This is a genomic window from Enterobacter cloacae complex sp. 6730903 (assembly GCF_048283985.1).
In the GTDB taxonomy this organism is placed as follows: Bacteria; Pseudomonadota; Gammaproteobacteria; order Enterobacterales; family Enterobacteriaceae; genus Enterobacter; species Enterobacter hormaechei_C.
The window spans coordinates 1-57,671 of record NZ_JBLVXX010000003.1 but is presented as its reverse complement, the minus strand read 5'-3'; the positions used below and the strand labels follow the sequence as shown (position 1 = coordinate 57,671).

48 protein-coding genes, 1 tRNA gene and 1 pseudogene (1 of these 50 running past the window's edge) are annotated in these 57,671 nt (G+C 58.5%); 27 read left to right on the top strand and 23 right to left on the bottom strand.

Annotated elements, in window-relative coordinates; all coding sequences use genetic code 11:
• The 3 genes in view from ACNQ0W_RS02200 to sfmF are tightly spaced (at most 9 nt apart) and all read left to right on the top strand, a layout consistent with a single transcriptional unit that may run on beyond the window.
• Nucleotides 1-1,188 carry the 3' end of a fimbrial biogenesis usher protein gene (locus tag ACNQ0W_RS02200; RefSeq protein ID WP_062932264.1) on the top strand. The gene continues 1,371 nt to the left of window position 1, outside the view, so 1,188 of the gene's 2,559 nt are visible here — the last part of the coding sequence; the start codon falls outside the window, past its left edge; the stop codon is at nt 1,186-1,188.
• Nucleotides 1,181-2,188, top strand: coding sequence for a type 1 fimbria D-mannose specific adhesin FimH (gene fimH, locus ACNQ0W_RS02195; RefSeq protein WP_047052839.1), 1,008 nt, complete (start codon nt 1,181-1,183; stop codon nt 2,186-2,188). Before ACNQ0W_RS02200 ends, fimH begins: the two co-directional genes overlap by 8 nt.
• A 9-nt stretch (nt 2,189-2,197) precedes the next feature.
• Nucleotides 2,198-2,719 carry a fimbria assembly protein gene (sfmF, locus tag ACNQ0W_RS02190; RefSeq protein ID WP_023296055.1) on the top strand — a complete coding sequence of 174 codons (522 nt, stop codon included), beginning with the start codon at nt 2,198-2,200 and terminating at the stop codon, nt 2,717-2,719.
• 50 nt (nt 2,720-2,769) lie between these two features.
• Here sfmF and fimZ read toward each other — a convergent pair whose 3' ends face one another.
• The 3 genes from fimZ to ACNQ0W_RS02175 form a co-directional block, all read right to left on the bottom strand.
• Nucleotides 2,770-3,402, bottom strand: coding sequence for a fimbria biosynthesis transcriptional regulator FimZ (gene fimZ, locus ACNQ0W_RS02185; RefSeq protein WP_003858901.1), 633 nt, complete (start codon nt 3,400-3,402; stop codon nt 2,770-2,772).
• A gap of 809 nt (nt 3,403-4,211) precedes the next feature.
• On the bottom strand, nt 4,212-4,928 hold the full coding sequence (locus tag ACNQ0W_RS02180) for a helix-turn-helix transcriptional regulator (RefSeq protein ID WP_062932263.1): 717 nt from the start codon (nt 4,926-4,928) through the stop codon (nt 4,212-4,214).
• A 24-nt stretch (nt 4,929-4,952) separates the two neighbouring features.
• Nucleotides 4,953-5,615, bottom strand: coding sequence for an EAL domain-containing protein (locus ACNQ0W_RS02175; protein WP_047052846.1), 663 nt, complete (start codon nt 5,613-5,615; stop codon nt 4,953-4,955).
• A gap of 303 nt (nt 5,616-5,918) precedes the next feature.
• Between ACNQ0W_RS02175 and ACNQ0W_RS02170 the strand changes: the two genes are divergently transcribed.
• From ACNQ0W_RS02170 to ACNQ0W_RS02130, 9 genes are all read left to right on the top strand, one after another.
• Nucleotides 5,919-5,995, top strand: a tRNA-Arg gene (locus ACNQ0W_RS02170).
• Between the two features lie 225 nt (nt 5,996-6,220).
• Entirely contained in the window at nt 6,221-6,496 is a 276-nt protein-coding gene (gene yahO, locus ACNQ0W_RS02165) for a DUF1471 family periplasmic protein YahO (RefSeq protein ID WP_045334432.1), read from the top strand.
• A gap of 201 nt (nt 6,497-6,697) precedes the next feature.
• Nucleotides 6,698-8,881, top strand: coding sequence for a TonB-dependent receptor (locus ACNQ0W_RS02160; protein ID WP_062932262.1), 2,184 nt, complete (start codon nt 6,698-6,700; stop codon nt 8,879-8,881).
• Between the two features lie 127 nt (nt 8,882-9,008).
• Entirely contained in the window at nt 9,009-10,982 is a 1,974-nt protein-coding gene (locus ACNQ0W_RS02155; protein WP_062932261.1) for a PhoX family protein, read from the top strand.
• Between the two features lie 102 nt (nt 10,983-11,084).
• Nucleotides 11,085-12,470, top strand: a complete 1,386-nt coding sequence (gene pheP / locus ACNQ0W_RS02150) for a phenylalanine transporter (RefSeq protein ID WP_062932260.1) — start codon at nt 11,085-11,087, stop codon at nt 12,468-12,470.
• A 260-nt stretch (nt 12,471-12,730) separates the two neighbouring features.
• Entirely contained in the window at nt 12,731-13,966 is a 1,236-nt protein-coding gene (locus ACNQ0W_RS02145; protein ID WP_062932259.1) for an MFS transporter, read from the top strand.
• A gap of 15 nt (nt 13,967-13,981) precedes the next feature.
• Nucleotides 13,982-15,007 (top strand): sugar phosphate isomerase/epimerase family protein, encoded by a 1,026-nt coding sequence (locus ACNQ0W_RS02140; RefSeq protein WP_062932258.1) that lies wholly within the window; start codon nt 13,982-13,984, stop codon nt 15,005-15,007.
• Complete coding sequence (locus ACNQ0W_RS02135; RefSeq protein ID WP_062932257.1) at nt 15,000-16,142, top strand: Gfo/Idh/MocA family protein; 1,143 nt, start codon at nt 15,000-15,002, stop codon at nt 16,140-16,142. The genes ACNQ0W_RS02140 and ACNQ0W_RS02135 overlap by 8 nt, the downstream gene beginning before the upstream one ends.
• A 75-nt stretch (nt 16,143-16,217) precedes the next feature.
• Nucleotides 16,218-17,189: a LacI family DNA-binding transcriptional regulator gene (locus ACNQ0W_RS02130; RefSeq protein WP_116329813.1), complete on the top strand. Its 972-nt coding sequence runs from the start codon at nt 16,218-16,220 to the stop codon at nt 17,187-17,189.
• Here the strand turns inward: ACNQ0W_RS02130 and ACNQ0W_RS02125 are convergent, their stop codons facing one another.
• Entirely contained in the window at nt 17,190-18,434 is a 1,245-nt protein-coding gene (locus tag ACNQ0W_RS02125) for a mechanosensitive ion channel family protein (RefSeq protein ID WP_022650531.1), read from the bottom strand. It abuts the gene before it with no gap.
• 67 nt (nt 18,435-18,501) lie between these two features.
• Nucleotides 18,502-19,938 carry an MFS transporter gene (locus ACNQ0W_RS02120; RefSeq protein WP_062932255.1) on the bottom strand — a complete coding sequence of 479 codons (1,437 nt, stop codon included), beginning with the start codon at nt 19,936-19,938 and terminating at the stop codon, nt 18,502-18,504.
• A 107-nt stretch (nt 19,939-20,045) separates the two neighbouring features.
• Between ACNQ0W_RS02120 and ACNQ0W_RS02115 the strand changes: the two genes are divergently transcribed.
• Together ACNQ0W_RS02115 and ACNQ0W_RS02110 are read left to right on the top strand one after the other, a co-directional pair.
• Nucleotides 20,046-20,915, top strand: a complete 870-nt coding sequence (locus ACNQ0W_RS02115) for a helix-turn-helix transcriptional regulator (protein ID WP_062932254.1) — start codon at nt 20,046-20,048, stop codon at nt 20,913-20,915.
• Nucleotides 20,916-21,068: 153 nt separating this feature from the next.
• The gene (locus ACNQ0W_RS02110) at nt 21,069-21,671 is read left to right on the top strand and encodes a hypothetical protein (RefSeq protein WP_023299508.1); all 603 of its coding nucleotides are present in this window, start codon (nt 21,069-21,071) and stop codon (nt 21,669-21,671) included.
• A gap of 27 nt (nt 21,672-21,698) precedes the next feature.
• Here ACNQ0W_RS02110 and nfsB read toward each other — a convergent pair whose 3' ends face one another.
• The 3 genes from nfsB to ACNQ0W_RS02095 all read right to left on the bottom strand — a co-directional run bounded on the left by nfsB (nt 21,699) and on the right by ACNQ0W_RS02095 (nt 23,421).
• Nucleotides 21,699-22,352: an oxygen-insensitive NAD(P)H nitroreductase gene (gene nfsB / locus ACNQ0W_RS02105; protein ID WP_003858884.1), complete on the bottom strand. Its 654-nt coding sequence runs from the start codon at nt 22,350-22,352 to the stop codon at nt 21,699-21,701.
• A gap of 120 nt (nt 22,353-22,472) precedes the next feature.
• Nucleotides 22,473-22,841 carry an MmcQ/YjbR family DNA-binding protein gene (locus ACNQ0W_RS02100; protein WP_003858883.1) on the bottom strand — a complete coding sequence of 123 codons (369 nt, stop codon included), beginning with the start codon at nt 22,839-22,841 and terminating at the stop codon, nt 22,473-22,475.
• Complete coding sequence (locus ACNQ0W_RS02095; RefSeq protein WP_003858882.1) at nt 22,831-23,421, bottom strand: TetR/AcrR family transcriptional regulator; 591 nt, start codon at nt 23,419-23,421, stop codon at nt 22,831-22,833. The genes ACNQ0W_RS02100 and ACNQ0W_RS02095 overlap by 11 nt, the downstream gene beginning before the upstream one ends.
• A 191-nt stretch (nt 23,422-23,612) precedes the next feature.
• Between ACNQ0W_RS02095 and ACNQ0W_RS02090 the strand changes: the two genes are divergently transcribed.
• Together ACNQ0W_RS02090 and ACNQ0W_RS02085 are read left to right on the top strand one after the other, a co-directional pair.
• Nucleotides 23,613-24,716: a RomA family MBL fold metallo-hydrolase gene (locus ACNQ0W_RS02090; RefSeq protein WP_062932253.1), complete on the top strand. Its 1,104-nt coding sequence runs from the start codon at nt 23,613-23,615 to the stop codon at nt 24,714-24,716.
• A gap of 32 nt (nt 24,717-24,748) precedes the next feature.
• Nucleotides 24,749-25,090 carry a RamA family antibiotic efflux transcriptional regulator gene (locus ACNQ0W_RS02085; protein WP_003858880.1) on the top strand — a complete coding sequence of 114 codons (342 nt, stop codon included), beginning with the start codon at nt 24,749-24,751 and terminating at the stop codon, nt 25,088-25,090.
• A gap of 105 nt (nt 25,091-25,195) precedes the next feature.
• Here the strand turns inward: ACNQ0W_RS02085 and ACNQ0W_RS02080 are convergent, their stop codons facing one another.
• Nucleotides 25,196-27,340 carry a TonB-dependent siderophore receptor gene (locus tag ACNQ0W_RS02080; RefSeq protein ID WP_062932252.1) on the bottom strand — a complete coding sequence of 715 codons (2,145 nt, stop codon included), beginning with the start codon at nt 27,338-27,340 and terminating at the stop codon, nt 25,196-25,198.
• A 123-nt stretch (nt 27,341-27,463) separates the two neighbouring features.
• Here ACNQ0W_RS02080 and ACNQ0W_RS02075 point away from each other — a divergent pair, with 123 nt between their 5' ends.
• Complete coding sequence (locus ACNQ0W_RS02075) at nt 27,464-29,032, top strand: alpha/beta hydrolase-fold protein (RefSeq protein WP_062932251.1); 1,569 nt, start codon at nt 27,464-27,466, stop codon at nt 29,030-29,032.
• Here the strand turns inward: ACNQ0W_RS02075 and ACNQ0W_RS02070 are convergent.
• Entirely contained in the window at nt 29,018-29,266 is a 249-nt protein-coding gene (locus tag ACNQ0W_RS02070; protein ID WP_003858875.1) for a DUF1158 domain-containing protein, read from the bottom strand. The two genes, ACNQ0W_RS02075 and ACNQ0W_RS02070, sit on opposite strands and share 15 nt — an antisense overlap.
• A 488-nt stretch (nt 29,267-29,754) precedes the next feature.
• On the opposite strand from ACNQ0W_RS02070, the gene ACNQ0W_RS02065 reads away from it, so the two are divergent.
• The 3 genes from ACNQ0W_RS02065 (at nt 29,755) to ACNQ0W_RS02055 (ending at nt 36,799) form a co-directional block, all read left to right on the top strand.
• Nucleotides 29,755-32,463 carry a cation-transporting P-type ATPase gene (locus ACNQ0W_RS02065; protein ID WP_062932250.1) on the top strand — a complete coding sequence of 903 codons (2,709 nt, stop codon included), beginning with the start codon at nt 29,755-29,757 and terminating at the stop codon, nt 32,461-32,463.
• Between the two features lie 106 nt (nt 32,464-32,569).
• Complete coding sequence (locus ACNQ0W_RS02060; RefSeq protein ID WP_062932249.1) at nt 32,570-33,634, top strand: efflux RND transporter periplasmic adaptor subunit; 1,065 nt, start codon at nt 32,570-32,572, stop codon at nt 33,632-33,634.
• A gap of 9 nt (nt 33,635-33,643) precedes the next feature.
• Nucleotides 33,644-36,799 (top strand): efflux RND transporter permease subunit, encoded by a 3,156-nt coding sequence (locus ACNQ0W_RS02055; RefSeq protein WP_062932248.1) that lies wholly within the window; start codon nt 33,644-33,646, stop codon nt 36,797-36,799.
• Here the strand turns inward: ACNQ0W_RS02055 and ACNQ0W_RS02050 are convergent.
• On the bottom strand, nt 36,729-37,850 hold the full coding sequence (locus ACNQ0W_RS02050; protein ID WP_062932247.1) for a YbdK family carboxylate-amine ligase: 1,122 nt from the start codon (nt 37,848-37,850) through the stop codon (nt 36,729-36,731). The two genes, ACNQ0W_RS02055 and ACNQ0W_RS02050, sit on opposite strands and share 71 nt — an antisense overlap.
• Before the next feature lie 105 nt (nt 37,851-37,955).
• Here ACNQ0W_RS02050 and ACNQ0W_RS02045 point away from each other — a divergent pair, with 105 nt between their 5' ends.
• Nucleotides 37,956-38,846 carry an oxidoreductase gene (locus ACNQ0W_RS02045; RefSeq protein WP_062932246.1) on the top strand — a complete coding sequence of 297 codons (891 nt, stop codon included), beginning with the start codon at nt 37,956-37,958 and terminating at the stop codon, nt 38,844-38,846.
• On the opposite strand, the pseudogene ACNQ0W_RS02040 reads toward ACNQ0W_RS02045, so the two are convergent.
• From ACNQ0W_RS02040 to ACNQ0W_RS02025, 4 genes and pseudogenes are all read right to left on the bottom strand, one after another.
• Nucleotides 38,843-38,929: pseudogene (locus ACNQ0W_RS02040) on the bottom strand (AraC family transcriptional regulator); the annotation flags it as partial. The gene ACNQ0W_RS02045 and the pseudogene ACNQ0W_RS02040 overlap by 4 nt on opposite strands.
• A 137-nt stretch (nt 38,930-39,066) precedes the next feature.
• Nucleotides 39,067-39,603 (bottom strand): GNAT family N-acetyltransferase, encoded by a 537-nt coding sequence (locus tag ACNQ0W_RS02035; RefSeq protein ID WP_062932245.1) that lies wholly within the window; start codon nt 39,601-39,603, stop codon nt 39,067-39,069.
• Nucleotides 39,604-39,859: 256 nt separating this feature from the next.
• Nucleotides 39,860-40,315 (bottom strand): hypothetical protein, encoded by a 456-nt coding sequence (locus ACNQ0W_RS02030; protein ID WP_062932244.1) that lies wholly within the window; start codon nt 40,313-40,315, stop codon nt 39,860-39,862.
• Nucleotides 40,316-40,604: 289 nt separating this feature from the next.
• Complete coding sequence (locus ACNQ0W_RS02025) at nt 40,605-41,486, bottom strand: LysR family transcriptional regulator (protein WP_003858850.1); 882 nt, start codon at nt 41,484-41,486, stop codon at nt 40,605-40,607.
• A 105-nt stretch (nt 41,487-41,591) separates the two neighbouring features.
• Here ACNQ0W_RS02025 and budA point away from each other — a divergent pair, with 105 nt between their 5' ends.
• The 4 genes from budA to ACNQ0W_RS02005 all read left to right on the top strand — a co-directional run bounded on the left by budA (nt 41,592) and on the right by ACNQ0W_RS02005 (nt 45,459).
• Nucleotides 41,592-42,371: an acetolactate decarboxylase gene (gene budA, locus ACNQ0W_RS02020; protein ID WP_003858848.1), complete on the top strand. Its 780-nt coding sequence runs from the start codon at nt 41,592-41,594 to the stop codon at nt 42,369-42,371.
• A 13-nt stretch (nt 42,372-42,384) separates the two neighbouring features.
• Nucleotides 42,385-44,064 (top strand): acetolactate synthase AlsS, encoded by a 1,680-nt coding sequence (gene alsS / locus ACNQ0W_RS02015; protein WP_017694359.1) that lies wholly within the window; start codon nt 42,385-42,387, stop codon nt 44,062-44,064.
• A gap of 20 nt (nt 44,065-44,084) precedes the next feature.
• Nucleotides 44,085-44,855, top strand: a complete 771-nt coding sequence (locus tag ACNQ0W_RS02010) for a (S)-acetoin forming diacetyl reductase (RefSeq protein WP_003858846.1) — start codon at nt 44,085-44,087, stop codon at nt 44,853-44,855.
• A gap of 130 nt (nt 44,856-44,985) precedes the next feature.
• On the top strand, nt 44,986-45,459 hold the full coding sequence (locus tag ACNQ0W_RS02005; RefSeq protein WP_015571193.1) for a cold-shock protein: 474 nt from the start codon (nt 44,986-44,988) through the stop codon (nt 45,457-45,459).
• A 69-nt stretch (nt 45,460-45,528) separates the two neighbouring features.
• On the opposite strand, the gene ACNQ0W_RS02000 is transcribed toward ACNQ0W_RS02005, so the two are convergent.
• The 5 genes from ACNQ0W_RS02000 to ACNQ0W_RS01980 form a co-directional block, all read right to left on the bottom strand.
• The gene (locus tag ACNQ0W_RS02000; protein WP_032103075.1) at nt 45,529-46,233 is read right to left on the bottom strand and encodes an ABC transporter ATP-binding protein; all 705 of its coding nucleotides are present in this window, start codon (nt 46,231-46,233) and stop codon (nt 45,529-45,531) included.
• The gene (locus ACNQ0W_RS01995; protein WP_062932243.1) at nt 46,220-47,056 is read right to left on the bottom strand and encodes an ABC transporter ATP-binding protein; all 837 of its coding nucleotides are present in this window, start codon (nt 47,054-47,056) and stop codon (nt 46,220-46,222) included. Before ACNQ0W_RS01995 ends, ACNQ0W_RS02000 begins: the two co-directional genes overlap by 14 nt.
• Nucleotides 47,049-47,882 (bottom strand): ABC transporter permease, encoded by an 834-nt coding sequence (locus ACNQ0W_RS01990; RefSeq protein ID WP_015571190.1) that lies wholly within the window; start codon nt 47,880-47,882, stop codon nt 47,049-47,051. Before ACNQ0W_RS01990 ends, ACNQ0W_RS01995 begins: the two co-directional genes overlap by 8 nt.
• Complete coding sequence (locus ACNQ0W_RS01985; protein WP_062932242.1) at nt 47,882-48,895, bottom strand: ABC transporter permease; 1,014 nt, start codon at nt 48,893-48,895, stop codon at nt 47,882-47,884. Before ACNQ0W_RS01985 ends, ACNQ0W_RS01990 begins: the two co-directional genes overlap by 1 nt.
• Before the next feature lie 98 nt (nt 48,896-48,993).
• A complete protein-coding gene (locus tag ACNQ0W_RS01980) occupies nt 48,994-50,562 on the bottom strand; it encodes an ABC transporter substrate-binding protein (RefSeq protein ID WP_062932241.1) in 1,569 nt (522 codons plus the stop codon).
• A 200-nt stretch (nt 50,563-50,762) separates the two neighbouring features.
• Between ACNQ0W_RS01980 and ACNQ0W_RS01975 the strand changes: the two genes are divergently transcribed.
• Nucleotides 50,763-51,461 carry a GNAT family N-acetyltransferase gene (locus tag ACNQ0W_RS01975; protein WP_062932240.1) on the top strand — a complete coding sequence of 233 codons (699 nt, stop codon included), beginning with the start codon at nt 50,763-50,765 and terminating at the stop codon, nt 51,459-51,461.
• A 93-nt stretch (nt 51,462-51,554) separates the two neighbouring features.
• Here the strand turns inward: ACNQ0W_RS01975 and betA are convergent, their stop codons facing one another.
• Genes betA through betI form a run of 3 tightly spaced genes read right to left on the bottom strand, consistent with a single transcriptional unit; the run spans nt 51,555 to nt 55,306 of the window.
• Nucleotides 51,555-53,219 (bottom strand): choline dehydrogenase, encoded by a 1,665-nt coding sequence (gene betA, locus ACNQ0W_RS01970; RefSeq protein ID WP_062932239.1) that lies wholly within the window; start codon nt 53,217-53,219, stop codon nt 51,555-51,557.
• 13 nt (nt 53,220-53,232) lie between these two features.
• Entirely contained in the window at nt 53,233-54,705 is a 1,473-nt protein-coding gene (betB, locus tag ACNQ0W_RS01965) for a betaine-aldehyde dehydrogenase (RefSeq protein ID WP_062932238.1), read from the bottom strand.
• 13 nt (nt 54,706-54,718) lie between these two features.
• On the bottom strand, nt 54,719-55,306 hold the full coding sequence (gene betI, locus ACNQ0W_RS01960) for a transcriptional regulator BetI (protein ID WP_003858827.1): 588 nt from the start codon (nt 55,304-55,306) through the stop codon (nt 54,719-54,721).
• 128 nt (nt 55,307-55,434) lie between these two features.
• Here betI and betT point away from each other — a divergent pair, with 128 nt between their 5' ends.
• Nucleotides 55,435-57,468: a choline BCCT transporter BetT gene (betT, locus tag ACNQ0W_RS01955; protein ID WP_062932237.1), complete on the top strand. Its 2,034-nt coding sequence runs from the start codon at nt 55,435-55,437 to the stop codon at nt 57,466-57,468.
• The last annotated feature ends 203 nt before the right edge of the window (nt 57,469-57,671 follow it).

Genomic DNA, 57,671 nt, shown 5'->3' with positions numbered 1-57,671 from the left:
TACTCGACCAAAGGCTTCTACACCCTCGACGATGTGGCCTGGCGCACAATGGAAGGCTACCAGTATGGCGACGATCAGGACGATGACGGCGTGCCGGACGTGCAGAGCTATCACAACCTGACGCTGAATAAAAAAGGGCGTTTCCAGCTCAATATCTCCCAGTCTCTCGGCGATTACGGCTCGGTGTACGTGTCGGGCAGCCAGCAAAGTTACTGGGGCACCAGTGAATCCAACGTCTGGTATCAGCTCGGCTACGCGGGCGGGGTGAAAGGGATCAGCTACGCCTTATCCTGGTCGTGGAACAAGGCCGTCGGCATTGACGGAACCGACCGGATCGCCTCGTTCAACGTCTCCGTCCCGTTCAGCCTGTTTACCCGTCACGGCTACCGTCGCGATAACGCCATCGACCGGGCCTATGCCACGGCCTCAGCCAGCCGCAACAGCGACGGTGATACCAGCTGGCAGACCGGGATTAGCGGAACGCTGCTCCAGGATCGTAACCTGAACTACAGCGTCACGCAGGGTCACACCAGCAATAACGGTGCCAGCGGCAGCGCCAGCGCTAACTGGCAGGCGACGTACGGCACGCTGGGCGTGGGCTACAACTACGCCCGGGATCAGCACGACCTCAACTGGCAGCTCTCCGGCGGCGTGGTCGGGCATTCAGACGGCATCACATTCAGCCAGCCGCTGGGCGATACCAACGTCTTGATCAAAGCGCCGGGCGCGTCAGGCGTGAGCGTCGAAAACCAGACCGGCGTCAAAACAGACTGGCGTGGCTATGCGGTGATGCCGTACGCCACGGTGTACCGTTACAACCGCGTGGCGCTCGACACCAACACCATGAGCAACAACACCGACATTGAAAATAACGTTTCCAGCGTCGTACCGACGAACGGTGCGCTGGTTCGCGCCAGTTTTGACACCCGCATCGGCGTGCGTGCGCTGCTCACCGTGAAGCGTGATAACCAGCCTGTACCGTTTGGGGCGGTGGTGCGTGAGACGCAGAGCGGCGTAACCAGCATGGTGGGAGATGACGGTCAGATTTACCTGAGCGGGCTGCCGCTGAGCGGAGAACTGCTGATTCAGTGGGGAGACGGGAAGCAGTCCCAGTGTCGTGCGCCCTACAGCCTGCCAGAACAGAGCCTGCAACAGGCGATCACACTTAAGGGGATCCGCTGTGAATAAAATCCATTATCTGGGGCTATCCCTGCTGGCGTTTTTGCCGCTATCTGAGGCCTTCGCCACCGTCTGCGTCAATGAAAATGGCGTGCCGACGGAGGTGTATTACGACCTGACGGATAAATTCAACAGTTCCAATAACCAGGTGGGGCAGATTGTCACGCTCAGCGAGAAGTCCCAGTGGGTGGGCGTCAACGCCGTCTGCCCTAAGGGAACCACCGGGAACACCACCAAGCGCAGCTATGTTACCGATTTCCCGGTCACGGGCACCAGCGATGGCTACCAGTATCTGAAGCTTAACGACTATCTGGACGGGGCGATGAAAATCACCGACAGCTACGCTGGCACGTTTTATCCGCCCAAAAGCTACATTCAGATGGGGAGCCACCCGAATGTGTCTAAAAACAAACCGTTTGGCGTACAGGATTCCAGCCTCGTCTTCCGGCTTAAAGTGACCCGACGCTTTATCAATATGGTGGTGATCCCCCGGGCGACCATGTTCCGGGTTTACGTCACCACGACCTCCTCGGATCCGCTCACTACGCCGGTTTATACCATCAGCTACAGCGGGACCATACAGGTGCCTCAGAGCTGCGAAATTAATGCCGGGAATGTGGTGGAGTTCGATTTCGGAGACATCGGCGCCTCCCTGTTCAGTAAAGCAGGCATCGGGAATAAGCCGGAGGGGATCTCAGCGCAAAGCAAAACCATCGGCATCAAATGCACCAACGTCGAGGCGAACGCCATGCTCACGATGCGTGTTGAAGCGGAGAAGGTTTCAGGCAGTACGCTGGTTTCCGATAACGCGGATGTGGGTTTTGTGATTGCCAACAGTAATGGCGTGCCGCTGACGCCCAACAACCTGACCAGCAAAATCCCGTTCCGTCTGGACGACAGCGCTCAGGCGCAGGTGGGGATCCGCGCGTGGCCCGTCAGCGTAACCGGTAAAAAACCTGCCGAGGGGCGTTTTACCTCTCGCGGCTATTTACGCGTCGACTACGACTAAGGAGCAGGTATGCGAAACGGAATGCGGTATTTAGCCGTCGCGCTCTTTGCGCTTTGCTCCCCTGCACACGCAGAGACGGCGCTTGGGGAAATTAACATTCAGCTTTACGGCAATATCGTGGATTTTACCTGCGTGGCGGAGGGGGACGACAGCAATAAAACCGTCACGCTCGGCACCTGGCCCACGAAACAGCTTCGCACAACGGGGAGCCGGACGCAGCCTGTACCGTTCACCCTGAAGCTGACCGGATGCCCGCCGGGGGCGGCTTCGGTCACATTTACGGGGAAGATGGACGGGCATGACAACAGCCTGCTGGCGTTGAATGATGCCAGCGCGGCCAGCAACGTGGCCGTGGAGATCCTCGACCGGGATAAAACGCGCCTCGCGTTGCAGCAGGCCAGCCAGACGGTGGCGGTGGATGCGCAGGGAAATGCCGAACTGTCGTTTTATGCCAATTATATCGCCACGGCGGATAACCCGCAGCCGGGCCGGGCTGACGCCGATGCAACGTTCATGATTAATTATAATTAATCGTATCCACTCTCCCTGTAACGGTTATATGTTGCAGGGAGAGGGTAGGATTACAGTAATTCGTGCGCTTTCGCGTAATCAATTAATTCAACGATACTTTGCACGCCCAGCTTGGAAAAGATATTAGACTTATGGGCGCTAATTGTTTTGTTGCTAAGTAATAATTGATCCGCAATCTCCTTATTAGATAATCCGTTCGCCAGATATCGCAGAACCGTCACTTCACGATTCGATAAAGGCATATCCACAGCGGCGCCCGTCCGCGAGCCCAGATGGTTTATAAAACTCAATGTTTCTGAGGGGAAGAAAGAATAGCCCGTCAGGATCATTTCCACCGCGTTATAAATTTCTCCCAGATCTTTTCGCTTACTGACAAAACCATTTGCCCCGGCGCGGATGGCGCGTCCTGCGTAGAAGGCTTCAGATTTCGACGAGAGGAAAAGAACCTTAATGTCTTTATTTAAGTTCCTGATTCTTTTCAGCAATACAAACCCATCCGTGCCCGTCATTTCAATATCGAGAATGACCAGATCAATGGGGTGGTTGCGTATACAGTCAAGCACTTCGTGGCTGTCGCCTGACTTCAGTTTGACCTGGATGTTTTTATTTTTCTGTAGCAGGACTTCTATCGACATTCTGACGATAGGGTGTTCGTCCATAATGATAACGGATGCCGGTTTCATTTTTTATGCCTCAGATTGTTAAAAGCGTTATGCTGAGTTTTGTTAAAACTCTCGAAAAGCCGGAAGGATAATTGCGCAGATCCTTGTACGGTAAATGTCCCTGGGAAGAGCGAAAGCATCCTTGTTTACGTAGTGGTGATATCAATGCCTCAGCGCAGTTATCTCATAAGGCTGGTTATGGCAAAATGATTTTTCTTATTAGTGTGTCAAACACGTCTTATTATACCGTTTAAGTATTGTCCGAAAAGCCTGTAAATTAATATCCATATATTGCTGATTATTATGTTCTGGATCTGAATCACTAACTTTTTAAAATTAGCAAAAATGTCCTGATATTGCATTTACCACACACTTTCATCTTTATGTAATAACAAAAAATAAACGATCTTACTGTATGTTGATCAAATGTTAACAATACGCAGACTATGACAGCCTGCATTTCGCCTGTCCGCCCTCCCTGAAATCCGCCATTTCGTGCGTCATCTCCCCGTTTCAAACGTCTCATGGCAAATTGCCGATCCCAACAACAGAACAGCACTATCTGCTGTTTTCTTCACCTCTCATCGCATTCTTTTACAGGTGAATCGCTTGTTTTTACACCATTATCATCCTGTTAACGGAAGCGCCAGAACCTTAACGCATGGATAAAATCACTCTCGTTGAGCGTACCGGCAGCATTTCGCATGGTTTAAGGCCAGGAATTAGGAATAGTTATAAAATCGAAAGTTTTGTTAAAAAACACAAAAATTTAACATATATCCTAAGTAATTTCCTAAAGGTCTTTAGGAATTAAGTAGTTACTGAATACGTTAATACGTGAAATCTGAGAGGTTGTTGAGAAGATGTAGCAACTCATGACGATGGTTCAGCCCAAGTTTCGCCAGGATGCAGCTGAGACGGTAAATAATGCGGCTGTAGGGGCGGTTCTGTAACTGCGCGATCTGACGCAAGGAGCGACCCTGGGACAGCGCCTGTAAGATCGGCCATTCATCCCGTGAAAACCACTCTTTGCGGTTGCCGACGGGGGCCGGTGCTGCCAGCAAGGTTTGTTGCATAGCCAGCGCCGTTAGCTGGCGTTCAAGAACATGAAAAGGGCCAGCCGCTTTACAAAACAGGCGTGCATCATAATCATCGGCGCGGACGAGCAGGTAGGGTGTCAGGTAGGGGGCGAACAGGCTGTGGCGGCGTAATCGGTCCAGCAGGTCAATGAGCGGCGAGGCGCGGCTCTCAATGTCGACGACCAGACGCGATGAAGGCCAGTGATTTAAATCACTGAGGGCGGCATCCAGCGTGGAATAGTCGCAGCAATTGCTCAGGGGCGACTGCCCGCTCAGAAAACCGGAACGGAAATAATTATCCTGTGTGACCAGAATGATAAAGGGAGCATCGGTTTTGCGGGTCTGGTTGATTGACTGGCTCAAATATTCGAGACGATCAAAAAATGGGAGAGCAAAAGGCGAGTGCGTAGAACCCAGTGAATCACTTCCTGTCCGACGACGCCGGTAACGGCGTACTGTCATTCGCATAGCTTCCCTCTTGGCGATGACCGTTCAGTCCTCCTGCCATCTCCAGGATGGCCAATAATATCCCTGACCGAAGCGCGCGCCAGCATGAAGCGCGCATATACGGTCCCTTTCTGTTTCAATGCCTTCAATAAGCACATTCGCAGCAATTTTTGAACAAAGGGTGACCAGCTGTGTCAGCGCCGGTGTTGCACGTAAACGCCAGAAAGCGATCTTATCGATTTTTATTCCGCTTAACGGCAGGCGGCAGGATAAAAATGCGTGCCCTGACGCTTCATCAATATCATCCAGCCAGATCCGGTGTCCTCGCGCGGTCAACTGCTGAAGCGCACAACTCACCCTCAGACGCGCCGGGTCTGAGAGTGTAAAGAACGAGGCAGGCTCCACGAGTTCAATGTTCAGCGGTGGGCTGTTAAGTTGCAGTAAACGCTGGAACATTTCCGGTATGGTCAGAACGGTTATCGGCAAATTTATGAAAAGGTTGTCACAGGGGAAGGGGTTTTTTAACGCGGCGATCTGTGCTTCCAGCAGCATAAGCGCCCGGGCGGCTGACCAGTCCTGGAAAAAGCTTTCGCTTTGCTGATGCGGCGACAGCACGCTGAGCACTTCGGCCCCCACCGTGCGTGAAGAGGAGAGGGCGACAATGGGTTCAAGCTTAATGCCCGTAATGTCGTGTGAGATGTGCTGCACGCACGAGGGGAAACCTGTCTGCTCTGGCGCTGTCACTCCGTCGTCCTGTTCACTTCCAGCCTCCAGGCGGCCGGGATACCGCAGGACAGTGTGAAGGTGAAGTGAACAGGAAAACAGCAGGCGTTACTTAAAAGCGGCTAAGCCTTTTCGCAGCCCGTAAAAGAGGGATAAATGTTGAAAAAACAGCCGTATTTACAATCATCTAGTCATTATCGCCAGAGAAGGCGGAAAAGGCATTGACTCACTACGCATTGACCGTATAATTCCAGGCGTTTCACCACCGCGAAGTACACTCTTCTCCGTGCGCCCTTAGCTCAGTTGGATAGAGCAACGGCCTTCTAAGCCGTAGGTCGTAGGTTCGAATCCTACAGGGCGTGCCATTAATTTTCACAGATTGCCGCCCGCGCGACGCCCTGCTGATTTTCTCCATGAAACACCCCTCGCGAAAGTAGCGTTAACGCACATTTTTCACAGCACAATTGACTGTTATAACAGTATTTTTCTTACGCTGTGGCAATTTTGTTATTCCTCTACCATGCTCATATCACCTCACTCTCACTCGTGGGGCTTTTTGTAGTTGCTGATTAATCTCAAGGAAAAAGGTTATGAAAAAAACGACTGCTATTTTGATGGGCGCTGCATTTCTGTTTACCACCAATACCTTTGCGGCTGAACTGCTGACGAAGAACGAGTTTGAGAAAGTTGAATCACAGTATGAAAAAATCGGTACGGTTAGCACTTCCAATGAAGTCTCGGTAGACGACGCGAAAAAAGAGCTGATCGAGAAAGCCGATAAAGAAGGTGCTGATGTGCTGGTGCTGACTTCCGGCAACACCAACAACAAAATTCACGGCACCGCCGATATTTACAAGAAAAAATAATGCCTTAGCAACCACCCCTGTTTCGGGGTGGTTGCACGCCATACCTCCCCCTCAACATTGTTTCTTGCCGCTTCTCGCTCAGAGAGGCCCGTTGACACTTGATTACGCATGCATAATGCGTATAGTTCTCATTTGCATTTCTTTTAATAACATTTAAGGCCCGACAACGGGTCATTTTTGCGCGCACGTTAAGAGCTCATTATGAACAACACCACAATGCACAAAACGCTGCTGGCGATTGCCATCGGCGCGGTAACCCACTCCGCTTTTGCGGCGGATGAGAAAAAAGAGGACACCATTGTCGTTCAGTCCACCGCGGGGAGTGATTTCAAACCCGGCGGCGACCAGCTGGTGCCCGCCTTCCTTGACGGGCAGGTGGCGAACGGCGGACGAATGGGGATGCTCGGTCAGCAGAACGCCATGGACGTGCCGTTCAACATCATCAGCTACACCTCGAAGCTGGTGGAAGATCAGCAGGCGAAAACCATTGCTGACGTGGTCGCTAACGACGCGGGCGTGCAGTTCGTTCAGGGGTACGGCAACAGCGCGGAAACCTTCCGCATTCGCGGCCTGAAGTTTGACGGCGACGATATGACCTTTGGCGGATTGTCCGGCGTGCTGCCGCGTCAGGTGGTGGATGCCCAGATGGTTGACCGCATCGAGATCTTCAAAGGCGCCAACTCGCTGATGAACGGCGCCGCAAGCTCCGGCGTGGGCGGGATGATCAACCTTGAGCCGAAACACGCGGGCGACACCCCGCAGGCGAAAGTGGGCGTCGACTACACCTCGGATTCCCAGATTGGCACCACGCTGGATGCGGGTCGTCGCTTTGGTGATAACGACCAGTTTGGCGCGCGCGTGAACCTCGTGCATCGCGAAGGCGAAACCGGCGTGCCGAACGACCGCCGCCGCACCACGCTGCTCTCCACCGGTCTGGATTACAAAGGCGACCGCTTCCGCACCTCGCTGGACCTGGGCTACCAGAAAAAAACCTTCCACGGCAGCCCAACCAGCGTCAACATCTCGGCGGTGGACTTTGTGCCTGAACCGCCGAAGAACGATCGCAACTTCTCGCAGAAGTGGGCCTACAGCGATATCGAAAACGAGTTCGGGATGTGGCGCAGCGAGTACGACATCACCGATAGCTGGACGGCGTATACCGGTCTCGGCGCGCAGCACGCGCACGAAGAAGGGATCTACAGCGCGCCGAAGCTCCTCGATAAGAGCGGTAATGCGACGGTCAGCCGCCTTGATACCAACCGCATCAGCGATTCCGTCAGCGGCATGGCGGGCATTCGCGGTAACTTCACTACCGGCTTCGTCTCGCACAAGGTCAACGTCGGATATTCGGCGATGACCAAAAACGAAAAAATCGCGTGGAAGATGTCGGCCGCGGCGGATAACCCGACCACCAATATCTACCACAACACCGGCGTGGCTATGCCGGACAGCAGCAACTTCAGCGGCTCAGGCGGCAAATACAGCGATCCGCTGACCAGCGGGCGCACCCGCACGCAGGGCTGGCTGCTGAGTGATACCCTGGGCGTGCTGGATGACAAGCTGCTGTTCACCGCAGGCGCACGTCATCAGAAAGTTGTCATCCGCGGGTACAACAAAATCACCGGCGCGGAAAACGACGCGGACGGTTTCGACGGCAGCCGCTGGATGCCCACCTACGGCGTGGTTTATAAGCCGTGGGAGGAAATTTCCCTCTACGCCAACCACACCGAGGCGTTACAGCCCGGTGAAACTGCGCCGAACACTGCTACTAACTACGGCCAGAGCACCGGTATCGTGCACTCTAAGCAGAACGAAATGGGCGTAAAGGCGGACTTTGGCCGCGTGGGCGGCTCCCTGGCGCTGTTTGAGATCAAAATGCCGTCGGCGATCCTTGACGACAGCGGTCACTACGGCCTGGATGCAGAACAGCGTAACCGCGGCGTGGAGCTGAACGTCTTCGGCGAGCCAATGCTTGGGATGCGCCTGAATGCCAGCGCCACCTGGTTGCAGGCTGAGCTGACCAAAACCAAAAACGGCGTCAATCAGGGCAACGATGCGATCGGTATTCCGAGCTTCTACGCCGTGCTGGGCGCAGAGTACGACATCAAGCCGATTGAAGGCCTGACGGCGACCGCGCGCGTTAACCACTCCGGCACGCAGTATGCCGATCTTGCGAACACCAAAAAGCTGGACAGCTACACCACGCTGGATCTGGGCATGCGCTATCGCTTCGCGGTGAACCACAATGAAAACCAGATGACCGTGCGGGCAGGCATCGACAACGTGACCAACGAGAACTACTGGTCAAGCGTGGACGATTCCGGTACTTACATCACACAGGGCGAGCCGCGAACCTTTAAGGTCTCGGTTGGCTACGAGTTCTAAGCGTTCCACCTCGTTATCCGGGGCAGGGACGCCCCAATCCCTTCGTTGTCGTGTTATAAAATTGTAATAAAAGCTTCTTACACTGGTCGCCACAACCTTACCTCTTGGCCAATGACAGGAAGCCGCTATGGGCAGACCCCTCAAATCCGTATTTAAAAAAGAGCATCGCGACGATATCAGTAACCGCAGCGCTAACCCGGTATTCTCCGAGGTTGCAGAGGTGTTCCTCTCGCGCCGCCGTTTTCTCCAGATGGGGGCCGTAGCGGGGGCCGCCGTATCATTCCCGTATCTGATCACACCCGAAAATGCCGTTGCCGCGGTATCGAAGCCTTCCGCGCTGGCAAAAGCAGTTTCCCTGGGCTTTACCAGCATCGACGTCTCCACGGAAGACACGGTCAGAGTGCCGGAAGGCTATATTGCCCGCCCGTTCTATCGCTGGGGTGATCCGACGGGGATCAAAGACAACATGCCGTCCTTTAAGCCGGACGCCAGCAATACCACAGACGAACAGGCTGTGCAGGCGGGTATGCACCACGACGGCATGGCGTGGTTTAGCCTGCCGCAGGGGGCGCAAAACCCGGAGCATGGTCTGCTGGCGCTGAACCATGAATACATCGATAACGGGATGCTGTTTACCGACGGTACGGCGAACTGGAGCCTCGACAAAGCCCGCAAGGGGCAGAACGCGATGGGCGTGTCGGTGGTGGAAGTGAAAAAAACGGGCAGCGGCTGGGAGGTGGTGCGTCCGTCTTCCTTCGCCCGGCGTATTACCGTCAATACGCCGATGCAGCTTACCGGCCCGGCGCGGCATCAGGACTTAATGAAAACCGCCGCCGACCCGCAGGGGGAACGCGTGCTGGGCACCATGCAGAACTGCGCCAACGGCCACACGCCGTGGGGCACCTATCTCACCTGCGAGGAGAACTGGTCGGACATTTTTGTGAAAAAAGCCGATCTCAATCCGCTGGAAAAACGCTACGGCATCAGCGACAGCGATGAGTCCTATCGCTGGAACGAGGTGGATGAGCGGTTCAGCGTCGATAAAACCCCTAACGAACCCAACCGTTTCGGCTGGGTGGTGGAGATCGATCCCTACAACCCGACCTCCACCCCGCGCAAGCACACCGCGCTGGGCCGCTTCAAGCATGAGGGGGCCGCCGTCACGCTCGCCGCCGATAATCGCGTTGTGGTCTACATGGGCGACGACCAGAAGTTTGAGTACATCTATAAGTTTGTCTCCGACAAAAAATACGATCCCGCGAACCGGGAAGCCAATATGCAGCTGCTGACGTCCGGCACGCTGTACGTCGCCAGGTTCAACCAGGACGGGAGCGGCGACTGGCTGCCGCTGATCTTCGGGCAAAATGGCCTGGATAAAAGCAACGGTTTTGCAAGCCAGGGCGATCTGCTGATCAAAACCCGCCTGGCGGCCGACGCGGTGGGGGCAACGAAAATGGATCGTCCCGAGTGGATTGCCGTCGATCCGCACGCCAGCGGCAGCGTCTACTGTACGCTCACCAACAACAGCGATCGCGGGAAGGAGGGGAAGGCGCCGGTCGATGCCGCTAACCCGCGCGCCAACAACGTATTTGGGCATATTATGCACTGGCACGAAGATGGCGCCGATCCTGCCGCCGCACGCTTTAAGTGGGATATTCTGGTTATGGCCGGGCGTACCGACGGCGACGATCCGAAGGCCAAAGGCTCGATGCAGGGCGCGGCATTCGGCAGCCCGGATGGGTTGTCGTTCGATCACCAGGGCGTCCTGTGGATCCAGACCGACGTCTCCTCCAGCACCATCAATAAGAAAGCGTACGAGGGGATGGGCAATAACCAGATGGTCGCCACCATTCCGGGCACCAACGAGTATCGCCGTTTTCTGACCGGGCCGCGCGGATGTGAAATCACCGGCATTGCGTTTACGCCGGACAACCGCACGCTGTTTATCAACATTCAGCATCCGGGGGAGGGCGGGGATGATATTACCGACCCGGCCAATCCGCGCGCTGTTTCCAACTGGCCAGACGCCAGCCCGAACGGGCGTCCGCGATCGTCAACGGTGGTGATTACCAAAGCGGACGGCGGGATCATCGGGTCGTGACGTTTATCCGCCGGGCGCATGCGCTGGCCCGGCGTTAAGCTTGCTACCACCAGCATGAAGTGTTAAAACGTGCCCCTTCTAAAAAAGAGACAGGGGTAGGGCGTGAAAGACGCGTCATCCGCTTCAGGCCATGGTAGCGCTGAAGCTTCGTCGGATCAGAGTCCGACGCTGCAACGTGGTTTGCAAAATCGACATATTCAGTTAATTGCCCTTGGCGGCGCGATCGGTACCGGGCTGTTTCTCGGCATCGGCCCCGCCATCCAAATGGCTGGCCCGGCGGTTCTGCTGGGTTACGCTCTCGCCGGGATTATCGCCTTCCTGATCATGCGCCAGCTCGGCGAGATGGTCGTTGAAGAGCCGGTGTCCGGCTCCTTCGCACATTTTGCCTATAAATACTGGGGGCCGTTCGCAGGTTTCCTCTCCGGCTGGAACTACTGGGTGATGTTCGTGCTGGTGGGCATGGCAGAGCTGACCGCCGCTGGCATCTATATGCAGTACTGGCTCCCGGACGTGCCAACGTGGATTTGGGCCGCGGCCTTCTTCATCATCATTAACGCCGTTAACCTTGTGAATGTGCGCCTGTATGGCGAGACCGAGTTCTGGTTTGCGCTGATCAAGGTGCTGGCGATTATTGGCATGATCGGCTTTGGCCTGTGGCTGCTGTTCTCCGGTCACGGCGGCGACCGCGCGAGCATCGACAACCTGTGGCAGCACGGCGGCTTTCTGGCGACCGGCTGGAAAGGGCTGATCCTCTCGCTGGCGGTCATTATGTTCTCCTTCGGCGGGCTGGAGCTGATTGGTATCACCGCGGCTGAAGCGCGCGATCCGCACAAAAGCATTCCGAAAGCGGTCAACCAGGTGGTGTACCGTATCCTGCTGTTCTATATCGGCTCGCTGGTGGTGCTGCTGGCGCTCTATCCGTGGGTAGAAGTGAAATCTGACAGTAGCCCGTTCGTGATGATCTTCCACGATTTGAACAGCAACGTGGTCGCTTCGGCGCTGAACTTCGTCATTCTTGTGGCGTCGTTGTCGGTCTACAACAGCGGGGTCTACTCCAACAGCCGCATGCTGTTTGGCCTCTCCGTACAGGGCAACGCGCCGAAGTTCCTCACTCGCGTCAGCCGTCGCGGCGTGCCGGTCAACTCGCTGTTCCTTTCTGGCGCTATCACCTCGCTGGTGGTGCTGATCAACTATCTGTTGCCGAAAGAGGCGTTTGGCCTGCTGATGGCGCTGGTTGTCGCCACGCTGCTGCTTAACTGGATCATGATCTGCCTGGCGCACCTGCGCTTCCGCGCGGCGATGCGCCGCAAGGGGCGCGAGACGCAGTTTAAAGCGCTGCTCTATCCGGCGGGGAACTACCTCTGTATCGCCTTCCTCGGGCTGATTCTGGTGCTGATGTGCACCATGGATGAGATGCGCCTGTCAGCAATGCTGCTGCCGGTGTGGGTGGTGTTCCTGTTTATCGCGTTTAAGCTTTCACGAAGGTAAAAGCAAAACGGCAACCTGGTTGCCGTTTTTAGTGTTTGCACCCTCTCCCTGTGGGAGAGGGCCGGGGTGAGGGCACCAGACCGCACCACACTGTCCGCCTTCGCGCCCGGTGGCGCAGCCGTCACCCGACACCTCCCCTTCACCTTTATCGTGACTCCCCTCCCAATTCTGTTCCGATCCACAGGATCTTTATTTTGTAATCGATTACTTTTCATTTGAACGCATTTGTAATCGATTACTTTTTCCGGGTGAGGCTTATCATGGTGTCAACTGAGAGTAGTGAAAAGGCGATAGCGCAGCATCGGCTGCTGGTGCCGCGTCTGTCGCTGATGATGTTTCTGCAATTTTTTATCTGGGGTAGCTGGTCGGTCACGCTTGGCCTGGTGATGAGCCAGCACAACATGTCTTTGCTGATTGGCGACGCGTTCTCTGCCGGGCCTATCGCTTCCATTCTTTCGCCGTTCGTGCTCGGGATGCTGGTGGACCGCTTCTTTGCCTCGCAGAAGGTGATGGCGGTGATGCACCTCGCGGGCGCAGCGATCCTCTGGTTCGTGCCGGGGGCGCTGATTGCTGAGAACGGCGCGCTGCTGATTGGCCTGCTGTTTGGCTACACACTCTGCTATATGCCGACGCTGGCGCTGACCAACAACATTGCGTTTCACAGCCTGGCGAACGTGGATAAAACCTTCCCGGTAGTGCGCGTGTTCGGCACCATCGGCTGGATCGCGGCGGGCATTTTCATCGGCGTCACCGGCGTGGCGTCCAGCGTCACCATCTTCCAGGTGGCGGCGATAAGCTCCGTGCTGCTGGCGCTCTACAGCCTGACGCTGCCGCACACGCCCGCGCCAGCGAAAGGCCTGCCGGTGAAGGTGCGCGATCTCTTCTGCGCGGATGCCTTTGCGCTGCTCAAAACCCGCCACTTCTTCGTCTTCTCCGTCTGCGCGATGCTGATTTCCGTCCCGCTCGGCACCTACTACGCCTACACCGCCTCGTATCTGGCGGATGCCGGGATTGCCGACGTCAGCACCGCCATGTCCTTCGGGCAGATGTCTGAGATCGTCTTCATGCTGATTATCCCTCTGCTGTTCCGCCGCCTGGGCGTGAAATATATGCTGCTGATCGGCATGCTGGCATGGTTCGTGCGTTATGCCATGTTCGCGCTGGGCGTCAGCGAGGAGGGGCGCATTCTGCTGTATCTCGGCATTCTGCTCCACGGCGTCTGCTACGATTTCTTCTTTGTCGTCGGCTTTATCTACACCGACCGCGTGGCGGGCGAAAAGGTGAAAGGCCAGGCGCAGAGCATGATCGTGATGTTCACCTACGGCATCGGCATGCTGCTCGGCTCGCAGATTTCCGGCGCGCTCTACAACCGTCTGGTGGCAGGGCAGACCGTGCCGCAGGCGTGGGTCACATTCTGGTGGATCCCGGCGGTGGCTGCCGCGGCGATCGCGCTGATTTTCCTTCTCACGTTTAAGTATGACGATGACAAGGCGTAACGTTCAGGAGGTGGTATGAGGACAATGAAAGGACCGGGCATTTTTCTGTCGCAGTTTATTGGCGGGGAAGCGCCCTTCAACACGCTCGACGGGCTGGCAGGATGGGCGGCGGGGAAGGGTTACAAAGCGGTGCAGATCCCCTGCAACCATCCGCATATCTTTGATGTGGAGAAAGCCGCAGAGAGTCAGGCCTACTGCGATGAAATCGCGGGCAAGCTGGCCGCGCATGGGCTGGTCATCAGCGAGCTGTCGACCCATCTGGAAGGGCAACTGGTGGCGGTAAACCCGGTTTACAGCGAGGCGTTTGACCACTTCGCCCCTGCTTCCGTGCGCGGTAACGAGGCGGCGCGTCAGGCGTGGGCGACGGAAAAGCTGAAGCAGGCGGCGGTCGCCTCGGCCCGATTAGGCCTGAAAGCACACGCCACCTTCTCCGGATCGCTGGCCTGGCCGTTTTCCTATCCGTGGCCGCCGCACAACGAGCAGCGCTTTCAGGAGGCGTTCCAGGCGCTGGCGACCCGCTGGCGGTCGATTCTGGATACCTTCGACGAGCAGGGCGTGGACGTCTGCTTTGAGCTGCATCCGGGGGAAGATCTGCACGACGGCGTCACCTTCGAGCGTTTTCTGGCGCTGGTCGACAACCATCCGCGCTGTAATATTCTCTACGATCCAAGCCATATGCTGCTCCAGCAGATGGACTATCTGGCCTTTATCGATATCTTCCATGCGCGCATTAAAGCGTTCCACGTGAAGGATGCCGAGTTCCGCCCCAGCGGGCGCAGCGGCGTCTACGGCGGCTACCAGCCGTGGATCAACCGCGCCGGACGCTTCCGCTCGCCCGGCGACGGACAGATCGACTTTAAGGGCATTTTCAGCAAGCTGACCCAGTACGACTACGACGGCTGGGCGGTGCTGGAGTGGGAGTGCTGCCTGAAGGATGGCGATACCGGCGCGAGTGAGGGCAGCGAATTTATCCGCCGTCATATCATCCCGGTTTCCGGACGGGCGTTTGATGATTTCGCCGCAGGGGGCTGCCATGATTAACGTCGGGATTATCGGCAGCGGGTTTATTGGCCCGGCGCATATTGAGGCGCTCAGGCGTCTCGGGTTTGTGCAGGTGGTCGCGCTCTGTGACGGCTCGCTCGTTAAGGCGCAGGAAAAGGCGCTCCAGCTCAATGTGCCGCACGCCTGTGCCAGCGTGGAGGAACTGCTCGCGCTCCCTGATTTGCACGCGGTGCACAACTGTACGCCGAACCAGCTGCACGCGGAGATTAACCGCCAGATCCTGCGTGCGGGCAAGCACGTGTTTTCCGAAAAGCCGCTGTGCATGACGCCGGACGAGGCGCGCGAGCTGGTGGCGCTGGCGGAGCAGGCAGGCGTGGTGCATGGCGTGAGTTTTGTCTATCGCCAGTTTGCGATGGTGCGCCAGGCGGCGAGCATGATGCGCGCGGGCACCCTCGGGCGGCTGTTTGCCTCGCACGGCAGCTATTTACAGGACTGGATGCTGCTGGAAACCGACTACAACTGGCGGGTGGATGCCGCGCTCGGTGGCGCGTCGCGGGCGGTGGCGGATATCGGCTCCCACTGGTGCGATACGGTACAGTATGTGACCGGCAGGCGTATTACCGGGGTGATGGCTGATTTATCCACCGTCTGGCCAACGCGCAAGGCCAACTGGGGCGGTCATCAGACCTTCTCCCATGACGAGCAGGCGGAGTATGAAGACAAACCGGTCACCACCGAAGACTTTGGCTCGGTGCTGTTCCGCTTTGACGACGGCAGCAAGGGCAGCTTTAGCGTCTCGCAGGTGAGCGCGGGGCGAAAAAATCGCCTGACCTTTGAAATTAACGGCAGCGAGCAGTCGGTGGCGTGGGATCAGGAAATCCCGCAGCAGCTGTGGATCGGCCATCGCGCCAGGGCAAACCAGATACTCAGCGACGATCCGGGCCTGATGAACCGTGACGTGGCCGACAGCGCCCACTTCCCCGGCGGGCACATTGAAGGCTGGCCGGATGCCTTTAAAAATATGATGGCGCAGTTTTACCGTGCCGTGCAGGCGGGCGCGATGCCGGATAATCCGCAGTTTGCCACCTTCCACGATGGCGCCTGTGTGATGTATATCATTGATGCGATTATGAAAAGTCATCAGCAGCAGCGCTGGGTGCGCGTGGAATACTGACGCATTGCCCGGTTCGCCGGGCAATCAATTTATGGTAGCCTGCACAAAACGCTAACCGCAGGATGTATCGTCGCTATGTCAATTCAGAAAATCGCTCAACTGGCCGGGGTATCCGTAGCAACGGTCTCCCGCGTACTGAATAACAGCGATACCGTGAAGGCGAAAAACCGCGAGCGCGTTTTGCAGGCGATCCAGGAGAGTAACTATCAGCCCAATCTGCTGGCGCGTCAGCTGCGCACTGCCCGCAGCTATATGATCCTGGTGATGGTCTCGAACATCGCCAACCCGTTCTGCGCCGAAGTGGTGAAGGGCATTGAAGCCGAGGCAGAAAAGAACGGCTATCGCATTCTGCTGTGCAATTCCGGCTCGGATATTGAGCGCTCCCGCTCGGGCTTAAGCCTGCTCTCCGGCAAAATCGTCGACGGCATTATCACCATGGATGCGTTCTCGAAACTGCCGGAGCTGGCCGCGCTGATTGGCAACGCGCCGTGGGTGCAGTGCGCTGAATACGCCGATGCGGGCGCGGTCTCCTGCGTGGGGATTAATGATGTTGATGCCTCCCAGCACGTTGTCAGCCAGCTTGCCGACGGGGGCCGCAAACGCATTGCGCTCATCAACCACGACCTCAGCTACAAATATGCCCGTCTGCGCGAGCGCGGCTATAAGAGCGTCATACACCTGCGGGATCTGGACTATCAGGCGGTGGAGTATGCCAGTGAACTCAGCTCCGGTGCGGGCATGGCGGCGATGCAAAACCTGTTAAAAGCAAACCCGCCGGATGCGGTATTTGCCGTTTCCGATACGCTGGCGGCGGGGGCGCTGCGCGCCATTCAGCAGGCAGGGCTGCGGGTGCCAGAAGATATCGCGGTGGTCGGCTTTGACGGCACTGAGCTGGCGGAGATGATTTCACTCACCACCATTGAACAGCCGTCGCGGGATATCGGGCGCAAGGCGGTCGATCTGTTACTGAACGAAATCGACAACCCGGATGCGCCCACGGAGAGGGTCATGATGGACTGGCGCTTTATTTCCCGCGCCAGCACCTGATTATCTGGCGATAACGCCAGCCAGCGAGCGAATATCGTTTCCGGTTGGCGACTGGTGAATACGCAGGCCAAATTCATCCACCACCGCGAAAATATGATCGAAGATGTCGGCCTGAATATCTTCGTATTCCGCCCAGATCACCGTGTTGGTAAAGGCATATATTTCAATCGGCAGCCCGTTGGCATCCGGCGCGAGCTGGCGCACCATCAGCGTCATATCTTTACGAATACGCGGGTGGTTACGCAGATATTCATTCAGATAGGCACGGAAGGTGCCGATATTGGTCATCTTGCGCAGGTTTAATACCGATTCCCCTTCGCCGTTCTGCTGATTCCACAGGTTAATTTCCTCATGACGCGCGGCCAGATACGGCTTCAGCAGTTTCGCCTGAATCAGTTTCTGCTGCTCCTGCTCGTCGAGGAAATGAATGCTGGTGGTATCGATATTCAGGCTACGCTTGATGCGGCGACCACCGGAGGCGGACATGCCGCTCCAGTTGATGAACGCATCGGACACCAGCGCCCAGGTCGGGATGGTGGTGATGGTGTTATCGAAATTGCGCACTTTAACGGTGGTCAGGCCGATGTCGGTCACCGTGCCGTTGGCGCCGTACTTCGGCATCTCCAGCCAGTCGCCGAGCTTGAGCATGTCGTTGGCGGAGAGCTGAATGCCCGCCACCAGGCCGAGTATCGGGTCTTTAAAGACCAGCATCAGAACGGCAGCCATCGCACCCAGGCCGCTTATCAGAATGGCGGGTGACTGACCGATCAGCAGGGAGATAATCAGTATCCCCACCAGAATGGCACTCACCAGCTTGATGCCCTGGAATATCCCCTTCAGCGGCAGCTGCGAGGCGGTGGCCATTTTCTGCGACAGATTGAAAATCACGTCCAGCAGCGAGAAGAAGGAGAGCAGGGCATAAACCATCACCCACAATTTCGCGCAGGTGGTGAGTAATTCCGCCGCTTCGCTGCCTTTTTGCAGCCACAGAACCGCCTGAACGTTGACGATTATCCCCTGGAGGGTAAACGCCAGACGGTGAAATAATTTGTTCTGCGTAATGATCTGCAACCATAAATGACTGCTGGCCTGGGCGCGTTTCTCGAATGCGCGCAGCACCACTTTGTGCAGAATAAAATGAACGATAATGGCCGTAAGAAAAATAATACCAAAGATAATCACTAAAGAGGTGGTGTGATTAATTTCAATCCCTAACTCTTCAACCTGAGCAATTAATTCCTGCATAACGTCTCCTGTATTGATGCAGCCCCATAATGGCGGCTGCGGATCTATTATGCAAATTCAGGCAGTTTTATTTTGTCGCCGGACAGGCCTTGACGACCGGTAAACACAGACGATGGCGCATACGCAGCGTGACCAGCGCCAGCACCACCATCATGGCCGTTTCCACCATCAGGAAGACGTTTACCGCCTGGGTGTAATCTCCGTGATGATTTTGCAGCCCGTGCAGCAAAATCGCGCCGAAAATGGCCGGGCCAAGCCCCAGCGCAGCCTGTTGCAGCGTGCTTAAAATCGCGCTCGCGGCCCCCGCGTCGTCAGGCTGAATATCGCGCATCCCGATGCGGTAGAAGCTGTTTACAATCAGCGCCTGCCCGTAACCCACCAGCCCGGTGGCCGGGGCCAGCGTCAGCGCGGTATTCTGCATTCCCCAGTGACGGAACGTGGCGATCAACGCCACCAGACCGACAAGCTGAATCGCAAGCCCGGTCAGCAGGATGGCGCTGGTGCTGTAGCGGGCAATCAGGCGTGGGGCGAACCAGGCAGAAATAAAATAGGTGACGCCAAGCGCGATAAAGCTGTTCCCTGACTGCCACGGCGCCATCCCCAGACCGCTTTGCATGGTCAGCGCCATACAGAACATGAACCCGGACCAGACGCTGAAAAAGAGTATCCCGATCAGCACGCCAAAGCGGATGCTGCGCAGCTGCAACAGGCGCGGGGCGATGAGCGGATGGGCATTCTCACGCTCTTTTTTGCGCGCGTTCAGCACCATCAAACAGGCCAGCGGCACAATCGCCAGCAGTGCGGTCTTCAGCGGCCACGACCAGTGCCACTGCGGGCCGAGCGCCATCGGGAACAGCAGGCAGCACAGTATCGCCGTCAGCAGGACAGTCCCGGTCCAGTCAATGCGCGACGGCGTGTCGCGGCGGGTTTCCGGCACGTAGCGACGGCTCAGCGCCAGCACCACCAGACAAATCGGCACGTTGATAAAGAAGGCGTTGCGCCAGCCCAGCCCGGCGATGTCCGCCGACACCAGCCAGCCGCCACCCATCTGGCCGACGATAAATGCAATTCCGCCGATCCCCCCGAACAGGCTGATCGCTCTGGCGTGTGCCGTTCCTTTTAACGTCACATGCAACGTCGCGAGAATTTGCGGCATGATCAGCGCGGCGCCCGCGCCCTGAAGAATGCGCGCGCCAAGCAACTGTTCGATATTGCCCGCCATGCCGCACAGCAGCGAGGCCAGGCCAAAACACGCCACCCCCCACATAAACAGGCGACGGCGGCCAAGGTTATCGCCCAGCTTGCTGCCGGGTGCCAGGCAGACGGCAAAGGCCACGCCGTAGAGGGCGACGATCAGCTCCAGTTCGGTGGCGGTGGCGTGTAATGAATGGGTGATGGAATCCAGCGCCACGTTGGTGATTGAGGTATCAATCAGCGGCAGCATCTGGCCGGTTAACAGCAGTATCAGGCCCGCACGACCCGGTGAAACAACTGACGTATTCATGATGACTCCATTGCGTCAAACAGCGTAGAGTCGTAGCATCAACCATCTGATAAACGGGTACCAGTTCTTGCTTATACTGGTACTGGCACTACCATGCAGGAGATGTTATGGCGCTGATGTCTGAACCTGTCACCTCTCTCCAGGATGACACCCGCAAGCAACTGGGGGCGTTTTTGCGTGCCCGGCGCGAAAGCCTCGATCCGCAGCGTCTCGGCTTACCGCGCAGCGGCCGCCGCCGCACGCCGGGCCTGCGCCGGGAGGAGGTGGCGATGCTCGCGGATGTCGGCGTGACCTGGTACACCTGGCTGGAGCAGGGCCGGGACGTCAATCCGTCCAGCGCGGTGATGGCCGCCATTGCAAAAGCGCTGCAATGCACCCCGACCGAAGCCCGACATCTTTTTGTGCTCGCCGGTTTGCCGCCGGGCGAAGCCCCGCAGGCGGTGTGCTGCGAGGGGATCAGCGAAGGCACGCGTCTCCTGCTGGATACCCTGATGCCGAAACCTGCCAGTATTCAGAAACCGAATTTCGATATCGTGGCGTGGAACGACAGCTTCGGCCACCTGATGGGCGTCGATTTCAACGCCATCCCGCCGGAAGATCGCAACTGTATTTACCTGTTCCTCACCCATCCGGCGTGGCGCGCGCGGCTCGGCAAACGTGACGACGTGCTGCCGATTTTCGTCTCCTACTTCCGCGCGGCCATGGCTGAGCACCGTGGCGACCCGCTCTGGGAAGCGAAGCTGGCGCGTTTTTTTGCGGTGTCCGAAGAGTTCAAAACCCTGTGGCACCAGCGTAACGACGTGCGCGGTGTGGAGAACCAGCTCAAGCTGTTCACCCATCCCGAGCTGGGGGATTTTCATCTCCAGCAGATGTACTGGTACTCTGCGCCGCGAAACGGATCGCGGCTGCTGGTCTATTTACCCGTGGATGAGGCAGGGGAGAGGGCGATGGCGTGGCTGGCGGAGCAGGGGAAATAAGTTTTTTGCGCGGGGCTTTCAGAGAATAAGAGCGGGCTCTGATAAGCGGATGAGACAGGTATAAGGTGGCGTTTAACTTAAACCAACCGACTGAATCGACATCATTTCGATGAGGGATTAAGTCGACTATACTCACGCCATGAGAAACAACAAATGTCGCCACTGATGATTGATTCCGCAGATTTCAGCCAAAAACTCGGCCTTATCTCCCGAAACGTCGAACACACCGAAGCGTTCCTGGCACGAGGTACGGCGGATTTTCATCTGCCGGGGTTTTTGCTGCCTGTGGGATACCGGCTCCTGAAATCGCGTTATGGTGATGAATATCGTCTCGTGACCACTGATGACGGCAAACCTTATACGGCGTATGCCGTAAAGCTTAAATTTCATAAAGAAATTACCTTTCCCCACGGTGCCGCCACGCAGGTGATGGTGTGGCGTACACCGCGTGCCGTTCATCAACGCGTGATAAGCGGGTTGCCACAACTCTTTTTTCAGTGGGTGCTAAGCGAATACGACATCGTTGTCTCTGACAGTGAACAAACGGGAGACGGGCAACGGTTCTGGCTGCGCATGATCGACTGGGCGTTTACCATGAACTATCGCATTAGCGTGGCGGACGGTACGGTGGGAGAAGAGTGGACGTTAACGCCCGTAAATTCCTACGCTGAGCTGGAAGAGCGCTGGATTGCTTTTGCCTGGGGAAACGATCGTGAGGTCCATCCGCATCGCAGGCTTGTCATCAGTAAAGCGTAACGGGCCGCATGCAGCGGCCCATTTTCATTAGCATTCAGTCACAATCGTGCTCAGCGGCAGACGAGATTTCGGCAGCGTGGCGTTGAAATCTTCCACGCTGTGATGCCCGACCGGGACCACCACCAGGCTGGTGAAGCCTTTCTCTTTCAGGCCAAACTCTTCATCGAGGATCGCGGCGTCAAACCCTTCGATGGGTACCGCATCCAAGCCCATCGCGGCCACGCCCAGCAGGAAGTTGCCGACGTTCAGGTAAACCTGCTTCGCCATCCACTGGTCGTCATCTTTCAGATCCACGCGGTGCATGTCGGCAAAATAGCAGCGGCCTTTGTGGTTCGCGGCTTTTGCTTCTGGCGTGGCGAAACGGCCGTCAGCCTCTTCCTGATCGACAACGCGCTCAAGCCAGGCATCGTCCATCGCGGTTTTCGCGCAGAACACCACCACATGAGAGGCATCCAGCATTTTGCGTTCGTTAAACACATAGGTGCCCGCCGCGGATTTTGCCACGCGCGCTTTACCCTCTTCAGTGCTGGCAACAATAAAGTGCCACGGCTGGGAGTTGGTGCTGGACGGGCTGTATTGCAGCAGCGTTTTGATTTTTTCCGCTTCTTCTGCGGTCAGTTTTTTGGCTGGGTCGAACGCCTTGGTAGAGTGGCGTTTCAGGGCGACAGAAATAATATCCATAACAACTCCTGGTGATGAAATTCGCCCGCGGGCGGGCGTGAAAGGAAAGCAGATTACCGCGCGAAGCGGGAAAAGATAAGTGCGATTCGAGCGCTTATTCTGTTCGTCTGAGACGAACAATCAGGCTGGCCGTATCCACTTCTGATCTTTTTTCGGCAGTTTATCAACGACCAGATTCCACGAATCCGTAATCAGGTCGGTGACCAGTTCAGGCGTGATGTCGTCCGTGCCATAAAGGGAGATCCAGTGTTTTTTATTCAGATGGTAACCGGGCTCCACGCCACGGTAGATCTGCTGATTGAGCAGCGATTTTTCCGGATCGGATTTCAGGCTGACGTGGGCCCGACCGTGTGCCGTCGCCATCAGCATAAAAATTTTCCCGCCCACCTTAAACACGTCATACTCCGGGCCAAACGGCCAGCAATGTTCGGTAAAAGGCATCTCCAGCGCGACGCGTCTGGCATGTTCCTGCAAGGATTTACTGTCCATGGTTATCTTCCTCAGCAAGCCCGCGCCACATGGCTTCAAAGCCCAGCGCTTTAAAATCGACGGCACGGGACGGATCGCGCGCGGCAAACTCCATGGTGGTTTCAGCCAGCGATAAGAACATTGCATCACCGAAGGTCTTAAACTCGTCAGACATAAACACCGGGCGGATCGAACGACGACACAGTTCATGCAGTTCCGGGAACATGTCTTTCACCGCCTGCTCGGTTTCGGCGTTTAGCTTTTCACTGACGCCAATCTGACGGATAGCCGCATGCGCCAGGGGGTTACGAATGCCCCAGTCCACATAGCTGTTCCAGATATTGCGGGTATGCTCTTTTGGCTCGGTGATGGTCCGATCGAGATTCGCCAGCATGGTCTGGCAGAGATCCTGCTTCAGATGCAGGTAGAGGGCATTCAGCAGATCGTCTTTGGTAGCAAAGTAGCGAAACAGTGTCCCTTCAGCGACGCCCGCATTACGGGCAATTAACGCCGTTGAGGCGGCAATACCTGACTGCGCAAACGCAGCCGTTGCTGCTTCCAGTAAGGCCTGTTTTTTATCTTCACTCTTCGGACGTGCCACTAAATTTTTCCTCCCGTCAATTGTAAAAGCCCTGATTGAAACACGAGCCTTGATACGCTGCAACGCGGAATGTCAAAGATCGAAAACCTTCTTGACGGCGTAATCATCCTATCTATAATGAGTGCTTACTCACTCATAATCAAGTATCACCCGCGCAAACCATCGGATGGGGCGCGTAGGCGGGTCAGGAAATGAAAAAGCCTCTATTCATCTGCGTGGTGTTAGTCATGATTATTGCTTCAGCTGCCAGTTTACCGTTTGTACTGAATGCCGGATTTGGTCAGCCACCGCAGGGTGCGCAGCTCTCTGAAGTGGAAGCCTCTCCGCACTATCGCGACGGGCAATTCCATAACACGCTCCCTACGCCGGGCTTTACCGGGCAACAAAATATGCTGGTGGCATGGTGGCAGTTCCTTACCCGTAAAACCGAAAACGCCCGTCCTGCGCAGCCGCTGCCGCTGGTGAAAACCGATCTGGCGAGCCTGTCGCCTGAACAGGACACGCTGGTGTGGCTCGGTCACTCTTCCTGGTATATGCAGCTGGCGGGGAAACGCATCCTGATCGATCCGGTACTGAGTAGCTACGCCGCACCGTTCTCCTTCCTCAATAAAGCGTTTGCGGGGGAGTACCCGTGGCGTGCGGAGAGCATGCCGGAGATCGACCTGCTGATTATCTCCCACGATCACTATGACCATCTGGATTACGCCACCATCAAGGCGCTGCTGCCGAAGGTTAAGCGCGTGGTCACCCCGCTGGGCGTGGGGTCGCATCTGCGCTACTGGGGGATGAACCCGGAGATTATCGACGAGCGGGACTGGAACCAGTCGGTGCATATCAGCGATGCGCTGACGGTGCACGTTCTGCCGGCGCGCCATTTTTCCGGGCGCGGCATTAAGCGTAATCAGACCCTGTGGGGCAGCTTTATGTTTGTCACCCCAGAGCGAAAGGTCTACTACAGCGGAGACTCCGGTTACGGCCCCCACTTCAAAGCGATTGGCGAGCAGTTTGGCGGAGTGGACTTAGCCATCATGGAAAACGGCCAGTACGACCAGGACTGGAAGTACATCCATATGCACCCGGCGGAAACGGCGCAGGCCTCGGCAGATCTCAATGCCAAAGCGGTCGTACCGGGACATAACGGGCGTTTTGTGCTGGCGAAACATACCTGGAACGATCCACTGATCCAGCTGGCGAAAGCCAGTAAGGATAAAAACTACCGGCTGCTGACGCCGGAGCTGGGCGAGCCCGTGCGGGTGAGTGATACCACGCAACAATTTCGCGAGTGGTGGGAATAATGTTTAAGCGAGAAGCAGAGGGGGAGAGCAGCATGACGATTTCCGCTCAGGTCATTGATACGATTGTCGAATGGATCGATGACAACCTACACCAGCCGTTACGCATCGAAGAAATTGCCCGCCACGCGGGTTACTCAAAATGGCATTTACAGCGGCTGTTTATGCAGTACAAAGGCGAAAGTCTGGGGCGCTACATCCGCGAACGCAAGCTGCTGATGGCGGCGCGCGATCTGCGTGAGTCAGACGAGCGGGTGTACGACATCTGCCTGCGCTACGGGTTTGACTCGCAGCAGACGTTTACCCGCATCTTTACCCGCACCTTCAACCAGCCGCCCGGGGCGTATCGCAAAGAAAACCACGGTCGGGCGCACTGAAAAACATCCCCTCACCCTAACCCTCTCCCAAAGGGGAGAGGGGACGATTACACCCTCGCCCCTTTGGGGAGAGGGCCGGGGTGAGGGGATCAGACCGCACCATGCTTACCAGCTGTAATTCACCGTCGCCGTCACCGTCCGGCCAATCCCGTAGAAGCACGCCGTATCGCTTGCGCACGACGCCACATACTTCGTGTCTGCCACGTTATTGACGTTGAACTGCACGCTTGCCCCTTTCAGGCTGCGGTTCATCTCGCCCAGATCGTAGCGCAGCATCGCGTCATACAGATCCACCGATGGCACCTTAAAGGTGTTCTTCGCATCGCCGTAGCTGGTGCCGATGTAGCGCATCCCCACGCCAGCGGTCAGGCTCTTCAGCGCGCCGCCCGGAACGGTATAGCTGGCGAACGCCGATGCCATATGCGCCGGAATGCGCGCAGGCGTTTTGCCTTCAGTTCCCGCCACCGTGGTGCTTTCGGTTTTTGCATCGGTGTAAGTGTAGGAGCCAATCAGGTTGATGTTATCCATCAGCGTGGCGTGGATTTCCGCTTCAGCGCCTTTCGAACGCACCTTGCCCGCATTTTCGAACCAGCCTTCAGCGCTGTTATAGGTCGCGACGTTGTCCTGAGTTAAATCGTACAGCGCGAGGGTCATCAGCGTGGTGTCGACCGGCTGATATTTCAGGCCAATCTCGGTCTGCTCCCCGGTAGTAGGCTTAAATGGCGTAACGCCCGGCGCACGGTTGGTTTGCAGGTTCGGTTCAAACGAGGTGCTGTAGCTGACGTACGGCGACAGGCCAGAATCAAACGCGTACAGCAGGCCAGTGCGCCAGGTAAATTTGCTGTCGTTCTGCTGGGTAACGCTGCTGTCGGTGAAGTCGTTGGTACGCACTTCGCTCCAGTCGTAGCGCCCGGAAACCAGCCACTCCCAGTTGTTCCAGCTCATCTGATCCTGAAGATACAGGCCCATCTGGTCGAGATTTTGCTGCTCGTCGGACGCTGTTTTGAAGGTGCTTTCATTCACGTTCACGCCGTAAACCGGGTTTGTCCAGTCGAGGTCATACTGTGAGCCGCTCCCGCGCGCCAGCAGCTGTTTATCCTTACTGGTCTTGTAATCAAACCCGCCGAGCAGGGTGTGGCTGACGCTTCCGGTCTCCAGCAGATATTCCAGCTGGTTATCAAGGCCAAATTCGTTGGTCGTGCGCTCTTCACGCTGGGCGCGACGGGTCAACACCGTGCTGTTGGCCGCGCTGTTGGCGTAAACCAGATAACGATATTTCTGCTTGATGGTGGCGTAACGGGCGTTCTGGCGGAAGGTGAGGTTGTCGGCGAACTGGTGTTCCAGCTCGTAGCCAATCATCGTCTGCTCGCGCCAGGACTGATTGTAATTCGGATCGCTGACGTTAAAGTCGCGCGGGATGTATTTCCCGTCGACGCTTTTCACCGTACCGTAGGCGGGCAGGAAATTGCGGTATCCGGCATCCGGATCTTTCTGGTAGCTGGTCAGCAGCGTAAAGCGGGTCTGATCGTTCGGGTACCAGGTGATCGCCGGGGCGATCGCCATCCGCGTCTCTTTATAATCGTCCACCTGATTATGCTGCGTACGGGCGATACCGTTCACGCGATACAGCACGCGGCCGTCGTCGCTCAGCCTGCCGCCGAAATCAAACGCACCTTCGGCGAGATCGTGATTGCCGGTGCGGAACTGCACGTTGTGAATGGCCTCCGCCGTCGGGCGCTTGCTGGTCATGCTGATTAACCCGCCAGGATTCACCTGTCCAAACAGCACCGACGCCGGGCCGCGCACCAGCTCCACGCGCTCCAGCAGCCACGGGTCAACTGTGCCCGTCTGTGAGGAAGCCGTTGCGCCAAAGCTTAAGCCGTCGAGGAATTTCGGCACATAGCTAAATCCGCGCACAAACACCTCGTCGTTACGGTTAGACGAGCCCCGGTACTCGGTAAACACGCCCGCCGAGTAGCGCAGCGCCTGCGAAACGGAGGTGACGTCCTGCATGTTCATCTGATCGCGGGTGATCACCGATACCGACTGCGGCGTCTTCACGATCTCCGCGCTGGTCTTGGTGGCGGAGAGCGTTTTCGTCGCCACAATGCCTTTTACGGGCGCAGTGGGCTCTTCACTCACGCCCTGCGTCACCGTAATCGTTTCTTCTTTCGTTTCTGCCTGAGCCGCGACGCTGGTCGCCGCCAGACTCAGCAGCCAGAGCTGCATTATCTTATTATTTTTAAACATTTTTATTGAACGTCCTTGGTTGCTATCGCCATAAAAACACCGGTAAATCGCCGTTGATGATATTGCAAATTATTACCATTTGCATTAGCGTTGTTAACAAATTTCGTTGGGGAATAAGCGGTAATGAAGAGGGTATGGAGTGGGTTGCTGTTGGGGATCGGCGCGCTGCCCGCCGTGGCGGCAACGTGCGAGCAGTCGTCCCGGCAGGGCGATATTCAGGGAAAGTTTGATGCCAGCGGCGAAGTCTGCTTCTCCCTGCCTGAATTAGGTGAAAATTACGTTTCCGCCACGCTGCATGGCGTGACGGATGCGCGCCTGCTGGACGGACAAAACCGCCGCATTCGCACGCTGGTCGAAAACGGTCCTGCCGACGGGGAACACACGCTGCTGTTTGCTCTGCCGGTGAAACAGAACACCTCGCTGGTGCTACACGGCGAAGCCGGAAAGCCGTGGCGTTTTCAGTGGCGAATGAAAGAGACCTCTCCGTTACCACGCGTGCAGATGCTGGCGCCAGAAAGCCCGACGCTGAAGGCGCTGGCAAACGACATTTCTGCCGGTGGAAGTACCGAGGCGTTCTGGCAGGCGCAGCGTCGACAGGGAACGCCGATGGTGGAGCCGGTAGATGCGAGCCATAAGCGCGTGACCTTTCTGTGGCGCGGCGCGCGGGATAACGTCTTCATTCTCGGCTCGCCGGCGGGGGACCACGATCCGCTGTTCCGCCTGGGCAACAGCGACGTCTGGTTCCGCAGCTACGTGGTCCCCGCTGATACGGTGATGCAGTACAAGCTCGCCCCCGATGTGCCGATCGTTGAAGGCTCTGCCCGCGATCAACGCCGCGCCATCCTGGTAAGCGCGCAGGCCGATCCGCTTAACCCGAATAGCTTTGGGGAGCAGAAGACCGATCGCTGGAATCGCTTTTCTCTGCTCGATCTCAGCCCGGCGCGCTACTGCTCCGTTCGGGCTACGGCACAGCCGCTGGTACACGGGACATTGAGTCGCCAGAGGCTGAGCAGCAACATCCTCGGCAATGCCCGCGACGTGATGATCTACCAACCGCGCGGCACACAGCCCGCACGCTGGACGCTCATCCTCTTCGACGGACAGGTTTATCAGGACGAATACCATTTTGCCAACGTGCTGGACGGTCTGATTGCCCGGCATCACCTACCACCGATTAACGTGGTGTTTATCGACAGCCTCGATCACGCCCGTCGCGGCAACGAGCTGCCGCCGAACCCGGATTTTGCTGACTTTATGGCGCACGAGCTGCTGCCGTGGCTGCGGGGGAAGGGCATCGGCATGCAGCGGCAGAAAACCGTACTGGCAGGATCAAGCTACGGGGGAATTGCCTCTTCATGGGTAGCGCTGCGCTATCCGCGCCTGTTTGGCAACGTGCTGAGCCTTTCCGGTTCTTACTGGTGGGCGCCAGAAGGTGACGCCCCAGGCTGGCTGACGCGTCAGTACCAACAGTCTCCACCGTATCCGGTGCGCTTCTGGTTACAGGCCGGGAAGTTTGAAACCACGGGGCCGGGCGGCGGTATCTATCGCACCACGCAGGATTTTGAACAGGTGCTGAGGGAAAAAGGCTATCGCGTCAGCTTCCACCCCTCATCCAGCGGCCACGACTACGCGGCCTGGTGTGAAGCGCTGATCCACGGGATGCGCGATCTCACTGGCTTACGACGCCAGTGAAAACCAGCGGCGCCAGATGAAACGCAGGATAAAGAATTCGATGGCGCCGAGCACCAAAAACCACAGACAGAACAGAATGGTGTACAGCTGATTCAGATCGACCATATGAAAGGTCTGAACCAGCTTCTGCGCCAGCACCAGACCCAGCGACGGCGCAGGTAACAGCAGGCAGGAGAGCAGGGCCATCAGCAAAATGCCCCCTGCGGTGAGCAGCGATTCTAACGGGTGTTTCATCGTAATGTTAATCGTCAGTTAAAAATGTCATTGTCCGGCATCCTGAAACGTAAAGCAATATCATCCCCGCTGGCAAAATTGGGTGAAAGGCCACCGTAATTCTGCGAATTAATAACAGAAAATAGATAATATTTTCGGGGCGATTAAATTAATATCGCGTTATGTAAATAAACGTCTTTCTCACGAAAATAATTTTACAAAGCTATAGGTGCTATATCCAATTAACGTCGCAATAACAATGGCTGCGACAATGTATAACGCCAGGCGCCGTCCGCGATAAATACCAAACATGCTTCCTCCTCGTTTAGTGTTGGTTTAGAAATATTTTGTAAAAATCAACGCATCGAAATAATTTTAATCAGTTTTGAATAACCGGGTAGTCAATATATTGCGGTAGATCAATTTAACCCGCAAGATTTAAAAATGAATTATTTAAAGCCAGAAAGGAATTCCGGCTTCCGTCCACCGGATATTGAAGGAAAAATACCATGACCAAAAAAAATTTCTCGCAGAATATGCCACCCGCAGGCGGGCAGGCGTACCAGAAGACCGTAGAGCAGGTGCTTGCTCAGGCGCAGAGCCAGGCTAATGGCCTGGACCGCGCCGAGGCGCAGGCACGTTTGCAGAAACATGGCCCGAACGCGCTGCCGGAGAAAAAAGGCAAGCCGGGCTGGCTGCGTTTTCTCGCGCATTTTAACGATGTCCTGATTTACGTCCTGCTGGCAGCCGCCGTATTAACGGCAGTAATGGGACACTGGGTTGATACGCTGGTTATTCTGGGCGTGGCGGTAATCAATGCCTTAATTGGCCACATTCAGGAAAGTAACGCGGAAAAATCCCTGAAGAGTATTCGCAATATGCTCTCCAGCGAGGCGCGCGTTATTCGTAACGGCAACCATGAAACTATCCCGACGACGGAAATCGTCCCGGGCGATATTATTGTGTTGCGCGCAGGCGATCGTATACCGGCGGATATGCGTTTAATCGAAGCGCATAATTTACGCGTGGAAGAGGCAATTCTAACCGGCGAATCTACCGTGGTGGATAAACACACGAACCCGCTGAACGGCGAATTACCGCTGGGCGACCGCACGAACCTGGTCTTTTCCGGTACGACGGTCAGCGCGGGCGGCGGCGTGGGCGTGGTTATTGCCACGGGCCAGGAGACCGAACTCGGCCACATCAACCAGATGATGGCGGGCATTGAAAAACACCGCACCCCGCTGCTGGTGCAGATGGACAAGCTGGGTAAAGCGATCTTCGCCATCATTCTGGCGATGATGGCCGCGCTGTTTGTCTTCAGCCTGGTGTTCCGCGAGATCCCGATGGGCGAGCTGCTGCTCTCCCTGATTAGCCTGGCGGTAGCCTCCGTGCCGGAAGGACTGCCGGCGATTATCTCCATTATCCTCTCCCTGGGCGTGCAGGCGATGGCGCGCAAGCGGGCGATTATCCGCAAGCTGCCGACGGTTGAAACCCTGGGCGCGATGACCGTGGTCTGCTCGGATAAAACCGGCACCCTAACCATGAACGAGATGACGGTGAAAGCCATCATCACCGCCGATACCTGCTATCGCGTGGACGGCAACAGCTACGAGCCGGTGGGTAACATCTACCTCGAAGGCAGCGACGAGCCGGTGCAGATCCAGCCGGGCACCGTGCTGGAGCAGTACCTGCGCACCATCGACCTGTGTAACGACAGCCAGCTGATTCAGGACGAGCGCGGGCTGTGGGGCATCACCGGCGGCCCGACCGAGGGCGCGCTGAAGGTGCTGGCGGCGAAAGCGCACCTCGCGCCGGTCGAGACCACGCTGGTTAACAAGATCCCGTTCGACTCGCAGTACAAGTACATGAGCACCCACTACCAGATTGGCGGTGAGGAGCAGATTTTGATCACCGGCGCGCCGGACGTGATTTTCGCCCTGTGTGAGCAGCAGCAGACCCGCAACGGTGCGCAAGCCTTTGACCGCGCGTACTGGGAAACGGAGATGGAGCGCTATGCGCGTCAGGGGCTGCGCATGGTCGCCGCGGCGTTCAAGCCAGCGAACGGCGAGCAGGCATTAACTCACGACGACCTGAGCCACGGTCTGATCTTCCTCGGCATTGCCGGGATGATGGATCCGCCGCGTCCGGAAGCGATTGAGGCGATTAACGCCTGCCAGCAGGCGGGGATCCGCGTGAAGATGATCACCGGGGATCACCCGCAGACGGCGATGAGCATCGGCCAGATGCTGGGGATCACCAACAGCGAGCAGGCGGTCACCGGCTACCAGCTGGAGAAGATGGACGACGCCGAGCTGGCGGAAGCGGCGGTGAAGTATGACATCTTCGCCCGTACCAGCCCGGAGCATAAGCTGCGCCTGGTGAAAGCGTTGCAGGACAAAGGCGAAATCGTTGGCATGACCGGCGACGGCGTGAACGATGCCCCGGCGCTGCGCCAGGCGGACGTGGGTATCGCGATGGGCATCAAAGGCACGGAAGTGACCAAAGAGGCGGCGGACATGGTCCTGACGGACGATAACTTCGCCACCATCGCCAGCGCAGTGAAAGAGGGGCGTCGCGTTTACGACAACCTGAAGAAGACCATCCTGTTCATCATGCCGACCAACCTGGCGCAGGGGCTATTGATTGTGATTGCGCTGCTGGCGGGGAACATCATTCCGCTGACGCCGGTGCTGATCCTGTGGATGAACATGGCGACCTCCGCCACGCTCTCCTTCGGTCTGGCCTTCGAGGCCGCCGAGCGCAACATTATGCGCCGCCCGCCGCGTCAGACCGGGCAGCACGTGATGGACGCCTACGCCGTCTGGCGCGTAGCCTTCGTCGGCACCATGATTGCCATCGCCGCCTTTGCGCTGGAAGCCTGGCTGGCCCCGCGCGGCCACAGCGCGGAGTTCATCCGCACCGTGCTGTTGCAGATGCTGGTCTGTGCCCAGTGGGTATACATGATTAACTGCCGCAACACCGACGGATTCTCCCTCAACCGCGGCCTGCTGGCGAACAAAGGGATCTGGCTGGTAACGGGCGTACTGTTCCTGCTCCAGGCGGCGATTATCTACCTGCCATTTATGCAGATGCTGTTCGGCACCGAAGCGCTGCCGCTGCGCTACTGGTTCGTGACGCTGGCGGTGGCGGGGGTGATGTTCTTCGTCGTCGAAATCGAGAAGCGACTGACCCGCAGGTTCCGTAAGGCTGCATAACCTTTTGCCCTTACCCTAACCCTCTCCCTGTGGGAGAGGGAACTCTGACCTCCCTCTCCCACAGGGAGAGGGCCGGGGTGAGGGAAAACAACGCCGAGGTACTCCCATGAAATTCCCACTTCTGTTCGCGCTCCTCGCCTGCACCCTGCCACCCGCATTCGCCGCGGCCATTCCCGTGCGTGTCGCCACCGTGGAGCAGACCGCCCACGCCGCCGAGCGGCAAATTCCGGGCCGCATTGAAGCTATCCACACCGTTGAACTGCGCGCCCGCACGGAAGGCGTCATCACCAGAATCCACTTCCGCGACGGGCAGTACGTGAAAAAAGGCGACGTGTTGTTCGAACTGGACGACGCCGAGCCGCGCGCCGCCCTGCGTCTGGCGCAGGCCGAAGTGAGAAGCGCCGAAGCCACGCTGCGTCAGGCGCAGCAGCAGCTGTCACGCTTCGAAAGCCTGGGCAGCAGCAACGCCATCAGCCGCCACGACGTGGACAACGCCCGCATGCAGCGCGACGTAGCGAGCGCCGCGCTGGAGCAGGCGAAAGCCCGGCTCGAGACCCGCAGCGTCACCCTCAACTACACGCGCATTACCTCACCGATTGACGGACGCGTGGGGCACAGCAACTTTCACGTCGGCAGTCTGGTGAATCCTGCCAGCGGTGTGCTGGTGGAGGTGGTGCAGCTTGATCCGATCCGCATCGCCTTTGCGCTGGAAGAGGGCGCGTTTGCCACCAAAGCCGGACAGCATGCGGATATCAGCGCCATGAAGCAGGCCTGGCAGGCGCTGATTGACAGCAACGGCCAGCGCATCAGCGGTGAACTCACCTCCGTGGACAACCGCATCGACCCGCGCACCGCCAGCGTGATGCTGCGCGCCGAGTTCGCCAACCCGCGCCATCAGCTGCTGCCCGGCGGCAACGTGAACGTCTACCTGCGTCCGGTAAGCGAGCAACCGGTGCTGACTCTGCCCGCCGCTGCCGTACAGCAGAATGGCGACGGGTTCTTCGCATGGGTGGTTAACGCCGATGGCAAAGCCGAAATGCGTCCGCTGAAGGTCGCCGGGCAGATCGGCCAGCAGTTCCGGATTGCCTCCGGCGTGAAGCCCGGTGAGCGAGCGATTACTGACGGTGCGCAGCGCGTGCAGCCAGGCGCAGCCGTCCAGATACTGAATTAAGGAGCCATCATGCTGACGTTTTTCATCAAACGCCCGCGCTTTGCGATGGTGATTGCGCTGGTCATCACCCTGCTGGGGGCCATCGCGCTGAGGATTATTCCGGTGGAGCAGTACCCGCAGATCACCCCGCCGGTCGTGAATGTGTCAGCGTCTTGGCCGGGCGCCAGCTCGGCTGACGTGGCGGAGGCCATCGCCACGCCGCTGGAAACGCAGCTGAACGGGGTGGATCATATGCTCTATATGGAGTCCACCAGTTCGGACGAAGGCACGTACAGCCTGAACATCACCTTTGCGGCGGGCACCGACCCGGATCTCGCCGCCATCGACGTGCAGAACCGCGTGGCGCAGGCCGTGGCGCAGCTGCCGACCGAGGCGCAGCAAAATGGCGTGCAGGTGCGCAAGCGCGCCACCAACCTGATGATGGGGGTAAGCCTTTACTCACCGAACAACACCCACACGCCGCTGTTCGTCAGCAACTACGCCAGCACCCAGGTGCGCGAGGCGCTGTCGCGTCTGCCGGGCGTCGGGCAGGTACAGATGTTTGGCGCACGGGACTACAGCATGCGCATCTGGCTGCGTCCGGACCGCATGAACGCCCTGAACGTGACCAGCGATGACGTGGCGCAGGCGCTGCGCGAGCAGAACGTGCAGGGGGCGGCAGGCCAGGTCGGCACGCCGCCGGTGTTTAACGGCCAGCAGCAGACGCTGACCATTAACGGGCTGGGGCGCTTAAACCAGGCCGACGACTTTGCCAACATCATTATCCGCGCCGGGGAGATGGGTCAGCTGGTGCGCCTGAAGGATGTCGCCACCATCGAGCTTGGCTCGCGCAGCTACAGCTCTGGCGCGCAGCTGAACGGGCACGACTCCGCCTACCTCGGTATCTACCCGACGCCGTCTGCTAACGCCCTGCGCGTGGCCGATGCGGTGCACGCGGAGCTGGAACGGTTATCCACGCGCTTCCCGGACGATCTGGTCTATGAAGTTAAATTCGACACCACCTCGTTTGTGGCCGCCACCATCAAAGAGATTGGCGTCTCGCTGGCGCTGACGATGCTGGCGGTGGTGGTCGTGGTGTCCCTGTTCCTGCAAAGCTGGCGCGCGACGCTGATTGTCGCCCTTGCCATTCCGGTGTCGCTGGTGGGCACCTTTGCGGTGCTCTATACGCTCGGCTACTCCGCCAATACGCTGAGCCTGTTTGCCATCATTCTGGCGCTGACCATGGTGGTGGATGACGCTATCGTGGTGGTGGAGAGCGTCGAAACGCTGATGGCGGAAGGGCAGAGCCGTACGGCGGCGACCGCGCTGGCGCTGCGCCAGATTGCCGGGCCGGTGATTGCCACCACGCTGGTGCTGCTGGCGGTGTTTGTGCCGGTGGCGCTCCTGCCGGGGATCGTGGGCGAGCTGTACCGCCAGTTCGCGGTGACGCTTTCGACTGCCGTCACGCTCTCAAGCCTGGTGGCGCTCACCCTGACACCCGCACTCTGCGCGCTGCTGCTGCGCCCGCGCCCGGCAAAGCCCGCCGCGATTTTCCGTGGATTCAACCGCGGGCTGGACGCCACGCGCACGCTTTACACCCGGATCGTGAGCGTGTTCAACCTCCGTCCGTGGCTGGCGCTGCTGGCCACCGCAGGCGCGACGGCGGTGGTGGTATTCAGCTTCATGTCGATGCCAAAGGGCTTCCTGCCCCAGGAGGATCAGGGCTACTTCTTCGCCAGCGTCCAGCTGCCGGAGGCAGCCTCGCTGGAGCGCACCGAAGCGGTGATGACCACCGCGCGCGAGCTGATCGCTAAAAACCCGGCGGTAGAAGACGTGATTCAGGTCTCCGGGTTTAACATTCTCAATGGCACCAGCGCCTCCAACGGCGGGTTTATCTCCATCATGCTCAAAGACTGGAGCGAGCGTCCGCCGCTGGATGAGGTGATGGGCACCCTTCAGCGCCAGCTGCTGGCCCTGCCGGAAGCCACCATCATGACCTTTGCGCCGCCGACGCTGCCGGGGCTGGGCAACGCCTCCGGCTTCGACCTGCGCATTCAGGCGCAGGCGGGGCAAAGCCCGGCGGAGCTGGAGCGCGTGACGCGTGAGGTGCTGGCGAAAGCCAACCAGCACCCGCAGCTGAGCCGCGTGTTCACCACCTGGAGCAGCAACGTGCCGCAGATGACGCTTACCGTTGACCGCGAGCGCGCGGCCCGCCTCGACGTGCCGGTGTCGCGCATCTTCAGCAGCCTGCAAACCGCCTTTGGCGGCACGCGCGCCGGGGATTTCAGCGTCAACAACCGCGTCTACCACGTAGTGATGCAGAACGAGATGCAGTGGCGCGAGCGCGCGGAGCAAATCAGCGACCTGTTCGTGCGCAGCAACAGCGGCGAGCGGGTGCGTCTGAGCAACCTCGTCACCATCACGCCGACCGTCGGCGCGCCATTTATTCAGCAGTACAATCAGTTCCCGTCGGTATCGGTGAGCGGCTCGGCAGCGGAAGGGGTGAGCAGTAGCACCGCAATGGCGGCGATGGGCGAGATTCTGGCGGAAAACCTGCCAGCCGGGTACGACTACGCCTGGAGCGGCATGTCGTATCAGGAGCAGCAGACCGGCAATCAGGCGATATGGATTGTGCTGGCGGCGGTGGTGATGGCGTGGCTGTTCCTCGTCGCCCAGTATGAGAGCTGGACGCTCCCGGCGAGCGTGATGCTCTCGGTGCTGTTCGCCATCGGCGGGGCGCTGGTCTGGCTGTGGCTGGCGGGCTACGCCAACGATGTGTATGTGCAGATTGGTCTGGTGCTACTGATAGCCCTCGCCGCCAAGAACGCAATTCTTATCGTGGAGTTTGCCCGCGCCCGGCGCATGGACGGAATGGCGATTGTCGATGCCGCACGGGAGGGGGCCTCGCGCCGCTTCCGCGCGGTAATGATGACCGCCGTGTCGTTCATTATCGGCGTCCTGCCGATGATGCTGGCGACCGGGGCGGGCGCCCAGAGCCGCCGCATCATCGGCACTACGGTGTTCAGCGGCATGCTGGTGGCGACGGTAGTGGGGATTCTGTTCATCCCGGCGCTGTTCGTGCTGTTCCAGCGCCTGCGCGAGTGGGGCCACGGCCTTACGGACTCGTCGCCCACAGCTCACAGTGCTTCTGCACCAGAGAAATCAGCGAGCCGCCATCGGCAATAAAGTCCCGCATGCGCTGCGCCTCGCTCTTGCCCTGCTTTAACAGCAGGGCAATCTCATTGATTGCGCTTGTCGCGCCGAGCTTCTCGGCCGACGGCGCAACCTGCTCCAGCAGCCAGGCGATATCTTCCGCCACGGTTTTGTGCTCGCCGGTATGCACGTCCGTCAGAATGCCTTCCAGCCCGTAGCGACAGGCCTGAAAACGGTTAAAGCGGTACAGCAGAAAATCCCGTTCCTGATGCTTATACGGCCGCGCGGTCAGCAGCCAGTGCGACGTCGCCTGAATAAGCCCGGCGATGTTAATGGCGTGGCCGAGCGTCAGCGGCGTATCCATCACCCGCACCTCGACGGTGCCGAAGTGCGGGCTGGGGCGGATGTCCCAGTGCAGATCCTTAATGCTGTCGATCATGCTGGTGGAACTCAGGCGGCGGAACAGCCCCTCGAACTCCTGCCAGCTGTTGACCCACGGCATCTGGCCGTTATCCGGGAACCCGGAGAAGATGTTGAGCCGCGACGAGGAGAACTTCGTGTCGGTGCCCTGCATGTACGGCGAGGCGGCCGCCAGGGCGATAAAGTGCGGCACAAAGCGCGACAGGCCGTGCAGGAGATAAATGGCGTCATCCCCGGTCCGGCAGCCGACGTGCACGTGCTGTCCGAACACCGTCGCCTGCAAAATCAGATAGCCAAAGCGCTCCAGCGTGACGTTATAGCGCTCGTCGTCGCACACCTCCTGACGCTGCCACTTCTGGAACGGGTGCGTCCCGCCGCCGCAGATCTGGATGTGCTGCTCCGCCGCCGCGCGCAGGATGCTCTGCTGCATCACCGAGAACTGCGCCGCCGCCTGGTCAATGGTCTGGCACACGCCGGTGGCGATTTCGAGCATGCTTTCGGTGATGTCGTGTTTGACTTCGCCCCCTTTGATGTCGTCTTTGACGGCGGCGATGAGGGCAGAGGAGTCCTGGCTCAGATCGTAACCCGGCGGATTAACCACCTGGAGTTCGAGCTCAATGCCGAGGGTATAAGGTTCAGAGGACTTGAAATCGGGTAAGGGCATGGCGCACTCCGTTGTCTGTTATGAGTTGAGTATAGACAATGGGCGTGGCGCGCTCTTTTCAGGGTGGTATAACTGATAGCAGGCTTAGCAAAAGGGGAGTGATCCATGTCTGACTATCCAACCATTGCGCTGACAGGACCCGGTGCAATTGGGACCACCATTGCCGCGGTGCTGCATGAAGCGGGCCGCACGCCGCTGCTGTGTGGTCGCACCGCGCATCCGGAACTGCGCCTGCGTCACGATGAGGATGAAATTGTGGTGCCTGGTCCGGTACTCACCGATCCCAGCGTCATTACGCGCCCCGTTGACCTCGTTTTTTTGGCGGTAAAAACGACGCAAAATGCCGACAGCGCCGGTTGGCTGCGCGCCCTGTGCGATGAAAACACCGTAGTCTGCGCGCTGCAAAACGGCGTGGAGCAGAAAGCCCAGCTTGCGCCTTTGGTCAATGGCGCAACGGTGCTGCCGTCGGTGGTGTGGTTCCCTGCGCAGCGCGAGCCGGACGCCTCTGTCTGGCTGCGGGCTAAACCGCGCCTGACGTTACCGGACGTGCCGCAGGCGCAGCGGGTGGTGGAGGCGCTTCGCGGCACGCGCTGTGACGTTGAGCTCTCGACAGATTTCACTACTGTCGCGTGGCGCAAGCTGCTGCAAAACGCGGTCGCCGGGCTGATGGTGCTGGCCAATCGCCGCGCCGGAATGTTCAGGCGCGAAGATATCAGCGAGCTGGCGCTGGCCTACCTGCGCGAGGGGCTGACCGTCGCCCGCGCCGAAGGGGCGAAGCTGGACGATGCGGTGGCGGAGGAGATCCTGGCGAACTTCCAGCGCGCGCCAGTGGATTTGGGCACGTCGATCCTCGCCGATCGTCAGGCGGATCGCCCGATGGAGTGGGATATTCGCAACGGCGTGATCCAGCGCTACGGCCGCAGGCACGGGATTGCGGTGCCCATCAGCGATGTGGTGGTGCCGCTGCTGGCGGCGGGGAGCGAGGGGCCGGGTTAACGGCCGCTGTTTTTCCGTTCGGCAAAGTAATGGGCGGCCGTGCTGCCCATCGCTTTTATAAACAAGGTGATAAACGCATTCATACCTGAGAGTGGCGGCGGGCCGATAGAGAGGGAGGGAGATGAATATGAATGTCCGCTCTGTGCCAATGACGGACGTTGGTTCTTTCCAAAGCGCCGTAGAACGATTCTTTTGAATTAATGATTTAGAGTAAATACGCTCACATTGATTGTCTTAACCATTCACCGTGCGTAAGAGAAAAAAGCAGGCTCGGCGGCGCGCCTTTCACATCATGAATTTCTTTGATGTATTGCAACCCAGCTTTTTGAAGGACTTTCTGCGATGCCACGTGGTTACCTCTCACTACGGCAGATATCTCGGTTAGCTTTAATTCACAAAATCCATATCTGACAGAGTTTTTCGAAAACTCTGTCGCCAGACCTTTTCCCCATGCCTCGGTGGCGAAACGATATCCTAAATTATTAATTAATAAATTCGCATAACTGCTGATACTCAGACCGCCAAAACCGATGATTCTTTCCGGGCTATCCTTCAAAGAGATTGCCCAGTTTCCAAAATTGTGAGTTTCCCAGTGGTTAATCCAGCGAGCTAAAACAGTTTGTGCATGCTGTATGTCAGGATACGGCCCTGCTGGGTTAAAGGTGTTCGTAGCCGGGTCACCATAAATTCTGAAAAGGTCATCCAGGTCAGATTCAGTTACGCGACGAAGATACAGTCGGGTGGGGTGAAGTTGCAAAACTACTTCCTTAATAAAGAGTCATTAGCAAAGTTGGATAACTGTTTTTATAGTAAGGAAAAAGTAGGTTCGCAACTTCTCACGCATCATTTACTTTACAGAGCTGTTGGCAAAAATTTCGATGCTGGATACAGATTTGAATATCGCTATGTCCGCTTCTCGATCTTAACGGACATTCAACAAACAACTCTATTCTTTTAGTAAGGCCAAAGTCCTGCTTTTTACCCAACAGAGCCCCGGCCTCCCATCACCCGCCTCAGTGCGCCTGGATATAAGGCTCCTTCACAAACTCCGCCAGCAGCCAGACCATATCATGCAGCAGCCCGGTGAGTTCTTTCGCCACGCTCACAGGCAACGTCCCGCCCATCACCGCCAGCGTTAACGCCACGGCATAGTCCACCTGCAACGCCGTATCCTGCCAGCAGTCCGGCACGCAGGAGGCGATCTTTTCCCCTGTGATCAGCTGTTCAACCAGATACGAAGGCAGTTCGGCATCGCAGCATTCCCGCAGCCGCTTCAGCGCTGCCAGCAGTTGCTTACAGAGCGTGGCAAATGTCACCGCATCGTCCGTTTCCACCAGTACGCTTACGTACGCCGCACAGGTGTCAGCCAGTTCAAAGAGATCCGCAGAATCGGGAAGTTGCAGGTGAAGAAGGTGATGAACAGCGCTTTCTTCAGCGTGTACGTATGAAAATCCAGGGGTAGTCGCCATTTAGCATCCTCGTTGTCCAAAAAATGTCATGTTATGCTAACGGGTTCCTACGCCCGGTTACGGATGTGCCGCAACGCAGGCACTTTACGACCGCGGAGAAGGGATGAAAAGGGATAACCCTGAATTACATAAGGTTGCTTAAAAGTTTGCGAGGCGGCTTCCAGAAGGGCATTGCCGGGTGGCGGCTGCGCCTTACCCGGCCTACAAAACCGCCAACCAGCCAACCAACCCGCGACACGAAGCGTAGGTCCGCGCAAGCGCAGCGCCGCCGGGCACAGCCGCACCGTCGTTACCCCTCGCTCATCATCGCCAGAAACCGCTTCACCGTCCGCGAACGCTCAAAGCGCCGCCAGCAGAGCGCGATATCGGTATAAAGCTCAGGTGAGCGCAGCGCATGGTAGGTGACATTCGGCGGAGAAATAGCGGCCATGGATTTCGGCACCAGCGCGAATCCGCCGCCAGCGGAGACCATGCTCAGGGAAGAGGAAAGTTGTGAAGATTGCAGCGTATGTTGCATATCGATCCCGGCCCGCTCGCAGCTGCCGTAAACGCGGTCATACAACCCCGGCGCGACCTCCTGGGGGAACAGCACCACCGGCGTATCCCGCAGCTCGTCCAGCGCCAGATCGCCACACGCCGCCAGGGGATGATCGCGATGCAGCGCCACCACCATCGGCTCCCGATCGAGGATTTTTAACTCAAACACCTTGCTGCTCTCGCACGGCAGGCGCACAAAGGCGATATCCAGCTCACCCTCCGCCAGCATCGTCGTCAGCGACGACATATTGGCTTCCACCTGGTGAACCTGCACCGCCATGTTCTGCACCTGAAACTGACGTATCAGGGCGAAGATTTTAGGATGAAAAGCATCTGAACTGGTGATGCCAATCGACAGGCTGCCGTTCAGCCCGCGCGCGATGCCCCGGGCTTTCTCCAGCGCGGCATCGCTCAGCGCCAGGATCTTACAGGCGTCCTCATAGAAGGCTTCTCCCGCCTCGGTCAGCTCCACGCCCCGCGTCAGGCGCCTGAACAGCGGCGTGCCCACCTCCTCTTCGAGCCGTTTGATCTGCTGGCTCAGAGGAGGCTGTGAAATACCCAGCGCTTTGGCCGCCCTGGTGAAGTGTCGCTCGCGTGCTACCGCGACAAAATAGCGCAGATAACGAAGTTCCATATCAAAAACGTCTCAAACCAGCATGGATTCTATATTGGAACTCTCTGCTGAATCGGGTCAACATTTATTTAACCTTTATAAATAAAGTTGAAGAGGACGGGCATGATGATGCATTCATCTGCATGCGACTGTGAGGCGAGTTTATGCGAGACCCTGCGTGGGTTCTCGGCTCAGCATCCTGACAGCGTGATCTATCAGACATCGCTAATGAGCGCCCTGCTAAGCGGCGTCTACGAAGGGGAGACGACCATCGCCGACCTGCTGGCACACGGTGATTTTGGTCTCGGTACCTTTAACGAGCTGGACGGTGAAATGATTGCCTTCAGCAGCCAGGTGTACCAGCTGCGCGCCGACGGCAGCGCCCGCGCCGCGAAGCCGGAGCAAAAAACGCCGTTCGCGGTGATGACCTGGTTCCAGCCGCAGTACCGCAAAACCTTCGACGGGCCGGTCAGCCGTCAGCAGATCCACGACGTGATCGACCAGCAGATCCCCTCCGATAACCTGTTCTGCGCGCTGCGCATCGACGGCAATTTCCGCCACGCGCACACCCGCACCGTACCGCGCCAGACGCCGCCGTACCGGGCGATGACCGACGTGCTGGATGACCAGCCGGTGTTCCGCTTTAACCAGCGCGAGGGCGTGCTGGTGGGGTTCCGCACCCCGCAGCATATGCAGGGCATTAACGTGGCGGGCTATCACGAGCATTTTATCACCGACGACCGTCAGGGCGGGGGCCACCTGCTCGACTATCAGCTGGAGAACGGCGTGCTCACCTTCGGCGAAATCCACAAGCTGATGATTGACCTGCCCGCCGACAGCGCGTTTTTACAGGCCAACCTGCACCCCAGCAACCTTGATGCGGCTATCCGCGCCGTCGAAAACTAACAGGAGAACTACCGTGAACAGTGAGAAACAGTCACGTCAGTGGGCGCACGGCGCCGATATGGTTGTCGGCCAGCTGGAAGCGCAGGGTGTGAAGCAGGTGTTCGGCATACCGGGCGCAAAAATCGACAAGGTCTTTGACTCCCTGCTGGACTCCTCCATCGAGATTATCCCGGTGCGTCACGAGGCGAACGCGGCGTTTATGGCGGCAGCGGTAGGGCGGCTAACCGGTAAGGCCGGGGTCGCGCTGGTCACCTCCGGGCCGGGCTGCTCCAACCTGATCACCGGCATCGCCACCGCCAACAGCGAAGGTGACCCGGTGGTGGCGCTGGGCGGGGCGGTGAAGCGGGCAGATAAAGCGAAACTGGTGCACCAGAGCATGGATACCGTCGCCATGTTCAGCCCGGTCACCAAATACGCCGTCGAAGTTAATTCACCGGACGCGATTGCCGAGGTGGTGTCGAACGCGTTTCGCGCCGCAGAGCAGGGCAGGCCGGGCGGGGCGTTTGTCAGCCTGCCGCAGGATATTGTCGACCAGCCCACCACGGGGGCTATTTTACCCGCCAGCACCGCGGCGCTGATGGGCCCGGCGCCGGAGTCAGCCATCAACGACGTGGCGAAGCTTATCGCGAAGGCCAAAAACCCGGTCATCTTACTCGGCCTGATGGCCAGCCAGCCCGCCAACAGCGCCGCGCTGCATAAGCTGCTGGAGAGAAGCCGTATTCCGGTCACCAGCACCTATCAGGCCGCCGGGGCGGTGAATCAGGAACACTTCACCCGCTTCGCCGGACGCGTCGGCCTCTTTAACAACCAGGCGGGCGACCGGCTGCTGCATCTGGCGGACCTGATTATCTGCATCGGCTACAGCCCGGTGGAGTACGAGCCGTCCATGTGGAACAGCGGCGACGCCACGCTGGTGCACATTGACGTACTGCCCGCCTATGAGGAGCGCAAGTATGTTCCCGATCTGGAACTGGTCGGGGATATTGCCGCCACGCTGAATCTGCTTGCCAGTCGAATCGAGCACAAACTTGAACTCAGCCAGCGCGCCTCGGAAATTCTTGTCGATCGCCAGCATCAGCGGGACCTCCTCGACCGTCGCGGCGCATCGCTTAACCAGTTTGCTCTGCATCCGCTGCGCATCGTGCGCGCCATGCAGGACATCGTGAACAACGACGTGACGCTCACCGTCGACATGGGCAGCTTCCATATCTGGATCGCCCGCTACCTTTACAGCTTCCGGGCGCGTCAGGTGATGATCTCCAACGGTCAGCAGACCATGGGCGTGGCGCTGCCGTGGGCGATTGGCGCGTGGCTGGTCAACCCGGGGCGCAAGGTGGTCTCGGTCTCCGGGGACGGCGGCTTTTTGCAGTCGAGCATGGAGCTGGAAACTGCCGTGCGCCTCAACGCCAACGTGCTGCACATCATCTGGGTGGATAACGCCTACAACATGGTGGCCATCCAGGAAGAGAAAAAATACCAGAGGCTGTCCGGCGTCGAGTTCGGCCCGGTCGATTTCAAAGCCTATGCCGACGCGTTCGGCGCAAAAGGCTTTGCCGTCGAGAGCGCCGATGCGCTCGAACCGACGCTGCGTGCGGCAATGGATGTCGATGGCCCGGCCGTGGTGGCCATTCCCGTCGACTACAGCGATAACCCGCTGCTGATGGGCCAGCTCCATCTCAGCCAGATTTTGTGAATCAATATAAGGACAGAGAAATGCAAAAAGTGGCTCTCGTAACCGGCTCCGGCCAGGGGATTGGCAAAGCGATCGCGCTTCGCCTGGTGAAGGATGGTTTTGCCGTTGCTATTGCGGATTACAACGAAGAGACGGCGAAAGCGGTCGCGGATGAGATCACCCGTAACGGCGGGAAGGCCGTCGCCGTGAAGGTGGACGTCTCTGACCGCGAGCAGGTGTTCGCGGCGGTGGAAAAGGCCCGCACCGCGCTGGGCGGTTTTAACGTCATCGTCAATAACGCCGGGGTGGCGCCGTCCACGCCCATCGAATCCATCACGCCGGAGATTGTCGACAAGGTCTACAACATCAACGTGAAAGGGGTGATCTGGGGCATTCAGGCCGCGATCGACGCGTTCCGCAAAGAGGGGCACGGCGGCAAGATCATCAACGCCTGCTCCCAGGCGGGCCATACCGGTAACCCGGAGCTGGCGGTCTACAGCTCCAGCAAGTTCGCGGTGCGTGGCTTAACCCAGACCGCTGCGCGGGATCTCGCGCCGCTGGGGATCACCGTTAACGCCTACTGCCCGGGGATCGTCAAAACGCCGATGTGGGCGGAAATCGACCGTCAGGTCTCCGAGGCGGCGGGTAAACCGCTCGGCTACGGGACAGAAACCTTTGCCAAACGCATCACGCTTGGCCGTCTGTCCGAGCCGGAAGATGTCGCCGCCTGCGTCTCATACCTGGCCGGGCCGGATTCCGACTACATGACCGGTCAGTCGCTGCTGATTGATGGTGGGATGGTGTTCAACTAAATTCTAATAAGCTCTGACATGAACTTTCCCCTGCTCCCGTGCAGGGGCTTTTTTTTGTCTCCTCAGCCATTGTGCATTACACTGCGCGCTGCAAAACTTTAGTCTTGAGATCTGACAGGCGGTAACAGCGATGAACGGTACAATCACAACGTGGTTTAAAGATAAAGGCTTTGGATTTATCAAAGATGAAAACGGCGACAACCGCTATTTTCATGTGATTAAGGTCGCCAACCCTGATCTGATTAAGAAAGATGCGGCGGTGACCTTCGAGCCAACCACCAACAGCAAAGGCCTTTCCGCGTATGCGGTGAAGGTGATCCCGGAGAGTAAGCATCTTTATATTGCGGGCGAGCGCGTGAAGCTCACCTCAATTAAATCCTTCGTGGTGTTCAGCGAGGAAGAACCCGTTGAGACCAAAATCGACAAAGAGAATGCGGTGCTGTCGGTGGGGCTGCTGATGAACAGCATCAAACCCAAAACCGAGAAAAAGCCGGGCGAAATGCGCACGGTGAAGAAGCTGGCGATCACTACCTTCCAGAACACGACGCTGATCTTCACTGAAGATGAGATCGACATTGATGCCACGGTGAAGCTGCTGAAGTGATTTTTTGCCGGGTGGCGGCGATGCCTTACCCGGCCTACAAAATGCGTGCGGCATTCGCCGCCGCACGGTTTACCCCATCCTGTGCTCGCCCCGCAACATCGCCTCACGGTCAAACACCCGCTGGATCTCCCCGTGCGCCATAAATGCCGCCCGGTCGGACATATGCGCAATCACGTCCGCATCGTGGCTCACCAGCAGGTAGGTCATGCCGTGCTGCGCCTTCAGGCGGTTGAGCAGGTTCAGGATCTCCGCCTGCACCGACATATCCAGCGCCGAGGTCGGTTCATCCAGCAGCAGAAGCTGCGGGCGCAGCAGCAGCGCGCGGGCAATGGCCACGCGCTGACGCTGTCCGCCGGAAAGCTGATGCGGGTAACGCCTGCCCGCGTCGGCAGCCAGACCCACCTGTTGCAGCGCATCCGCCACCTTTTCGGCAACCTGGGTTTCGCCGTGGATATTTAACGGCTCCGACAGGGTGCGGGCAATGGTGTGGTTCGGGTGCAAAGACGCCCAAGGATCCTGGAACACCATCTGCACGTTACGGCGAAGCGCGCCTTCAAAACGTCGTCCCGGCCGTAAATTTTCCCCGAGGACGGAAATGTGGCCATTCCACTCGCGCAGCAGCCCCGCCAGCACGCGCAGAAGAGTCGATTTGCCGCAGCCGGATTCACCGATCAGGCTGAAGGTTTCGCCTTTTTCGATGGCAAAACTGGCGGCGGAAACCGCCGTTTTTTCACCAAAACTCACCCGGAGCTGGTTAACCTCAACGAGTGCCATTGTCGGCCTCCTTCCACGGTTGCGAACGGTCGAGCGTCGGCAGCATCTGGCCAAACGTCCCGGCGTTCGGGCGGCAGGTCCAGAGCGTGCGCGTGTAGGGATGGGTTGCCTGCGGCAACTGGCTCGCCGCCATTTCATCAACGTTCTCACCCTGATACATCACCAGCACGCGGTCACAGTGTTCCGCGACGAGCGGCAAGTCGTGGCTGATTAACAGCATCGCCATCTGCCGCGCCTCGCACTGCTGTACCAGCAGCTCCAGGATCTGGTTGCGCAGGCGTGCGTCCAGCGCGGAAGTCGGTTCGTCGGCGATCAGCACCTGCGGGTTGTTGATGAGCGCAATGGCGATCATCACGCGCTGGCCCATGCCGCCGGAGAGTTCGCCGGGATAGCGCTGGAGCACGTGCTCGTTCAGCCCTACGGCACGGATGATATCGTGAATGCGCGCCAGGCGTTCGGCGCGGGGCAGGCGCTGATGGAGGGTCAGCGCCTCATCAAGCTGGGCGGCGACGGTTTTCACCGGGTTTAGCGCGTAGCGCGGGTCCTGTAGAACCATCGCAATGCCGTTGCCGCGCAGCGCCTGCCAGCGGCGGCTGTTCAGGGTCAGCAGGTCGTTGCCAAGCACGTTAAGCCGCTTAGCGCTCACGATGCCGGGCTTGCGCACCAGCCCCATCAGGGCGCGGGCAGACATGGACTTGCCGGAGCCGGATTCTCCCACCAGCGCCAGCCGCTCGTTGCCAAGCGTAAAGCTCAGGTTGTGGACCACGCGCGCGGCGGGGTAGTCGATATTTAGCGCATCGACGATGACGCGGTGTTCAGTCATGCTGTGGCTCCAGTACGTCGCGCAGGCCATCGCCCAGCAGGTTAAAGGCCAGGCTGGCAAACAGAATCGCCCCGCCTGGAATGGCGGCAATCCACCACTGGTCAAAAATGACCTGCATGCCGTCGGCAATCATCGCGCCCCATTCCGCCATCGGTGGACGTGCGCCCAGGCCAAGGAAGCCCAGCCCGGCGGCGGCCAGAATGATCCCGGCCAGATCCAGCGCCAGCCGCACAATCGCGGAGGGCAGGCACAGGGGCAGAATATGGCCGACCAGCAGGCGCGGGCCGCGAATGCCCATCATCTCCGCGGCGGCCAGATAATCGCTGTGGCGCAGACGCTGGATTTCACTGCGCGCCTGGCGCGCATAGGCAGGCCAGGTCGTTAAAGCCAGCGCCAGCGCGCCGTTCACCAGACCGGGGCCGAGCATCGCGACAAACGCGAAGGCGAGGATCAGGCGCGGCATCGACATCACCACGTCGGTAAAGCGCATCAGGATGCGCTCCATCCAGCCGCCGTAGTAGCCTGACAAAATCCCCACCAGCAGACCGGCGGGGAGGGTAATTACGGTGACTAAGGCCACCAGCCCCAGTGCCGGACGGGTGCCGTAGATTAATCGGGAGAGCAGATCCCGCCCATAGCTGTCGGTACCCAGCCAGTGCTGCGCGTTGGGCGGTTGCAGACGCGCGGCGGCGTCCTGCCAGTTGGGATCATGCGGCGCAAGCCACGGCGCGAACAGGGCAATAAGCACCAGCAGCGCGATGGCGATCAGCCCGCAAAACGCGGCAGGGGAGCGGCGCAGGCGGCGTAAGAAGAGATAAAACGGCATTAGCGCACCCTGGGATCGGTCGCCCGCACAAGCAGGTCGGTAAGGTTATTGATCAGAACAAAGCAGACGCCAATCAGCAGCGTGCCGCCCATCACGGCGGTGGTGTCACCGGCGAACAGGGCCGTGGTGAGGTAGCGCCCGATGCCCGGCCATGAGAAGACGGTTTCGGTTAATACCGCGCCCTCCAGCATGCTGGTGTAGGCCAGCGCAATCACCGTCAATAGGGTACTGCGAATGTTCGGCAGCACGTGACGCAGCAGGATGGTCATCTCTCCGGCGCCTTTGGCGCGGGCGAGCAATATGTACTCTTTGTTCAACTCGCTCAGACAGGCGGAGCGCGTCAGGCGGGTGATACTTGCCAGCGAGTAGTAGGCCAGCAGCAGCACCGGCAGCACCAGGTGGCTGATGGCGTTGTGGAACGCCTCGCGGTCGCCGGAAAGCCAGGTATCAACCAGCGCAAATCCGGTTCGTGGCTCGACGGTGAATTGCCAGATGTCGTCCAGCCTGCCGGGGCCGGCGCTCCACTGTAGCTTCGCGTAGAACAGAGCCAGCATCAGCAGGCCGAGCCAGAATATCGGCACCGAATTGCCGAGCAGGGTGAGCGTTCTGATCGCTAAGTCCAGTGGCGAACCGGCGTAGCGGGCGCACAGCACACCCGAAATCACGCCGAGTACCGTGCCGATAATTAGCGCCAGCGTTGCCAGTTCCAGCGTGGCGGGAAAGGCGTGCAGCAGGTCCTGCAATACCGGCTGACCGGTAGCGCTGGCGGTGCCTAAATCACCGTGAGCGAGGTTTTGCAGGTAGTGCCAGAACTGCACGGGCAGGGGCCGATCCAGCCCAAGCTGGTGGCGAACCTGATCGTAAGTGGACTGGCTGGCGTGATCGCCGACGATCTGCAATACGCGATCGACCGGGGAAAAGGCAGAGAGCGCAAACGTGACCAGCAGTAGCCCGAACAGCGTGAGCAGGAGAGTCAGCAGACCCTGAAGCACGCGGGTGGAAAGTTGTGGCATGGGAAATCTCTTTATGCCGGGTGGCGGCTTCGCCTTACCCGGCCTGCAAAAACCAGGAACGTAGGCCGGGTAAGCGCAGCGCCACCCGGCAACAAGGGCTACTTCGTAACGCGATCGTACCAGACCATATCTGCGTTCAGCCCCTGCTGATACCCCTTCACGTTATCGCGCACCACGATCTGGGTTTTGCCCTGGTCAACGAACACATACGGCGAGTTATGCTGTAACTGTTCCTGCATCTTCTTATACAGATCCAGACGTTTTGCCGGATCCGGCTCGGCAACCGCCGCCAGCGTAGCGTTGTTCAGCTCCGGAATTTTCCAGCCGTTAAGCCCGGCCACGGTGCTGGATTTCCCGTCATTCCATGCGAAGGCGCTGGCGTTGGAGTGCGCATCGAAGTAATCCGGGATCCACAGACGTATGGCCGCCTGATGCTGTTTCGCACGCACGCGGGCGTACACCTGGCTACCCGCCGCGGGCAGCAGATCCACCTTCACGCCGCCCTGAGCGAAGCTCGCCTGCATGGATTGCGCGATGGTGATGAACGGCGGTTTATTCTCTACGTCCAGCGTGAAATGCGCGTCTTTGATGCCCGCTTTGGCGAGGATCGCTTTTGCTTTTGCCGGGTCAAACGTGAACGGATTGTCTTCCAGCGCGCCCGGCAGGCCGACCGGCAGGAAGCTCTGATGAACAAAATACTGGCCTTTCAGCAGGTCTTTGGTGATGCCTTCATAATCCACCAGCCAGCGCGAGGCTTCCCAGAACGCAGGATTATTCAGCAGCGGGTTGGCGCTGTTGCCGGTGTTAAACACCAGATAGTTTTGCTCGGCAGAAGGAATGCTTAGTACCTTCACGCCCGGCTTGCCGCTGAGGGCGCTTATCTGGTCTGCACCCAGATCGCGCGCCACGTCCGCATCACCCTGCTGGATCAGCAGGCGGCGGGAAGCGGGATCGGGGACGTTTTTAATGATGATGCTTTTAAGCTTCGGCGCACCGCCGGGGGCGGATTCGTTGGCTTCCAGCACGATGGCCTGATGCGGCTGGTAAACGCGCATTTTGAACGCGCCGCTGCCCGCAGAGTGCATTTTTAACCACGCGTTGCCGAAGTCGTTATCCTTCACGTTCGCCGCAACCTGTTTTTCATCGACGATGGAGGCAATCGGCGTGGAGAGAATATTCAGTGCCACCGCCGGGCTGACGTCGGCCGTCCAGTGAAGCGTGAGGGTATGGTCGTCCACTTTCTTCAGCTGGCTGGTGATGTTGCTGGCGTCCCAGCCCAGTACGTTGAGGATAAACGCCGGAGATTTGTTCAGCGTCACGGCGCGGGTATATGAGAAGATCACATCTTCCGGGCGCAGCGGGTTGCCGGAGGCGAATTTCGCATCGGGCTTAAGTTTGATGGTCAGGGTTTTTGCTGCCGCGTCCGCTTCCCAGCTTTCGGCCAGAACCGGGGTGATTTTTTCCGGGTTATCGCGGTCCGGCTGTACCAGACGCTGATACAAACTCGGTACGGTCTGGATGCTGGAAAGTTCGTTGGCTTCGGCCGGGTCAAGGCTCACGATATCATCCAGACCCTGGGCGACAACCAGCGTGTTGGGTGGGGTAGCGGCGTGAGCAGCGCTGGAGAGCGCAGCCAGCACCAGTAACGGCAGCAGTTTTTTAGTCATAGCGATCCCTGAAGAAAATATATTGTGATTGTTTTATGCACCGTTACGGTAGGCTGGCTGAGGATTTCCTCAAAGTCGAAATTCTGCTTTGCTTATGCCATCCGGGAATAACGCATTCGGTCTGGTTATGAGTCACCTCTCTTTGCGTTCGCTTTTTAACCTGCTATAACAAACTCCTTACCTTTCAGGGAGTCACCGCCGTGCCCGAAATCAATCAACATGGTCAAACCGTTAACGATATTGTCCCGGACTGGAAATGCGCCCGCGCGTTAACCCGTACCCTGCTCACCGGGCAGTATTGCCGCCTGGAGCCGCTGGATGCCGACCGCCATTCGGCTGATTTGTTTGAAGCCTATGCGCTGGGTGACGACAGCGACTGGACGTGGCTTGCCAGCACCCAGCCTGAGAGCGTTGAGGCCACTGCGCACTGGGTGCTCGGAAAGGTGCTGGATGACGACCTGGTGCCCTTTGCCGTCATCGATCTGCGCACCGAAAAGGCGGTAGGGCTGGTCAGCTATATGGCGATAGAACGCTTTCAGGGCTCGGTTGAGATCGGTCACGTCACCTGGTCGCGCAGGATGAAGGGCACCCGCGTGGGTACCGAAGCGGTGTGGCTGCTGCTGAAAAATGCCTTTGAGCATAAATATCGTCGACTGGAGTGGAAGTGCGATTCGATGAACATCGCCTCACGCAACGCGGCGGAGCGGCTGGGGTTTGTCTGGGAAGGGCGCCTGCGCCAGAAGCTGGTGCGCAAAGGACGCAACCGCGACAGCGATATGCTTTCGATTATTGACGGCGAATGGCCGCAGCGCGATGCAGAGCTGCGCGCCTGGCTGGCGGCGGAGAATTTTGACGGGGAAGGACGGCAGGTTAAGCGGCTTGAAGCATTTCGGAAATAATTTCCCCTCACCCTAACCCTCTCCCAAAGGGAGAGGGGACGATGACACCCTCTCCCTTTGGGAGAGGGCCGGGGTGAGGGGAGACGTTCGCACTCAGCGGCGAACCGGCGCCCCGTTCGCCACATAATACGCCGCCGTGCTCTTCGCCAGCGGCTCGCGCCCGCGAATGGCGTCGGCAATCTTTTCGCCAATCATGATGGTGGTGGCGTTCAGGTTGCCGGTGATAATCTGCGGCATGATCGACGCATCCACTACGCGTAACCCTTCCAGCCCGTGAACCCGGCCTTCGCCGTCGACCACCGCCATTTCGTCGTAGCCCATTTTGCAGGTGCCGCACGGGTGGAAGGCGGTTTCGGCGTGGTTACGCACGAACTCGTCCAGCTGTTCGTCGGTCTGGCATTCGATGCCCGGGCTGATTTCACGACCGCGATACTTGTCCAGCGCAGGCTGGTGCATGATCTCGCGGGTGATGCGGATCGCGTCGCGGAACTCCTGCCAGTCCTGCTCGTGGGACATATAGTTGAACAGGATCGCCGGATGCTGGTGCGGATCGCGCGACTTGATGCGCACGTGGCCGCGGCTCGGCGAGCGCATGGAGCCAACGTGGCACTGGAAGCCATGTTCTTTCACCGCGTTCGAGCCGTTGTAGTTAATCGCCACCGGCAGGAAGTGATACTGAATGTTCGGCCACTCGAACTCCTCGCGGCTGCGGATAAACCCGCCCGCTTCGAAGTGGTTGCTCGCGCCCACGCCTGTGCCTCCAAACAGCCACTCCGCGCCAATCTTCGGCTGGTTCCACCATTGCAGGGCAGGGTAGAGGGAGACCGGCTCCTTACATTCATACTGAAGGTACATCTCCAGGTGATCCTGCAAGTTTTCCCCCACGCCGGGTAAATCATGCACCAGCGGGATATCAAACTGCTTCAGTAGTTCAGCGTTGCCCACGCCGGAGCGCTGGAGGATCTGCGGAGACGCGATAGCGCCCGCGCACAGCAGTACCTCTTTCTTCGCTGTCGCTTTTGACGGAATGGTGCTTTCGCCTTCCAGCCACTCGACGCCCACCGCGCGCTTGCCGTCAAAGATTATATGATCGGTCATGGCGTGGGTGCGGATGGTCAGGTTCGGGCGTGGTTTGGCCTGGTCCAGATAGCCGCGCGCGGTGCTGGCGCGTCGGCCCTGCGGCGTGACCGTGCGGTCCATCGGGCCGAAGCCTTCCTGCTGATAGCCGTTGAGATCGTCGGTGCGCGGGTAGCCCGCCTGCACGCCCGCCTCTACCATCGCTTCAAATAGCGGGTTCACGCCCGGCTTAGAGGTGGTGACGCTCACCGGACCGTCGCCGCCGTGGTAGTCGTTCGGCCCCACGTCGCGGGTCTCTGCCTTGCGGTAGTAGGGCAGGCAGTTGAGATAGCTCCAGTGCTCCAGACCCGGTTCTTTCGCCCAGTTGTCCAGATCCATCGCGTTGCCGCGCACGTAGCACATGCCGTTGATCAGCGACGAGCCGCCCAGCCCTTTACCCCGTCCGCACTCCATGCGGCGGTTGTTCATGAAAGGCTCTGGCTCGGTTTCATACGCCCAGTTGTAGCGCTTACCCTGCAACGGGAAGGCCAGCGCAGCAGGCATCTGGGTGCGGAAGTCAAAGCGGTAGTCCGGCCCGCCCGCCTCAAGCAGCAGGACGGTGGTGTTCGGATCTTCAGTCAATCGTGTTGCCAGAACGTTGCCGGCAGAGCCGGCCCCGATAATGATGTAGTCAAATTGCAAATAAACCTCCCGGTTAAAATATGGACTGGAATTTACCCATCTCAACCTGGATGGACTTCACCTGGGTGTAACTCTGAAGCGTCATGACGCCGTTCTCGCGGCCAATGCCGGAGTGTTTGTAGCCGCCCACCGGCATCTCTGCGGCGGATTCGCCCCAGGTGTTGATCCAGCAGATGCCCGCTTCGAGCTGATGAATGGCGCCGTGGGCGCGGTTCAGATCGGCGGTGACGATGCCCGCCGCCAGACCGTAGTCGGTATCATTGGCGCGGCGAATGGCTTCTTCATCAGTGTCATAGGTAAGGATGGACATCACCGGGCCGAAGATCTCTTCGCGCACGATGGTCATTTCGTCGGTGCAGTCGGTGAACACGGTCGGGGCCACCCACGCGCCGTTATCAAAGCCGTCGCCCTTCAGTACGTCGCCGCCGCACAGCACGCGCGCGCCTTCCTCTTTGCCTTTGGTGATGTAGCGCAGCACGCTGTCGCGATGCGGGAAGCTGACCATCGGGCCAAAGTTGGTGTTTTCATCGAACAGGTCGCCCGCGCGGATGCGGCCCACGCGCTCGACGATTTTTTGCTCAAACGCGGCTTTGACCTTCGCGGGCACGAACACGCGGGTGCCGTTGGTGCACACCTGGCCGGAGCTGAAGAAGTTCGCCATCATGGCGATATCTGCCGCGAGATCCAGATCCGCGTCGTCAAATACTATTAGCGGGGATTTACCGCCCAGCTCCATCGTCACCTCTTTCAGGGACGAGGCCGCCGAGTTCGCCATCACCTTTTTGCCGCTGGCCACGCCACCGGTGAAGGAGACTTTGGCGATGCCCGGATGCTCGGTCAGGAACTGGCCGGTCTCTGCGCCCACGCCCGGCAGGACGTTAAACACGCCGTCCGGCAGGCCCGCCTCGGTGTAGATTTCCGCCAGCTTCAGGGCGGTGAGCGGGGTCACTTCGCTCGGCTTGAAGATCATCGCGTTGCCCGCCGCCAGCGCCGGGGCGGATTTCCACAGGGCGATCTGGATCGGGTAGTTCCACGCGCCGATGCCCGCCACCACGCCCAGCGGCTCGCGGCGGGTGTAGACGAACGAGGTGTCGCGCAGCGGGATCTGGCTGCCTTCCAGCGCCGGGATCAGCCCCGCGTAGTACTCCAGCACGTCTGCACCGGTGACGATATCCACGGTCGAGGTTTCGGAAAACGCTTTACCGGTGTCGAGGGTTTCCAGCGTTGCCAGCTCGTCGTTGCGCTCGCGCAGGATATCGACGGCGCGGCGCAAAATGCGCGAGCGCTCCATGGCGGTCATCGCCGCCCAGATTTTTTGCCCGCGTTTTGCGCTTTCGACGGCGCGGTCCACGTCTTCGCGCCCGGCGGCCTGCACGGTTGCCAGAACTTCACCGTTCGCCGGATTGATGGTCTCGAAGGTGCGACCGCTGGTGGCGGATGTATAACCACCATTGATATAAAGCTGCTGTTCTGCCATTCGGGACATAAATTCTCCTCGGTTAATCGGTCGGTAGATGCTGGCTGATAAAGTGGCTGGTGAGCGACTGGGCCAGGGTTTTATCCAGCGGTTTGCCGCTGAGCGCAGCGCGCAGCCACAGCCCGTCAATCAGTGCGGCGAGCCCGTAGCCCGCCTCTTCAGCCTGTTCACGCGGCAGCTCGCGGCGGAACTCGTACACCAGGTTTGAGAGCAACCGACGGCTGCTGACCTGCTGCAAACGGTAGAGCATCGGCTGATGCATGCTGCTCGCCCAGAAGGCCAGCCAGGCCTTCATCGCCGCGCCGCTGACCTGGGTTTCATCAAAATTGCCGCCAACAATCGCCTGCAAACGCTGCTCTGCGCTGCCGTCCGGCAGGGCGCGTAAACGGCTTAATACCGCGTCGCGCAGCTGACCGGTGATGTCGCGCATGGTTGCTTCCAGCAGACCGTTTTTATCTTTGAAATAGTGGCTGATGATCCCCGTGGACACGCCCGCCCGACGGGCGATTTGCGCGATGGTTGCGTCATGCATTCCCACTTCATTAATTGCTTCCAGCGTGGCATCGATTAGCTGCCTGCGCCGGATCGGCTGCATCCCCACTTTGGGCATTTTTGCCACTCCATTCATCAGCGTTGGTTAACTATTAAAGCGGTTTTTGATTGGACGTTCAATATAAAATGTGTCTTAATTGTTGCGATTTTGGATTTCAATAGTTACAAAAACAGTGGGGATACTGGATGACAGACCTTTCACAGGACAGAGAAAAAGACAAAATCAACCCGGTCGTTTTTTATACGTCCGCCGGGCTGATTTTGTTGTTTTCCCTGACGACGATCTTCTTTCGTGATTTTTCTGCCGAGTGGATTGGGCGCACCCTGAACTGGGTGTCGAAGACCTTCGGCTGGTACTATCTGCTGGCGGCGACGCTCTATATTGTCTTCGTGGTCTGCATTGCCTGCTCGCGCTTTGGGTCGGTGAAGCTCGGGCCGGAGCAGTCCAAGCCCGAGTTCAGCCTGCTGAGTTGGGCCGCGATGCTGTTTGCCGCGGGTATCGGCATCGACCTGATGTTCTTCTCGGTGGCGGAACCGGTTACGCAGTATATGCAGCCGCCGGAAGGGGCAGGGCAGACGATGGAGGCCGCGCGCCAGGCGATGGTCTGGACACTGTTCCACTACGGCCTGACGGGCTGGTCGATGTATGCCCTGATGGGCATGGCGCTCGGATACTTTAGCTATCGTTATAATTTGCCCCTTACCATCCGCTCCGCGCTGTACCCGATTTTCGGCAAAAAGATCAACGGCCCGATTGGTCACACGGTAGACATCGCGGCGGTGATCGGCACCATCTTCGGCATCGCCACCACGCTCGGGATTGGCGTGGTGCAGCTTAACTACGGGCTGAGCGTGCTGTTTGACATCCCGGATTCGATGGCGGCGAAGGCGGCGCTGATTGCGCTGTCGGTGATTATCGCCACCATCTCGGTGACCTCCGGCGTGGATAAAGGGATTCGCGTGCTCTCCGAACTGAACGTCGCGCTGGCGCTGGGGCTGATCCTGTTCGTGCTGTTTATGGGCGACACCTCTTTCCTGCTCAATGCCTTAGTGCTGAACGTGGGTGATTACGTGAACCGCTTTATGGGCATGACGCTGAACAGCTTCGCCTTTGACCGTCCGACAGAGTGGATGAACAACTGGACGCTGTTCTTCTGGGCGTGGTGGGTGGCGTGGTCGCCGTTTGTCGGCCTGTTCCTGGCACGTATTTCGCGTGGGCGCACCATCCGCCAGTTCGTGATGGGCACGCTGATCATCCCGTTCACCTTTACCCTGCTGTGGCTGTCGATTTTCGGCAACAGCGCGCTGCATGAGATCATTCACGGCAACGCGACCTTCGCCCAGGAAGCGATGGCGCACCCGGAGCGCGGCTTCTACAGCCTGCTGGCGCAGTATCCGGCGTTTACCTTTAGCGCGTCGGTAGCGACCATTACCGGTCTGCTGTTCTACGTCACCTCGGCGGACTCCGGCGCGCTGGTGCTGGGGAACTTCACCTCGAAGCTGAAGGACATTAACAGCGACGCGCCGAACTGGCTGCGCATCTTCTGGTCCGTCGCCATCGGCCTGCTGACGCTCGGCATGCTGATGACCAACGGTATCTCTGCGTTGCAGAACACCACGGTGATCATGGGCCTGCCGTTCAGCTTCGTGATCTTCTTCGTGATGGCCGGGCTGTATAAATCGCTTAAGGTGGAAGACTACCGCCGCGTCAGCGCCAGCCGCGACACCGCCCCGCGTCCGCTGGGCGCGCAGGACAGGCTGAGCTGGAAAAAACGCCTCTCGCGCCTGATGAACTACCCTGGCACGCGCTACACCAAACAGATGATGGAGACGGTCTGCTTCCCAGCGATGGAAGAGGTGGCCCAGGAGCTGAAGCTGCGTGGCGCCTACGTGGAGCTGAAAAACCTGCCGCCGGAGGAGGGCGAAAATCTGGGGCACCTGGATCTGCTGGTGCACATGGGCGACGAGCAGAACTTTGTCTATCAGATCTGGCCGCAGCAGTATTCGGTACCCGGGTTCACCTACCGGGCGCGCAGCGGGAAGTCGACCTACTACCGGCTTGAGACGTTTTTGCTGGAAGGCAGCCAGGGGAATGATTTGATGGATTACAGCAAGGAGCAGGTGATCACGGACATTCTGGATCAGTATGAACGGCACCTGAACTTTATCCATCTGCACAGGGAAGCGCCGGGGAATAGCGTGATGTTCCCGGATGTTTAAGTAATGACAAACTCCTTTAATTAAAAATCCAGCCATTTTTTGCCGGGTGGCGCTGCGCTTACCCGGCCTACAAAACTCCAAAACTGCTTTTCCGTAGGCCTGATAAGCGAAGCGCCATCAGACACGCCCTTCATTGACACAACTTTAATGATAATTATTTTCATTTAAATATAGCCTGTGCTATACCTGTCTCTTATACACAT

Excerpts from the sequence above, each read along its gene's own strand:
- sfmF (WP_023296055.1), top strand. The coding sequence starts at position 2,198 with ATGCGAAACGGAATGCGGTATTTAGCCGTCGCGCTCTTTGCGCTTTGC.
- fimZ (WP_003858901.1), bottom strand. The coding sequence starts at position 3,402 with ATGAAACCGGCATCCGTTATCATTATGGACGAACACCCTATCGTCAGA.
- ACNQ0W_RS02180 (WP_062932263.1), bottom strand. The coding sequence starts at position 4,928 with ATGCGAATGACAGTACGCCGTTACCGGCGTCGTCGGACAGGAAGTGAT.
- yahO (WP_045334432.1), top strand. The coding sequence starts at position 6,221 with ATGAAAAAAACGACTGCTATTTTGATGGGCGCTGCATTTCTGTTTACC.
- ACNQ0W_RS02160 (WP_062932262.1), top strand. The coding sequence starts at position 6,698 with ATGAACAACACCACAATGCACAAAACGCTGCTGGCGATTGCCATCGGC.
- ACNQ0W_RS02155 (WP_062932261.1), top strand. The coding sequence starts at position 9,009 with ATGGGCAGACCCCTCAAATCCGTATTTAAAAAAGAGCATCGCGACGAT.
- ACNQ0W_RS02145 (WP_062932259.1), top strand. The coding sequence starts at position 12,731 with ATGGTGTCAACTGAGAGTAGTGAAAAGGCGATAGCGCAGCATCGGCTG.
- ACNQ0W_RS02140 (WP_062932258.1), top strand. The coding sequence starts at position 13,982 with ATGAGGACAATGAAAGGACCGGGCATTTTTCTGTCGCAGTTTATTGGC.
- ACNQ0W_RS02135 (WP_062932257.1), top strand. The coding sequence starts at position 15,000 with ATGATTAACGTCGGGATTATCGGCAGCGGGTTTATTGGCCCGGCGCAT.
- ACNQ0W_RS02130 (WP_116329813.1), top strand. The coding sequence starts at position 16,218 with ATGTCAATTCAGAAAATCGCTCAACTGGCCGGGGTATCCGTAGCAACG.
- ACNQ0W_RS02125 (WP_022650531.1), bottom strand. The coding sequence starts at position 18,434 with ATGCAGGAATTAATTGCTCAGGTTGAAGAGTTAGGGATTGAAATTAAT.
- ACNQ0W_RS02120 (WP_062932255.1), bottom strand. The coding sequence starts at position 19,938 with ATGAATACGTCAGTTGTTTCACCGGGTCGTGCGGGCCTGATACTGCTG.
- ACNQ0W_RS02115 (WP_062932254.1), top strand. The coding sequence starts at position 20,046 with ATGGCGCTGATGTCTGAACCTGTCACCTCTCTCCAGGATGACACCCGC.
- ACNQ0W_RS02110 (WP_023299508.1), top strand. The coding sequence starts at position 21,069 with ATGTCGCCACTGATGATTGATTCCGCAGATTTCAGCCAAAAACTCGGC.
- nfsB (WP_003858884.1), bottom strand. The coding sequence starts at position 22,352 with ATGGATATTATTTCTGTCGCCCTGAAACGCCACTCTACCAAGGCGTTC.
- ACNQ0W_RS02100 (WP_003858883.1), bottom strand. The coding sequence starts at position 22,841 with ATGGACAGTAAATCCTTGCAGGAACATGCCAGACGCGTCGCGCTGGAG.
- ACNQ0W_RS02090 (WP_062932253.1), top strand. The coding sequence starts at position 23,613 with ATGAAAAAGCCTCTATTCATCTGCGTGGTGTTAGTCATGATTATTGCT.
- ACNQ0W_RS02085 (WP_003858880.1), top strand. The coding sequence starts at position 24,749 with ATGACGATTTCCGCTCAGGTCATTGATACGATTGTCGAATGGATCGAT.
- ACNQ0W_RS02080 (WP_062932252.1), bottom strand. The coding sequence starts at position 27,340 with ATGTTTAAAAATAATAAGATAATGCAGCTCTGGCTGCTGAGTCTGGCG.
- ACNQ0W_RS02075 (WP_062932251.1), top strand. The coding sequence starts at position 27,464 with ATGAAGAGGGTATGGAGTGGGTTGCTGTTGGGGATCGGCGCGCTGCCC.
- ACNQ0W_RS02070 (WP_003858875.1), bottom strand. The coding sequence starts at position 29,266 with ATGAAACACCCGTTAGAATCGCTGCTCACCGCAGGGGGCATTTTGCTG.
- ACNQ0W_RS02065 (WP_062932250.1), top strand. The coding sequence starts at position 29,755 with ATGACCAAAAAAAATTTCTCGCAGAATATGCCACCCGCAGGCGGGCAG.
- ACNQ0W_RS02060 (WP_062932249.1), top strand. The coding sequence starts at position 32,570 with ATGAAATTCCCACTTCTGTTCGCGCTCCTCGCCTGCACCCTGCCACCC.
- ACNQ0W_RS02055 (WP_062932248.1), top strand. The coding sequence starts at position 33,644 with ATGCTGACGTTTTTCATCAAACGCCCGCGCTTTGCGATGGTGATTGCG.
- ACNQ0W_RS02050 (WP_062932247.1), bottom strand. The coding sequence starts at position 37,850 with ATGCCCTTACCCGATTTCAAGTCCTCTGAACCTTATACCCTCGGCATT.
- ACNQ0W_RS02045 (WP_062932246.1), top strand. The coding sequence starts at position 37,956 with ATGTCTGACTATCCAACCATTGCGCTGACAGGACCCGGTGCAATTGGG.
- ACNQ0W_RS02030 (WP_062932244.1), bottom strand. The coding sequence starts at position 40,315 with ATGGCGACTACCCCTGGATTTTCATACGTACACGCTGAAGAAAGCGCT.
- ACNQ0W_RS02025 (WP_003858850.1), bottom strand. The coding sequence starts at position 41,486 with ATGGAACTTCGTTATCTGCGCTATTTTGTCGCGGTAGCACGCGAGCGA.
- budA (WP_003858848.1), top strand. The coding sequence starts at position 41,592 with ATGATGCATTCATCTGCATGCGACTGTGAGGCGAGTTTATGCGAGACC.
- ACNQ0W_RS02010 (WP_003858846.1), top strand. The coding sequence starts at position 44,085 with ATGCAAAAAGTGGCTCTCGTAACCGGCTCCGGCCAGGGGATTGGCAAA.
- ACNQ0W_RS02005 (WP_015571193.1), top strand. The coding sequence starts at position 44,986 with ATGAACGGTACAATCACAACGTGGTTTAAAGATAAAGGCTTTGGATTT.
- ACNQ0W_RS02000 (WP_032103075.1), bottom strand. The coding sequence starts at position 46,233 with ATGGCACTCGTTGAGGTTAACCAGCTCCGGGTGAGTTTTGGTGAAAAA.
- ACNQ0W_RS01995 (WP_062932243.1), bottom strand. The coding sequence starts at position 47,056 with ATGACTGAACACCGCGTCATCGTCGATGCGCTAAATATCGACTACCCC.
- ACNQ0W_RS01990 (WP_015571190.1), bottom strand. The coding sequence starts at position 47,882 with ATGCCGTTTTATCTCTTCTTACGCCGCCTGCGCCGCTCCCCTGCCGCG.
- ACNQ0W_RS01985 (WP_062932242.1), bottom strand. The coding sequence starts at position 48,895 with ATGCCACAACTTTCCACCCGCGTGCTTCAGGGTCTGCTGACTCTCCTG.
- ACNQ0W_RS01980 (WP_062932241.1), bottom strand. The coding sequence starts at position 50,562 with ATGACTAAAAAACTGCTGCCGTTACTGGTGCTGGCTGCGCTCTCCAGC.
- betB (WP_062932238.1), bottom strand. The coding sequence starts at position 54,705 with ATGTCCCGAATGGCAGAACAGCAGCTTTATATCAATGGTGGTTATACA.
- betI (WP_003858827.1), bottom strand. The coding sequence starts at position 55,306 with ATGCCCAAAGTGGGGATGCAGCCGATCCGGCGCAGGCAGCTAATCGAT.
- betT (WP_062932237.1), top strand. The coding sequence starts at position 55,435 with ATGACAGACCTTTCACAGGACAGAGAAAAAGACAAAATCAACCCGGTC.